We start from the raw sequence: 57,671 nt of genomic DNA, 5'->3' as shown, positions 1-57,671 counted from the left end.
GGCTAACGGAAATGCCTCTTGTGCTATCGATTGCCCCGCAGCCGGTGCGCAGTCAAGCCACCCTCACCCTTACGACAGCCACCGCCCAGCCCACGCGCGTTGACCTCTTCGACCTGCTTGGGCGTCACGTGCAACTGCTACACCACGGGCCGTTGTCGCCGTCTACCCCGCATACGATCATGCTCAATACAGCAGGACTTTCCTCTGGTCAGTATATCGTACGGGTGCAAAGCGGAAGCGACCGCCTTACCCGGCGTGTGGTGGTGCTCCGCTAACAGCCCCCCAGTACCCTCCCACAGCCTCCGAGCCTTCTTATAGAACGGGGCCCCTTACGGCGCATTCCTTATGCCGTTTGTGAACGCGTGTGCCTGCATTCGCTTGTGCACAGGCGGAATTGCTTCCGGGTCGTAGTTCGGTTCCCACACACACCAAGGGGCCTGTCCTTGCTCCCAGAGCGCCGTAAGGTGCTGGTTATCGCGTAACGTATCCATCGGATGCCAGAACCCGGTGTGTCGATAGGCTGTGAGTTCGCCATCGTGGGCCAGTTGCATAAGTGGCTCTTGCTCCCACACCGTATCATCGCCTTCGATGTAATCGAACACCTCGGGTTCTAAAACGAAGAAGCCGCCGTTTATCCAGGCGGGGCCGTCGGCTGGCTTTTCACGAAATCGGCGGATGGTGTCGCTGTCTGGCGTGAGCGTGAACGTGCCAAAACGCCCCGGCGGCTGCACCGCTGTGAGCGTAGCGCGGCGTCCCTCTGCATGGTGGTGCGCCACAACGGCACGCAGATTCACATCGCTTACGCCATCGCCATACGTGAGGCAGAACGTCTCATCGCCCACGTACTCACGTACCCGCTTGAGGCGGCCTCCGGTCATGGTGCGCAGCCCGGTATCCACCAGCGTAACTCGCCACGGCTCCACCCGATCGTTGTGGATCGTAGTGCTGCCGCTGGCAAAGTCGTAGGTCACATCGGCCTGCATTGCCTGGTACTCGGCGAAGTACCGCTTGATCACTTCGCCCTTGTATCCACAGCAGATGATAAAGTCGGTGATGCCATGGGCCGTGTACATCTTCATGATGTGCCACAGCATAGGCTGCGGCCCAACAGGCACCATGGGTTTCGGTCGGACGGCAGTCTCCTCGGCAATCCGAGTGCCAAATCCTCCGGCAAGGATAACAGCTTTCATAGGACATCAGGCTGGATGGGCAGAGCAGTATTCAGGATTATTAATTGCTGTCTAAACGATCAAGCAGGATGAAGATGGACACCACGGATGCTATGGTACCTGTCACCTGACTGATGTCACGCCACGAGAGACGGCGGCGCGTGCGCGACTCGATGACGAGCACATCGCGTTCACGTAGTTCAGGGAGCGTTACGCTGCGCGAGAACACGTCTTCGAGTCGCGCCTCAAAGGCCGGGTCGCCGCTTCGATCTCCATCACGAAACAGCCGCAGCGTATGAATCTGCCGACGTTCGGGATTCCGCTCGTCCAGGCCCACGCGGGCTGTGGCGCTTACCACTTCGAGCATTGACGCCCCTTCTTCAACGGTCCACACGCCGGTTTGGGCATTGCCCCACACGTAGATTGTGATGCGCGGCATGCCGGGCCGCCCGTAGTCCTGAATCGCAGGATTCTCACCGATATTCTGCGCCATAGATGGTGCAGGCAGGGTCAGAGCCAAGAGGCTTACGAGAAGCAATGCCAAGAAGGCGATACGACGTACTATGTGTTGTGTATACATGATGTGTTGGGAGGATTGGGGGGTGTGGCGGCACATGGGCATAGCGAATGAGCCTGCACTGTAGCACGGGCCTGCTGCGCGGTGCCGCATAAGGCACACAGCAGAGGCGTACATTGAATCGCACGCCCTCAGGTCTTTTCGAAAATTCGTTACGAGTGTAGAATGCATTATTTAGATACCTGAAGCACTGACTGCCTTCAGGCTTCGGCCGTGGGCGCGTAGGAGTATGCAGCATCGTAGCCATACCCGTAGGCATAGCTGCCCTGGCTCTGTGCAGGATCGAAGCGGTTAAAGATGACCCCGGCCAGCGGCACGTTGACCCCGGCAAACGTTTCCTTGACTGATTTCAAGGCTCGTAGGTCGGTCTTATTGGCTGATGCCACAACCAGTACCGCGTCGCAGAGCGAGCTTACCACAAGTGCATCGGTAGCGCCAAGTACCGGGGGCGTATCGATGATGACCACGTCGCAGCGCGAACGCCCAAGCGCAACCAGTTGGCGCATGCGCGAAGAGTCGAGCAACTCCGTCGGAGGCACCTTCACCGTGCCCGCAGGCACGTAGTAGAGGTTCTCGATAAACGTACGCTGCACAATTTCGCGCTGCGTACTGTCGGTCAGCATCTCGGCCAGCCCGGGCGAGCGGTCTACGCCCAGCATCTTATGCGTTGTAGGCCGCCGCAAATCGCCATCAATGAGCAACGCACTGCGTCCGCTCAGCGCAATGGTGATGGCCAAGTTAACGGCCGTGGTGCTCTTTCCATCGCCCGGTTCAGGGCTCGTAATCATAAGCACCTCGGGCATATCCTCTACGTTGGCCTGCGCAAACTGCAGGTTCGTCCGGATAAGCCGATAGTTTTCGGTAACGGGCGACCACGGGTTGAGCAGCGGCATCAATGACGTGCTTAGCTGGCGGCCTTCCACGTCAACCGACTCTTTACCATTGAACGAACTCTTAATCTCTCGCTTCATGTCAGGGATTACGCCAACCAGGCTAAATCCTTGGCTTTGAATGTCTTCGGGATCGTAGATCTGCCAGTTCATCGCCTGCCGCACGAAGGCCCCTCCGATGCCGAATGCCAACCCCAGCAGCAGCCCCAAGATGAGGTTTTGCTGGATGTTAGGACTCACCGGCAAGGCGGGAATAGATGCGCTACGAATCACCTGAACGTAGCCCAGCTCCGACTCTTCAGTCACGATGGTCCGCTGCAGCTCCATCGCAATGTCTCGATAGAACCGCTCTGCCTGATCCAAGCGCCGTGCCAGTTGCTCGCGCTCCACGGTTTGCTCAGGAATTTCCTCAATGCGGTCTTCGTACCCTCCAATGCGGTTATTCAGCCGACTGACCTGCCCTTGGAGCTGGCGCACGGTCGCCTCTTGCTCATCAATGCGAGCCCGAAGCTCCGTGAGGCGGCCCAAGGCAGCCCCTTGTCCCACCCGGACTTCCGGATCGGCGGCCAACTCAACCATTTCAGCTGTTAGCCGCTCTTTGCGATCTTCGAGGCCCTCGATTTGCCTTTTGATCTGGCTCAGCTCACGCACCTGATCCTCGTTGCCACGCAAATCCGGGTTGTTGATGTAGTAGGGTTCGGCCTGTGCCTCCAGATCTGCGATCTGCTGATCAAGCGCAGCAATCCGGTTCTGCATCGACTGGACCGACTGCTCGCCTTCCACATCGCTTCGGAAGCTCGACTCCGCCTCGTTCAACTGGTTGACCAACATGTCGAGGGTACGTTGCTCTTCTTGCAACTGGAACTCCAGTTGATCGCGCTGCCCCATCATCTCCACATAGTCTGTTGCCACGCGGTTTCCGTCTTGCCCATCAATGGCAACGTCATGGCGGCGCGCAAACTGCTGCCACTCGTTCTCGACCTCTTCGATGTCTTCCTCGCGCCGGTCCAGTTGCGTTTCGAGGAACTCACGCGCAGCGGCTACGCCCGCCCGTGCCGACTCGCGGCTGTATGCGCGATAGGCGTCCGCATAGGTGTTCGCGACAGCAGCCGCTTCTTCGGGATACTGGCTGCGCGCCACAATACGGATGAGCCCCTGATCCGCCTCAGCTGCAAAATCGACCATATCGAAGAGGCGTATCATCGCCTCGCTGTCGGTGGGCTGCTCATCATCTACAGCTGCAAAGAGCTGGAACGGCGTATCAGTCGTGTCGGCAGCGGTGCGCAGTTCGGTGATAACACGCATCGCCAGCGACCCTGAGTTCGTCAGAATGCCGATTTCGCTGCTAAGCTCAGGCTGGATGTCGAAGCGGACCGTCTGAGCCTGATTGGGCTTTTCAACCTGGACCGTAGCGGCGGCTTCATATTCAGGAGCCACCATGAAAGTGTAGCCGGCAAAGGCCGCAATCATGGCCAGGCAGGTGCCTAAAATAATCCATTTGCCTCGCTTGATGGTGTGCCAGATTGTGTTTAAATCGACTGCGTTGGATTCGGTATCGCTATTATCAGACCGCGAGAGTCCAATCTGCTCTACCTTTTTCCGCCGAATGTCGAGGGCGTTTTGGTCGTTTGTATTCATAACTGGGGGTCAAAGCGTAGTGTACGACGTAGTGTGCAAGACGTACAGAGGGGTGAAAGCTAATGCGCCCCGCGTCCGGTACAGACAACCGGGAGCGTGCGCGCCAGAAGATAGAGATCGAGCCACGGCGACCAGTTGTGCACGTAATGCACGTCCAGATCGACGCGACTGCTAAAGCTTACGGCGTTGCGTCCGGAGACTTGCCAGAGTCCGGTGATGCCGGGTGGGGTTTGGAGTACAACACGGCTCAACCCACGCATCTGAAAGAGTTCTTTGGGCATATAGGCACGGGGGCCTACCAGGCTCATGTCCCCGCGCAGTACGTTTAGGAGCTGCGGGAGCTCGTCAAGACTGTAGCGACGGAGCCATTGCCCCACGCTGGTAACACGCGGATCGTTGTGCAGCTTGTGGTACTGCTCGTACTCGGCTCGGCAGCGCGGATTGCGTGCCAAGAGATCATCTAAACGAGTGTCGGCATCGGTATACATGGTGCGAAACTTGAACACGGTAAAGGTACGCCCCTGGTAGCCCATGCGCGTCTGTCGGTAGAAGACGGGGCCCGGCGAAGCATACCGGATGGCCAGCGCAATGGCGGCAAACACCGGGAGCAGCATAATTAGCAGGCTGGCCGCTCCTACCACATCGAGTGCACGCTTCATAAAGCGAGCCGCGGTCTGATGCTGCAGGTGGCGCACCCCAAATCCGTAGAGCCCGTCGCAGGTGGCGGTGGTCGTCCACGTTGCTACCATGCCGTCTGTGGCAGGCACACAGAACACATGCTCAAAAAACTGGCTGTAGTGGGCCAGCGTGTGGGCGCGCTGGTCAGCAGGCACGGCCTCTTCAGCAAGAATGGCATACGGCACCTGGTGCTGACGGGCCCAGTGCAGGGCTTCGGGCGAGGACCCCGTGCGTGTTCCATGTTGGCCTGTACCCGCTTCACAGACTGCCACTGGACGCAGCCCAATTTCGGGCCACCGTTTCATCGTATCCACAATGCGCGCGGTCGCAGACGTCGATCCAACAACCACTGCCGGAACGCCCCACCAGGGCAAGTGCGCCCCCATAATACGGGTCGTGATGCGCGCCAGAGGCACAACAACTACTGCCAGCGCACCAGTAGCAGCCACGAGCCCCACAGCCACCGGACTTCCTGCCATCATGTAGGTAAAGCCCGGTGCAATTAGGGCGAGCCCCGTTACCGGCACTGCTATCGACCGCAACTCCTCAACGGGATGCATCACGCGAGTTCGATAGAGCCCCATGCCCACATACAGCGAAAGGACACTTCCAACAGCGATCGGGGCTGCAGACATAACCATTGGTGCAAACGCCGGAGCAACCCACAGGCTGGCAATGTGGAGCACATATAGGAGCACGCCCAGCGCCAGCGTGTCGCCTGCCATGAGCAGGGCTGTCATGCGCCATGGTCGCGCCGCTTCATGCCGGGTGGCCGCAGCAACCTCTGTTTGCGCAGATGGGCGCAACAGTACGTCGCTGGCAACAGACGGCGCAACAAATGAAGGGGTAGGCATGGGTTTCGTATCTACAGACGCCATAATCAGAGGGGCTTACAACGAGGAAGCAAGAGCGTCAGACACGTCCCACGGCGCTTTCGTCTGGAACGCGTCGTAGGCGGTGTCAATGAGAGTGGAAAACGTGCTTCGGAAGCGGTCGGGCCCAAACTGTTCAGCATGTGCCCGAATCTGCGCGGGTTCGAAGCGTGCTTCGTCGGATTCAAAGCAGGACACCGCGTCGGCAATGTGGGCCGCAGTTTGCTGAGCGTACAGCAGTCCGGTTTGGCCCGGTACCACCGTTTCGAGCACGCCGCCCCGTCCGTACGCAATGACCGGCGTGCCGCACGCCTGTGCCTCTACCGGCGCAATACCAAAGTCTTCTTCTGCCGCGTATACAAATGCCCGTGCATGCTGCATGTAGTACTGCACAGCCTCGTCGGGCTGGTAGCCCAGCAGCGTTACGTTAGGGCCGGCTTGCTCTTTGAGGCTATCAAGCTCGGGTCCGCTCCCAATGACGATGAGCTCTTTGTCGGGCATTGCCGCAAAGGCCTCTACAATCAGGTCAACGCGCTTATACGGCACAAGGCGCGCCATTGTAAGGTAGTAATCCTCCTTATCCGTCTGCAGCGCAAATGCATCTACATCTACCGGTGGGTACACAACATGCGCCCGGCGCCGGTAGGTCTTCCAGATACGACGAGCCACATACTGCGAGTTGGCCACGTACACGTCCACCCGAGATGCACTTGTGCTGTCGTAGAGGCGCATGTAATGCATAAGCGCACGTGCCATAAATCCGCGTACGCCACGCGTTAGATTTGACTGCTCAAGGTAGTCATGGTAGAGATCCCAGGCGTAGCGCATGGGGCTGTGCACGTAGCTTACATGGAGCTGGTCGGAGCGCGTAAGCAGTCCTTTTGCTACTGCGTAGCTTGACGACACCACCACATCGTGCTCGCGGAGATCAAACTGCTCGATCGCAAACGGCGCAAACGGCAGATAGTAGCGGTACAGCTGCTTTGAAAAGGGCATCGACTGGATGAACGAGGTGTGCACGGGCTTTCCTTGAAGAAAGCCGCGCTGCTCTTCAGGGATATAGTCGATTAGGCTGTAGATGGACGCATCAGGAAGCGCATGAATCATCTGCTCCAACACGCGCTCGGCCCCGGCATATACCGGAAGCCAGTCGTGCACCAGCGCAGGAGCTGTGTATCCCCCCAAAGCCGAAGACGCGTCAGGCGCCTCTGCAACTTGCGGGGCCCCATCGCCCTGGTCTTCGATCTTCCGTACGGCGTCCAAAAGGTGGTGGGGCCGTGGATGCTGACGCGGGGTTGGAGTGTTATTCATGGAAACGCGGTCATGTGCGGTATAACGAGCGGAGCATGCTCTTGGATAGCGGGGCCCTTAACAATAGGGGGCCCCGAACACGCACATGCAGGATACAACAGAACTTCTCTTCGGACTATATCGGCAGAGCGCACCTACTACCGGATGTGTGGCACAGCCCGCATGCGCTTTTGGTAGTGCATTTGCTTAAATGGTGCGTCAGAGTCCCATTAGACATCGGTATAAAGTTACAGCCGTATGCGCCAGATCTTGACAGTGCGATGCGTCAAGATGCTTCGCATGGCACTCGCCCCCGGCGTTCCAGAGCAACGTTTCCATACAGGCAGCCCATACGCGGGCTTTTCAGACACTGTCTAATTGGAGGTCGATGAAGAAAGTATCGAATCATCAGTGCGCCCTTTGCCCTCACGCCCGTATGTCCACTGCACAGCGTACTGCAGCAGTTCTGAGACGGTATCGAACCCCAGCTTCTCTTTGGCACGGCGCCGGTATGTCTCAATGGTCTTGCGGCTTAGTTCGAGCTTATCGGCAATGTCGCGTACAGTGTGGCCTTCCCCAAGCATCTGAAAGACGGTCATCTCACGATCGGTCAGGCGCTCGGTGGTTGATCCCACCTCGTAGTCCTGCTGTCGTATCACTTTGCCCAGAATGCGTGATGACATCCGGCGGCTCAGGTACACGTTGCCACCGTGTACGCTCTCAACCGCGTTGATCACATCGGTGGTCGGCTTGTTCTTCATGACATAGGCCGAGGCCCCCGCGCGCAAGGCACGCTCGGCATACACCGACTCGTCGTACATCGAATATACCACGATGCGGACGCTGGGGGATACATCGCGGATGTGCTCAATGAGATCAAGGCCGTGCATATCTTTCAGCGATATGTCTACAATTGCGACATCGGGCGTGCGGCGCTTTATCTGTTCAAGCGCCTGTGCGCCGGAGCGGGCTTCTCCGCTAACTCGCATATTGACGCGCTGCGATATAGCCGCACTGACGGCTTCTCGGATCGCCGGGTGGTCGTCCACAATAAACACGTTGGTACGGTCGTGGCGCGATGAGTCGGGGGACGGCATGTCGTGTTTGGCGTTCATAGAAGAGGGGGATCTCCAAAACAGACGAAAAGAGGAACATCCGCCACAGACCTTCCTGGCTCACATCTCCTGAAGCGCTTCGCACGTGCCGCTATGGGCATACTGAAGGCACTGTTGGGGTGAGAGATCGGTCGGATGCATACCGTGCATCGGTACAGTGCCAAATATAGGGGTAACATGCGAAGTAGCAGGGTTTATTGCGCGCCATCGTAGCGGTATTTCGAGCGCAGGCTACACCCTACAGATTTGCCGGTGCAGGCCGTTGCCTATGGCTTATCCTTCTGTCATCCTGGAACCTGGACCTCACTTCTTTTTCTGCCTACGAAATGATGCGTATCCTTCTTTTTTACAGGCTGTTACATTAGGCGAATATCTGGATGACATAGCAATATTGCACGGATACGTACATACGTCTACATAATACAACAGCGCCTGACAGCGGAGTCGCTGCCAGGCGCTGGATGCATCCGACCGTTCTAAGATCGGTTACAAAATAAGGGGCGTTTTGACCTACGTGCTACTCACGGGTGTTGGTACCCTGGCCGTAGGTCCACTGCACAGCGTACTGCAGCAGCTCAGATACCGTATCGAAGCCCAGCTTTTCTTTAGCGCGGCGCCGATACGTTTCGATGGTCTTACGTGTCAGGTTCAGGCGATCTTGGATCTCCTGGATGCTGTAGCCTTCGCCCAGCATCTGAAAGACGGCCATCTCGCGGTCGGTAAGTTCGTCAATGGCAAAGCTCGGAGCCGAGGAGCGCCCGGTCGCGACTTTGTTCAGGATGCGCGACGACATCCGGCGACTCAGGTACACTTCGCCATCGTGCACGCGGCGGATGGCCTTGAGCATCGTTTGTGTCGGCTCGCTCTTCATGAGGTAGCCTGATGCGCCTGCCCGAATGGCTCGCTCGGCGTACACGTTTTCATCGTACATCGAGAACACGATCATCTTTACATCCGGATACTGCGAACGCACGTTCTGAACGAGATCAAGACCGTGCGCATCATCGAGCGAAATGTCGATAATCGCAATGTCCGGCTTCTTCTTCTCGATGAGGCGAAAGGCCTCATCCGAAGAGCCGGTTTCGCCGCACATGTCCATGTCCATCGTCTGGCTAATGGTGTCGGCAACGGCCTCCCGGATAGCCGGGTGGTCATCTACTAAAAACACTTGGATGTGATCGGTACGGGTTGAAGCTTCTTTAGTCATAGTGATATAGGGGGGCTGAGCGTGTAGAGCGAAAAGGCCCACAAGTGTAGCCGATCAAGGCAATCGAGCGAACAGAGTACGGGTAGGTGAATCAGAACGTGACCCGCTCTTGGCACAGGAAACAAAACACATTTTCTTCCACCAAGCATGCGCTTTTGGATGATCGCACATGGGCTTCAGGTGTGTATATCTGGCTCCAATCTTTTTGTTGGAACACATATACGACTGTTTTTCTGCAATTGGGAGCAGTTATTGCGATTAATGAAACCGGTTACGGCACATTTTATAAAGCCCAAATATTGTAAAGGTTCTGTGACAGCTGCGTTTTTGCGCGGTACCTGTGGTTTTTCATTATCCAAACCGAGGTGCTGATGCATTCCTCGGCATAGCTGTCTCCTGATCTTTCATCCACAGCCTGTCTTCGATTAGGAACATATGTTGGTGCAACATACGCGTTTGTACACCAATTGCAGAACCGGTTCTACACATCTCCATCGGAATTGAGACGCCGCTTGTCGGGCTGCCTGGGCACATGATTGGTAACAGCTCGGCTCAGCACGCCACCGGCACAGCACGTCGGCAGCAGTCTCAGCATCACCTGGCGGCACTACGACCCCGCAGTTGTGACGCTCGATAAACGATCGCCACAGGGGGAAGTCTGAGCACAGAATGGGTAGCCCATGGTGGAGATACTCGTAAAACTTAGTTGGAATAGACTGTACGCAATTTGGATGTGGTTGCATTAAGCATAGCCCCACAGCCGCCTCCTGGTAGTATGAATTCATACGTTCGGGAGATACAAACCGGCTCCAACCAACTCGTCGTATAAAAGCGTCGAGGTTATCATCATGGATACGAGATTCGGCTCTTTGACGCTCGGCATCAATGTAGCAGACACCGACCCAATCCATTCCTGCACTCAAGGAATGATTGCGAGCTTTGCGTGCCAACTCGATCATTGTGAACAACCCACGCTTCTCTGCAATCACCCCTGTATACAACAAGCGCATATTACGAAGCCGTGCGTCTTGTGCAAAGGGTTCCCTGCATGACCCTGCGTACGGTTTGTAGTAGTTCGGCAGGTAGCTGTACGAGTCACTTGCAGAAAGTATATGTGCATAGCTTGCTTCTGCAATAAAAATATGATCAACCCACCGAAACGCCCAGCGCTCCAGCGCACGCAGCAGTCGTCCCTGCACTGGGCCGTGGCCGCGATAGTCTTCGTGCATGTCGTAGATGACGGATGCCCCGGTGGTGCGCTTCAGGACCCACGCCAGCGGTATCAGTTCGGGGTCGTGGATGTGATAGACCGCAGCGGGAATGGTGCGGGCGATGCGGTACATAGGGACTTGCAGCTTCAGGCGTCCCGCGCGCCCGCTTACTTCTGGAAGCGCATGGATACGGATGCCATCCACCGTGGCGGATGCGTTGCGCTGCGCCACCAGGTGCACGGTGTATCCGACATCGCGCAGGGTCTTGCACTGCCGGTGGAAGATGCGCGGGTCCTGCGGGTGGTGAACCGTGGTTAAGTGCGCGACGTGGGACATCGATAGGCGGGCGAAAGACGACCTTTGACGATGAGAACCGGGCGTGCAGCGCGTGCCGTTTGCCTCACAGACCAACGAGATGCTCCTGAGGTACAGGCAGGTCGCTGCATATCCCTAAAACATAATAAGACATGCCTCAAACAAAAAAAACGCGACCCGGCGTGAGAGCCAAGTCGCGCTGTTTTACCTTGTGTGAGCGGGTGAAGAGATTCGAACTCTCGACCTTCTGCATGGCAAGCAGATGCTCTAGCCACTGAGCTACACCCGCTGGCTGAGTTGCTTTGTCATAAAAGCACGCTCTCAAATACAACGAAGCCACATCAGTTCCAGTCGAATCCGATCTTTGCGGATCCTTCGTTGACATCGCCCTCCTCCTCTTCGGAGCCAGATTCGCTCTCGACGGGTGCTGTCCAGATGGTGGCCAGGGGCGCGGCGCCGTAGGTCTGCCAGAAGGCGGTGGCGGCCTCGTTCGCGGCCACGGTGGAGAGGCGCAGGCGATCGGCCTTGACCTGGGCGGCCCAATGGGCAATAGCATCAATCAGGGCCGTGGCGGCGCCCTGGCGGCGGTGCGCGTTGTCTACGAAGACCTCGTCGATGTACACTTCGGCGCAGTCGGCGTACACCGGCGGCGGACCCGTGCGGTGGGCCCGGACAAACCCGACGACCTCATCGTTGTGCTCGGCCACCCGGATCTGCACGGTGTCGTCGTTGAGCCACATGGGCAGGTCGTGCTGCCAGCGCTCGGCGGCATCGTCGGACAGCGGTAGCCGGTCGTCGTGCGCCGACTGCTCGCGCATGAATGCCTGCCAGAGTGCGGTGAGCGCCTCGCGGTCGGCTGTGGTAGCGGGACGGATGCTGAAGTCGGCGGCCATGAGCACGGAGATTTATATTTTCGGTAATCGTTAGCTGGCAAGTGATGCCTCCCACGTAGTCATCCCGGACAATCCCGACTTCTGTCGGGAGCAGATCCGGAGCCGAGCGAAGCGGCACACGAAGTAACCTACGCTTCCTCTGTCAGCACCAACCACTCCAGAATTAGCGACTACCATATTTCCAAGTCGTCGATCAATGCGCCGCCCCAGGTTTTTCAAGCGCCGACGCATCGTTATGGGAGACGCAGGAGCGTCTCTCTCGTGCCCGTCCGACGGGACCGTCGGACGCAGGGCAGGGCATTCGTGGGGATGCGAAGGCGGTGGCTACGCCACGGCGGGGGTGATGCGGCCTTCGTGCACCAGCTGCTCGGCGTTGAGGATCGCGCCTCCTGCCGCCCCCCGAATGGTGTTGTGCGAAAGCGCCACAAACTTGACGTGGTTCACGGTGCATGCCTGAATGCGTCCCACCGTGACGGTCATGCCATCGCCCGCGTAGACGTGCTTGCGAGGCTGCGGGGCATCGGGCGCGTTGTCCACAACAACGAGCCGCTCCGGGGCCGAGGGCAACGCGCTGACGTCGACGGGGCTTTCGTATGTGCGGAAGGCGTCTTCGACCGCGTCGGGCCCGATGGCGTCGCTAAACCGGACCGAGGCGCAGGCCAGGTGGCCGTTGCGTACGGGCACGCGGTTGCACTGGGCACTGACGGCAAGATCGGCCTCCTGGATCGCGCCGTCGGCATAGGTGCCCAGAATCTTGCGGGGCTCCTCGTCGAGCTTTTCTTCTTCGCCACCGATGTATGGGACGACGTTGCCCAGTGCATCTAACGAGGCCACGCCCGGATAGCCGGCCCCCGAAAGCGCCTGCAGCATCGTGACCTGCACGGCTTCGACGGTAAATGCTTCAACGAGCGGACGCAGCGCGCAGACGAGCCCGACCGTGGAGCAGTTCGGGTTCGTGACGATAAAGCCGCCGCCCGACCACGTCTGCTCATCGATGAGCGCGGCGTGCTCGGGATTGATTTCGGGGATGAGCAGCGGCACATCGGGGGCCATCCGGTAGTTTTTGGCGTTGGAGATCACCGGGAAGCCGGCCTCGGCAAAGTCGGCTTCAATCTCGCCCGCAACCGAGGAGTCGAGCCCCGAAAACACAAGATCGGCGTCAACGGCGTCGGGCGTGCAGGGCACCACCTCCATGTCGGCCACGGCCTCGGGCATCGGGCGGCTGCTGAGCCAGTTTGCGGCGTCGCGGTACGATTTGCCTGCTGAGCGCTCCGATGCAGCCAGCGCTGCAATCGAGAACCAGGGATGATTCGCCAGGCGGCGCACAAAGGTTTGTCCAACGGCGCCGGTAGCGCCTAAGATGCCAACACGGATAGCGGGCTGAGCCATAGGAATAAGGGAGGCGTTAACAGGAGTAAAACAGTGGTAGAGGGATGCGCAGATGCTACGCTATCACGCCGCAAGCGGCGGCCAGAAGGCAGACGTGCCTGCAGCATCGGGCACGATCTGCGTGCCGGGCGCGGTGGGACGGTCGATGCTGCGCACCTGCATGGGGATGGCGCGCTCGGCGAGCGGGCGCAGCGTTTTCGGATGCATGCCCAGCCGCCCCGACTCGGTCCAGGCAAATGCCTGCTCCATCGTAAGGCGATCCAGGCGCTGCGCGGCAGCATCGGTGTTGGGGTCGGCGGTGTAGATGCCGTCTACGTCGGTGAAGCGCGTGAGTGAGTCGGCGTGCAGAAACGACGCGAGGAGCGACGCAGTGTAGTCGCTGCCCTCAAACCCGAGCGTGGTGGTGGTACCATTGGCATCCGCACCCACGAATCCGGCAACGACCGGCACGGCCTCATCCGGCAGCCCGGCAAACCAGTCCGTGATGCGCGCCTTAGACGGCTCCAGATGCACATTAGCCTCGCCGTAGGTGGCGTCGGTCTCGATGAGCGCCGTGGCATCGCCCACCTGGGCGTGCAGCCCCTGGTCGCGCAGGGTAGCGACCACCATCGGCACGGACAGCTGCTCGCCGGTAGCCAGCACTGCATCGCGCAAAGCCGGCGTAAATCCGGTATCGACCACCGTGTTCAGGCGGATGCGCAGGGCTTTTAGCTGCTGTTGGAGCGTGTCGGCATAGGATGCAGACTCCGCCTCTGAAAGCACCTCGCGGGCTTGCGTCTGGTGGCGCGTCTTCAGATCCGCCAGAAACGTATCGATGGCACCGTCTGCCGCTGTATCAGAGGCCTCGCGCGCTGCCACAACCGCTTGCAATCCGCGATCGAGCCGCCGCGTCACGCCCGACAGGGCCGACACCACGAGCACGGGCCGCACCGATGCCTGTGCCTGCCGAACGACCGCGCCAATCGTGCGCATCCGCCCAACAGAACCTGTGGCCGTACCTCCAAACTTCATAACGACAACCGGGCGCGACGCGGTGCTCATAGCAGGCATAGGTTACGTAGAATAAAGACCGTAAGCTGAACCTGCCATTTTTTCGACGTGTTCCTCTGTAGATGCAACAGCGTGGTGCCCTTTGTCAATAATTCCGGTGCCCAAGCGTTGTATTGCAGACCGTATGGCTTTATACTGGAGGCACAGGTTGCTTGCAGAAGCAACACGCGTACTTGTCTCATCTATTTCTTCTGATCTCGTGGACGCTCGCCTTGATGGACGCGCGGTGGCCGAATCGGTCCGTGCAGCAACGCGCCAGGCTGTCGAATCCTTTACACAAGACGCCGACCCGCCCGCGCTGGCGGTGGTGCTGGTAGGCGACCACCCGGCGTCGGCCTCGTACGTGCGTGGCAAGAAGAAAGCGGCTGCCGAGGTCGGTATCGAATCGACCGTGCACCGGCGCGCCGACGGCATCTCGCAGCACGAGCTGCTGGAGCTGATCGGCACGCTCAACGCCGACGCCACCGTCGATGGCATCCTGGTACAGCTGCCCTTGCCCGACCACATCGACCAGCACGCCGTCATCGAGGCCATCGACCCAGCCAAAGACGTGGATGGCTTCCACCCGCAGAACCTGGGACGCCTGCTCATTGGCATGCCGCAGTTTACGCCCGCTACGCCGTCGGGCATCATGGTGCTCCTCAGGCGCGCCCTCGACGACCTTTCGGGGAAGCGCGCGGTGGTGGTGGGCCGCTCGAACATTGTAGGCAAGCCGCTGGCCGCGCTTCTCATGCAGCGCGACGCCAACGCCACCGTCACCGTGTGTCACAGCCGCACGCGCGATCTGGCTGCCCACACCCGCGCGGCCGACATCGTGGTGGCCGCAGTGGGCCAGCCGAAGCTCATCACCGCCGACATGGTACGCGAGGGCGTTACCGTGATCGACGTCGGCATCAACCGCGTCGACGACGACGCGCGCGAACGCGGCTACCGCCTCGTCGGCGATGTCGATTACGACGCCATTGCTCCTAAGGCCCACGCCATCACGCCCGTGCCCGGCGGCGTAGGGCCCATGACCATTGCCATGCTGCTGCGTAACACCTTGCAAGCTGCCCAGCAGCGGCGCGCATAGCCCTGCACGCTCCCCAAACCGCTCAAGGCCAGCGGCTGCCCCACCGTTTTGATGCTGTTTTATGGCTTTCCCCATGCAAGCCTTTCCCTCTAACGCTGTCCCCGCCGATACCACCGGAGCACTTACACCCGGCTCCCCTGCCCCCAGCGGCGACACCGAAGGACTGGACGAGTTCAACCAGACGTTTCGCGAAGCAGTACGTCTGTTCTTAGAGGGTAACTGGGAGCTAATGTCAGAGCAGCTCTGGGAAAGCGCCCTGAGCCTGTCGGCCATCCTGTTGCCCCGGCTACTGCTGGCTGGCATCGCATTTCTGATCTTCTATACGGCCTATCGGCTTGTCGACAGCGCGCTGTTTCAGATCTTAAATCGAAGCGAGCGTGTTGAGGCCGGGCTCCAAAATCTGCTACTGAAGAGCTACCGCGTGGTGGCTGTCGTGCTCATCAGCATCATCGTGCTGGGGCAGCTCGGCGTTGACGTCACCGCACTGGTGGCTGGGCTGAGCATTGCTGGTATCGCCCTTGGTTTTGCCGCGCGCGACTCACTCGAAAACTTCATCTCGGGCGTAACCATCCTGGTCGACGAGCCCTTTGTGGTGGGCGATTACATTGAAGTCGAAGACCAGTATGGACAGGTCGATGAAATCACACTGCGCTCCACGCGCATTCGCACCGTGCGCAACGAGATTATGGTGCTCCCCAACACCTTCATGATCACCAACCGCCTCATCAATCATACCAAGCGCAACACCATTCGCGTGGATGTCGACTTTGGCATTGCCTACGCCGAATACCCCCATGAGGCCCGCCAGGTGGTACTTGCGCTGTGCGAGGACGACGACCGCATCCTCAGCACGCCCAGCCCCACTGTCGTCGTCACCGAAATGGCCGCCTCCAGCGTCAACATGAAGCTGCGGTTTTATCTGCGCGACCCTTCGACCGAGGTGCCCATGCGCTGGGCCTACACCGAAAAAGTGCGCGAAGCGCTGCGCGAGGCCGACATCGAGATTCCCTTCCCGCACATGCAGCTCTTTTTGGATGAAGCCAAAGGGCTGGAGCACTCCGTCCTCTTCGACCGTCCCGATGCCCAGAGCAACAGTCCCTCGTCGTAGCCCGCTGTCTTCGGGCGGCAGAGGCGCGGACCGTCCCCAGCACGGGGATGCAGTGCGGCAGGTCGCCCTGCTCGTAAAACCTGACAGGTGTTGGAAACCTGTCAGGTCGAATGGGAATCCCCCACTCACAAGTCATCCCAGACACAGCACCACACCCACGTACAAGTCATCCCGGACAAGGCGCCCTGGGGCCACCGATCCGGGATCCATTCTTGCCTTGACAACTCCGATCCCTCCGGGATTAGCGACTATCCGGCAATATTTGCATCAAATCCGCTTTTAGTTTGTGGTGCAGACCCGTATGTTTTGTATGTCTCTATGTAAACTTCAGCAGTTTGCTCGCTCCTTCTTTACCAACGGCCTTGTACTCATGCGTTCTGTTATCACCGTGCCACGCTCTTCATGGCTGCTCGGCATCAGCGTGCTCCTTTTGTTCAGTCTTGCTGCCTGTAGCAGCAGCGAATCCACGACCTCAAACTCAGCAACCGACAGCGAGCCCGCCCCTGCTCCGATTGAGCGCCCGGCGTGGAACCAGGGCAACGACACGTACCTGATCCGACTGGCTCCCGAACGCGGGGCCACTTACACCACCGAACTAACACAGTCCACCACGAACAACATGATGGTGCAGGGCAACGCCTTCGACACCGAGCAAGAACAGACGGTCACGCAAACGCTGCATGTGGCCGACTATACCGAAGACGGCATCACCACCCTTGAAACCACCACCGATCGCATGCAGGTGGACTTCAGCGCCCCCGGAGGGCAGGGCCAATCCTACGATAGCGCCGATAGCACCGCCACCGGTCCAATCGCCTCGGCCCTCGCTCCCATGATTGACAAAACCCTTCGTCTTGAACTCAACCAGGGCGGCGCGTTTGTTGGCAATCGCGACTCGCTCACCGCACAGGTCGACTCGCTTATGGGCGAAAACGGCCCCGACAGTGACATGCTGATCGATCCGATTCTGAACCAATTCCGCTTTTATCCGAGTGAGCCGGTTGCCGTCGGCGACAGTTGGTCGAAAGAGGTTGATATGAACGTTGGCGTGCCGCTTACCGTGGACGCCACCTACACGCTCGACGACGTTACTGACGGGACGGCGACTGTTAGCGTCGCTGTTGACATCAACACCAACGGTGCCCCCTTAGAGCTCGGACAGCTGGAAGCGGAAGCCTTCCTCTCGGGAACGCAATCGGGCACGATGACCATCGATCTGGAATCGGGCCTGACGCAATCGAGCGAGATGTCGGCCTCGGTGTCCGGCTTTGCCGAGTTCACCCCACCCGGCCAAAATCAGATGCAAGAGATTGACATGGACATCAACACCTCGACCTCGTTCACGTCGACACGTGCATCGGAAGCAACGACAAACGGGGACGCTGAGTAGCTTGCCTCTCCTCTTGCTTTTTGCCACCAACCCGCTGCTTGACTGTGTCGTTTGCTCCTGAAGGCTATCTGCTTATCGGTGGGGCCGCCGCGCTGACGCTGTTTTTGGTCGTACTCGGGGCCTGGCTGGGCGGGCTCTGGCTGGTGCTGCTGGGCGGACTCGGTGTCCTTGCGCTTGGGTTTACCGTCTGGTTCTTTCGCGACCCCGAGCGCCACGCCCCTGCCGAGGCGCGTACCGGCACCGCCCTCGTGGCGCCCGCCGACGGGAAGGTGGTTGAGCTTGTCGAAGACGAGACGTCCGACTTCATTGAGGGCCCGGTACGTCGCTGTTCGATCTTTCTTTCGCCACTGAATGTGCACGTAAACCGCGTTCCTGCAACTGGCACCATTGCATGGACGCGTTACGTCCCTGGCGACTACCTGGTGGCCTGGCATCCGAAAGCCAGCGAGAAAAATGAGCGCTCCGAAGTAGGTATGCATCATACATCGGGCATACCCATTGTCTTCAAGCAGATTGCAGGCGCCGTTGCCCGTCGCATTGAGTTTACCCTGCACGACGGGCAGGCGGTGGAGGCCGGAGCACGCTACGGCATCGTCAAGTTTGGCTCGCGTATGGACGTGCTGGTACCCGCATCGGTCGAGTGGGCAGTTGACATAGGCATGCGGGTGCGGGCTGGGGAAACGATCATCGGGCATGTGCCTGCCTCCAATGCTGCGTCGGCGTCCGGTGCCGCCTCAACGCTTTCCCGCGACGACGCTGCAGCATAGCTTGCGTTCTGTTGCTTCCTCTGGTAGCTTGCCGCTTTCTCATGCGCGCTCCTGATTCTACGTTTTCGGCCCCGCCTAACGCCTCGCCCGACACTGCCTCGCGGCGCCGCGCCATTCGCCAGCGTTTTAAGGCGTACCGCGCAGAACGCCGGGCCGCCCGCAGCGAACGCCCGCCGCCCCGCGTAGCCGTACCGTCGTTCTTCACCCTCATGAACCTGTTCTGCGGCTTTCTGGCACTTACGCAGGTGTGGGAGGGCAGCTTTACGATGGCCTGCTGGCTGATTGTCTTAGCAGGCTTCTTTGATCTGTTGGATGGCATGATGGCGCGCCTCACCAACGCCGTAAGCCCCTTTGGCGTAGAGCTTGACTCGCTAAGCGATGTGGTGTCGTTCGGCATCGCACCGGCGTTTTTGGTATACGTGTACAGCCTCAGCGATCTTGGGCCACTGGGGCTGATTGTGGCCGCCTTACCGGCGCTATGCGGCGCAGTGCGGCTGGCGCGATACAACATGAGCTTCGATGGCGAAAAGAAGGACCACTTTGAAGGGCTCCCTATTCCGGTGCAGGCCGTTACGGTGATCGCCCTGATCCTGACCGCCGAAACCGCCTCCTGGGGACCGGCCCTGGCCGAGGTGCGCATACTGATTCCAACCGTCATTGTGCTTTCTGCCCTCATGGTGTCGAGCATCAACTTCGACGCTATTCCACGCCCCACGGTCGCCTATATCCGGGCACGCCCGCAAAAGGTACTGGCATATGTGCTGGCCGGTGTGCTTATTGTAGGACTGCAGGCCGTCGGACTTCTTGCTGTGCTCTCGCTGTACGTGCTCCATGGCATGGGCCATGCTGCCTATCGCCTGGGCAAAGCACTGACTACCCCGATTTCATAGCTGTGCGCCTGCACACAGACCACCAGGGTCTGTGTTCGTTTGTTTTGGTTTTTGCTTTCTACTTATGCCCACTTACCACGCCACCATTTCGGTTACGCTCCGGCCTTCGATCCTCGACCCAGAGGGCAAGGCCGTGCACCAAGCGCTGCAGAACCTGGGCCACACCATGGTAGAAGACGTGCGTGTTGGGAAACGCATTGAGCTCACTATTGATGCCGAAGACGAAGATGCAGCCTACGAGGTGGCCGAAACGTCGTGCCAAAAGGTGCTGGCGAATCCCGTTACGGAAAACTATGCGATCGATATCACCGCTGCATCACCGTCGGCTGCATAACCCTCCCATGCCGTTGGCCCCGCCGAAATGCTTACACATAGCTTACGGTCATATGGCTCCTTTTACGCTGTCGCCTGACGTTCTATCGCATGAATATAGATTGGTGCTACACCGGGAAGCGGGGCGTCCTGCCGCTACCGCTTATCCGACTGCGCTCCCCGAAACCGCCTCGCCCGATGTAGAGGTGCTTGAAAAGGAAGACGATGGCACCGACACAGACGACCCCTGGTCGGTCGTTCTCTTTAACGACGAGGTCCACACCTTTCAGGAGGTGATTACCCAACTGGTGAAGGCCACTGGGTGCACGCCTGCAAAAGCCGAAAAGCTGGCCTGGACCGTGCACACGAAAGGAAAAGCCACGGTGTACGAAGGATCGTTTCAGGAGTGCTTCGACGTACAGGCCGTTCTCAATGAGATCAACCTGGTTACCGAAATCCAAGGATAGGCGCGCAGGATTTCTTTTTTTGGTAGCGGTTCAATGGTTAGTGACTGACATGTGAGCTACATCATCGTAGTTACTTCGACCTCCTCTGTCTACCGAGCTTCGCCGAAGGCGTGATCCTCTGGACATTTCTCTCCTGGAAAAGGGGAAAACCACCCGAGTCCGCAGGACGACGGATGGAGCGAAGCGGAATAAAGGGAGAGGGAGTTCGAACAAAACGAAGGTACGAGGTCTCTTAGTTTTAGCACGTAGCGTCTATCCACTACCCTTTTGTGATTTCGTGAAGCAAAAACAGGCTTCCCCCTACTTACACTGCTGCCTCACACGGCTGCCTTACACGGCCCTGCACCGCGTTGTCTTCCCACCTTCAGCACGTGCTTGTACCCGGGCACAGTCTGTATCCAAACTGTGATCGCCGGATCGTGACCTGTGGCCGGACGCAGTTGTTTGCTCTTTCACTGCTACTTTCCGCCTTAGCTCTTTTATACCAACTATGGATTTAGCCCCACTCACCGTGCTGAACGGTATGTACACCGTCCGGCGTACGTTAGAAGACTCCAGTCCGTTCGACTTCAAATACTTGGGCGAGCGCTCCGACGATGGCCAGGAGGTCATCATCCGCGAGTTTTTTCCGTCGCCTCTCATCCGACGCAAATCTGGGAAAACGTCGGTTAGCGCAAAGGGAACGAACCAGCAGGCCGCCTTCGACGACGGACTCGACTACTTCGCCAAAGAGTCGCGCGCCCTGCGTCAGCTCTCGCACCAGGCTCTGCCGCAGGACTACGATGTGTTTGAGGCCAACGGTACCATGTATCGCGTGCGCAACCAGCACCCGAGCATGTCGCTTGCCGAAGGCTTGCGCAGTAAGGGCACCTTGCCCGAAAAAGCGGCACTTACCATTATGATGCCGGTGCTCGAAGCACTGCATGAGGCCCACGAGGCCGGGCTCTATCACGGCGGCATTTCGCCCGACACCATCCGCCTGCTCCCCGATGGCAATGTCCTCGTTACCGGTTTCCGCGGGGCCTACTTGCAACTGGCACGTGACCTTGACGTGCTTGATGACTTCATCCATCCCAGCACGAGCGCCATTGAGCAGTACACGCCGCGCGCCGAGCAGGGCCCTGCTACCGATGTCTACGCTGCTGCTGCAACCATCTGTATGATGGTGACGGGAACGGAGCTTCCCACAGCGAAAGACCGGCTTTCTGACGACCAGGCCGACCCAATGGAGCTGCTCGTTCAGGATGCCGACGCCTTTACCTCGCCCGAGGTCCGCGACGTACTTTTGGATGCACTGCGGGTCGATCCCTCGAAGCGGCTGCAATCCGCTCACGACCTGCACACCACGCTGGAGCAAGCCTCGGAGCGCTACGACAGTGAAGACGATGCCTACGTTGTCGTCCCCGTTGAGGACGACCAGGGCCCTGCAGAGGCCAACGTCATCAGCGAAGGCCCATCCGATGACCAGGGTACCAACCCGCTACTCATTGCGATACCAGTCCTGCTTCTGATAGGCGGCGTCGTGTGGTTCATGATGAGTGGAAGCAGCGGTGGACCCTGTGAGGGGTTTGCCACCACGTCCATCAATCAGGCCCGCACCTGCTATACAGATGCCGAAAACGATGGCCCCGTTGAGGTTACACTCAGCGGCACCGTTACACGAGCTTATAGCGACTATGTGCGCCTGCAGGACGAAAGCGGCGACATCGGGGCCAGCGGTCTTGTGGTCCGGCGCACCACCGGCCCGTTTCATGATGCCATTGGAGCCGGCGATATCACGCCCGGCACACAGCTTCAAGTTGCAGGCACGCTAAGCGACTTCAACGGCCTCATCCAGATTAATGAGCAAGACCTGGACAGCTACGAGATTACCGGAGAGACGGACGTCCCTGAGCCGCTCTCTATTGACCTGCCAACGGTAGCCAGCGAGGGGCTCGCCTACGAAAGCGTACTCATCCGCGTCGACAGCCTGCAGATTCAGGGCGATGCCACCACCTTTGAGGAGCAATCCGACTATGTTGTGGAGCGCGATGGGCGTACTGCCGCTTTCCGTGTGCAGCGTCCTTCGGAGACCGAGCTGCCCGGCACAGCAGTTCCCCAGGCGCCCTTCACCTATGAAGGCGTGGTCGGCCAGTTCAGCGGCGAGCCGCAGCTGATCCCCATCCGCACCAGCGACTTACAGGTGCAAGAGTAAGCGGTACATAGCTTTGCCGCAAGAGGTGCCCTGATCTGCTGTTGTCTGTAATGCATCGCAAAGCGCCCCGCGCTCTGAGTGTGGGGCGCTTCTGCATGTTAACAGAGCGTGTTGGGACGCTATGCGGCTTCGGCCGTAGCAGGTGCCCACATCTCGTTCTCGTCTTTCGAGGCATCCATGTTCACCGGCACGGGGTAGTTGCCTGTAAAGCACGCCGCACAGTACCCCTGCGTGTTGTTCGAGTTGGCACCATATACCGCCCGCTTCATACCCTCTGCCGAAAGATAGGCCAGAGAATCCACCCCGAGCCACTCGCCAATTTCTTCGACGCTGTCGAACTGATTCGCCAGGAGCTCCTCCTTGTTGGGGAAGTCCATACCGTAGAAGCATGGATGCGTAACCGGTGGACATGACACCCGAAAGTGCACCGACGAGGCCCCCGAATCCCGCAGCATTTTGATGAGATGTCGGGCTGTAGTGCCGCGCACAATGGAGTCATCAAGAACAATGACCGTACGGTCTTGCAACAGCCCCTCGACCGTGTTGAACTTACAGCGTACCTTCATTTCGCGGCGGTCTTGGCCGGGCGCAATGAACGTCCGCCCCACGTAGTGATTGCGGATCAGCCCCAGCTCAAACCGGCAGCGGTAGCCTTGCTCTGCGCATTCGTTGGCATAGCCAAGGGTAGCGGTATTGGCCGAGTCGGGCACTGGAATCACAATCGGCGTTTTGGCGTCGTCGTCGACTTCCGGCACGGGCGCCTCGCGGGCCAGTTCTACGCCCAAACGGCGGCGCACCTTGTCCACCATCTCGCCAAAGATCTTAGAGTCGGGCCGCGAGAAGTAGACGTACTCAAAGATGCACTGGCTCACGCCAAAGTTCGTAGGAATCTCGTAGCTCTGAAAGTCCCCCCCATTGGCGCAGCCCTCGCGGTCGATGACCAGGATCTCGCCGGGGCGGATGTCCCGCACGAACTCAGCACCGATCATGTCGAAGGCGCACGTTTCGCTGGCCACGCAGTACGCAGCCCCACCCGCCTGATCGGGATCGCCCAGCCGTCCCAGCGCGAGCGGACGAAAGCCGTTCGGGTCGCGCACGGCGATCAGGTGCTCATCGGTCAGGAGCACAAGCGAGAACGCCCCCTCTACCTGCATCAGCGCGTCAATGACCTGGTTCAGGTGCTTCTGGCGGCGGCTCTGGGCCGTGAGGTGCAAGATGAGCTCGCTATCGCTGGTTGTCTGAAAGAGCGTGCCGCGCTCGCTGAAGCTCTTGCGCAGCTCGCGTGCGTTCGACAGGTTGCCGTTGTGCGCCAGCGCCAGGTTGCCTTTACGGTGGTGTACCACCAGCGGCTGGATATTGGCGCGGTTCTGCGACGAGCCTGTGGTCGAGTAGCGGTTGTGACCAATGCCCGCATCACCAATGAGGTGATCATCGAAAAGCTTCGGATCGTCGAACACGTCAAGCACAAGCCCGAAGTCACGATGCACCGGCATAACGGGCGCTCCGGTATCGGAGTCGGTCGTTGACGTCACAATCCCGCTCGATTCCTGGCCGCGATGCTGCAAGGCATGCAGGCCATAGTAGATGTGACGGGCAGCATCGGGAGCGTTGAAGATGCCGAAGATGCCACAGTGATCTTTCACACTCATAAGTCAGGGGGAGGCTGGCGCCGACAGACATCGGCAGATGGCAGAGAAGCAACAGCGCATCTACGGTAGATGCACACGTAGTCAACCTGTGCGAGCCCGGGATTGATCCGCTGCGCCATCTGCTTCAATCGGCCTTCGTGGCAGAATCCAGAGGGAGTGGTGCACGGGTCGGGCTTACGCCTGCCCGGGATATCCGCACCCCAAGAGCACTCGGTCACTGCGTTCCCAGCGCTTCGCTCCTAATCCCGGGCTATGGGAATTCATAGCCGGGTAACCTGTGCCGACCACTGTCGGTACCGCTTGCGTCCCCGGCGACACGGAACGGGACGCGGTGTTAAGCCATCACGGGTTGAGTTGCCCGCTCCTGCTACTACAGCACAATCAGGGCGGCCGCCAGTCCGATACCGACAGCATTGGCCGTCATGTCGCGCCAGCTGAAGGCATTTTGAGGGCGACGGTGGTCGTACAGCTCTTTGGTGAGGCCAATGGTGAATCCAGAAGTAAGCGCCCACGGAATGGATTCGTTGTGCGAGAGCGCCGTTTTGTGGGCAAGCACATACTGCGAACTGAGCGTCCACAGGAAGCTATAGCTCAGGTGCAACGCCTTATCGCGGGCAAACCACGGGTCATTGCGGGGCGCCCGGTGTACTGTGCGATACGAAATGCGCGTTGCAACCGGGCGGGGCGGCACACAGGTGGAGGCTGCGTGTGGACGCCCGCTTCGGGCGAGCGCAGACGGGGTGAACTCCTCATGCATCTGAATGGAGGCCAGAGCGGCGCCGTGGGGTGGGCCGCTCCCGGAAACATGCAGGCAGGCCGAATCCGTCTGGCTCTGCGCCTGAACAGGCGGGGTCAGCAGGAGGCTGAGCATCCCCCCAACTCCAATTAGCCCGCAAAGAAGTTCCCCGATACGCTTGAAATACATGGCGTTAGAGCGTACCGGTGATGTATCCGATGATAATGACGAGCACGACAAGCGGAATGATGTAGCGGATGACGAACATCCAAACCGAGAGCACCTGGGCGCTCATGTTGCTGCCCTGCATCATCTCCTGGGCGGCTTCGTCGGCCCCCCATACCCACCCAATGAAGATGCTCAAAAAGAACGCGCCAAGGGCGAGCCCGAGGCTGCCTACGTAGTAATCCATAAAGCCCAGAAAGCCGGTTTCAGGGCCAAAGATGCCCCCTGCGCTGAGGCTGGGCACCGCGCCCTGCGAGAGGGCCGAGGGAATAGCCATCAGGAAGGTGATGCCGCCAATGATGAGCACCGACTTTTTGCGCGACCACGAGCGCTCGTCCACGAAGTAGGAGACAACGACCTCCAGTAGCGAGATGCTTGAGGTGAGCGCGGCAATGGAGAGCAGAATGAAGAACGTAACGCCGACGAGCCCGCCCAGCGGCATCTGGCTAAACACTTCGGGCAACACCACAAAGACGAGCGCTGGACCGGTGGCTGGATCGACGCCCATCGCGAAGATGGCGGGGAAGATCATAAAGCCTGCCATCAGGGCAATGACCGTGTTGAAGACCACCACGTAGATGCCCGAGGTAGCAATGTTTTCTTTCTTGGAGAGGTACGAGCCGTACGTAATCATGGCGCCCATGCCCAGGCTCAGCGTAAAAAACGCCTGTCCGAGTGCGGCGATGATGATCTCGGTGGTGAGGCCCGAGAAGTCGGGCATCAGGTAGAACGAGATGCCTTCGCCGGCGCCTTCGAGCGTGACGGAACGAAAGATAACCAGCAGGATGAGCACCAACAGTACGGGCAGCAGAATCTTAGACCACCGCTCGATGCCCTGCTCCACCCCGCCCAGAACGACCAGTAGCGTAACGCCCAGGAAGGCAGCCAACAGCGTAATCACCAGCGTGGGCGATGCCACAAAGGCTTCGAACCCCATTCCGGGCGCAATGATGTCTTTTACGGCGTAGCCCACCGCCCATCCGGCAATGACACTGTAGTAACTAAGGATGATGAACCCGGCCAGCACGCAGAAGCCGCCCACAATGAGCCAGGCCGACCGCTTGCCGACGATGGCCTCGATGGCCCCCACCGGGTTGCGCTGGCTGTTGCGCCCGAGCGAGAGTTCGGCAAACAGGTACGGCATCCCGATGCCCAAAATGCAGAACAGATAGACCAGCACAAATGCACCGCCGCCCCCTTCGCCTGCTAAGTACGGAAAGCGCCAGATATTGCCGAGTCCAATGGCAGATCCCGCAGCGGCCAATATAAAGCCGAGGCGCGAGCCCCATTGTTCGCGAGCAGGAGCGTCGAGGGGCGGTCCAGATTGCGATGCCATACAGAAAAGCCAGTTGGTGGGGAGGGAACGCCAGACGAAGGTAGCGGCGTGGCCAGAGCCACGCCCGAGCAGTAGAAGGTCCGCAGTAGGCGGATGGGATGCAGGTGCTGTCTTGTGTAGATGTGCAAGAAAGTACAAGCACATAGGGCGTTACGCAATCGTGTCAACCCGCTAAGCCGAGCCGCCTCGACGAAGAATCATTCAATTCATGATGATCCTGGAAATTGTCATGACAAATCAAGCCATAGAAACGGCTCTGGCGGACTACATCGCCTGGATGGTATTGACGATGCCCGTGCGAATCAGCGCAATTGCAATAGCGGCCAGAAAGAGCGTTGCCACCTTCGCAAACGCTCGCGCTGCGCCGTTCCCAATAAGCGCAATGAGCGCGGGTCCGAAGTAGAACACCACGTACGTGATGCTGAGGTTCGCCACCAGTGCTACAATGGTTGGTATGTATCCGACACTATTCTGCAGCACCAGAATGGCCGTGATGGCCGCTGGCCCCACAATCAGCGGCGTGCCCAGCGGCACCACCGCCAGGTCGGCCCCCGAAGCGCCATCCTCTACGCTATCGCTCTTGCCCGGCTGACGTGTCAGGTTGCTGAAGAGCAGATCGGTAATCGACAAGACGAGCAGGATGAGTCCACCGCCAATGCGCAAGTCATCCACGGTAATGCCGAGCGTCTGAAAGATGAACTGCCCCGCGAGCACAATCACAATGGCGATGCCGAATCCGGTAGCGGTGGCACGTTTCACCAGAGCGCGCCGCGTAGGCAGCGTCATGCCCTCGGTGAGTCCCATGAACAGTGGCAACACACCCAGCACGTTCATGGCTACAAAGATAGAGAGAAAGGCTTCAACGTACGGCGTGGTGTTCAGTGTGGGCAGTTCGAGCATGAAGCAACAGTGGGCCAGAGGGATGCGCAGGCATCTGCGTGTGCGAAAGCAAGGGGCAGACCCCGCATGAAAGTCAGCGTACGCCACGCCGTACCTTGTCGGATGCAGGATGTTTTGCCGATGTGCCGCCCTGCCGACGAACAGCCTGTGGATTTGTCTTTGGTGCGAAACGGTTGAACGTAAGGACACGGCGCGCTGTGTCCCTACAGGCCAGAACAACGCAGGCGCTTTCGATAGCACGGTGCCAGAACGCCCCGCACGCTGACGATCGGCCCGTTTCACCTTGCACCGCATCACACCGACACAAGCAGATCGGTCGAAGCCTGCCGGGCGGTGTCGGGAGGCGTGGCGCTGGTTGGGTCGCAGGTAAAGGTGCGCGTGGTGGCTTCGCGGCCATACACGTAGAGACGCTCGGCAAACAGGAAGCGTCCGCTACGGTGCTGCAGCATCACGGTGGAAGCACGCGTACCGTACTGCTCACCTGTAATGAACATGGGCGACACCTGGCGCTCTCTATCGAGAGGCAGCCCGGTATCCGGCAACAGCGAGTCGGGCGCAGGCTGTGTGTCGTGGAGCGCGTCGAGCAGCGCTTCGGGATGTACCCTGTCGCCTATCGCATCGATGATGCGCTGCTTGCCTCGGTTCACCTTGGGCCACGGTGTATCCAGATAGGCGTTGCTAAGGCCGTGCCATCCCGGTTCAACGGCTTCGGGGGCACGGTCGGGATGGGCCATGTAGTACGCCGTACTGCCGCGTCCGAACAGCAGGTTAAACGGGGCCCGCGGCGTGAGGGTGCGCAGTGCTGCGAGGTACTGCTCGGGAGCGGTGTCGGCGTGCAGGTAGTCGGTCACGACGGTGCCACGCGTGGGGCCGTCGGGAACGGGGCGCGTGAAGTCACGATAGTTGGTGAGCGCCGCCCAGCGTCCGTCGCAGGTGAGTCCGCACCATGTGCCACCGGCCTTCAGGTCGCGCCCGGCGCAGATGTGGGGCGCGCTGGGCCACCACTGGGCCGGACGCGTAGGCCGGGCGTAGAACTCGTCGCGGTTGCTGGCCATGATGAGTGGGTAGTCGGGGTGCACTTCGACCCCCATGATAATTAGGCACATGGAGCACAGTTCAACAGTGAACGGAAACGGTCAGAAGGGGGCTATGCTGCGGGCACTTGGATCCCCCAGAGCAGCGGGGCATCGGGGCCCGCGCTATACGTACGGCTTTGCAGGATGCGCAGCGTGTCGACACGAGCGTCGATCCAGTCATGGACGCGTTGGGCCTCTTCGGGCCCGCCATCATGGCCCCGGTAGGCGAGCACGGTGATGAGTCCGCCCTCGGTCATGAGTGCACAGGCGGCGTTGAGGGCGGCTACCGTCGTATCGGGGTGGGTAATGCGCGTGTGGTCGTGGCGCGGCAGGTAGCCCAGGTTGAACATGGCGGCATGGATGGGCGCCTCAACATGGTTGCGCATGGTTTCGTGTCCGGCGTGCACCACTGTTACGCGGTCGGATACATTGGCGCTTGCCAATCGCCGGCGGGTGGCGGCACAAGCGGGGGCTTGCACATCAAAGGCCGTAACGTGGCCCGAAGTGCCGACCTGCTGGGCTAAGAATACCGTGTCGTGCCCATTCCCTGCCGTTGCATCCACCACCTGCTGGCCCGGCGATAGGTGCGTAGCCATCCACTGATGCGCAACCGTTGTGAGCGGCGGAAATCCCATGAAGCTGAAGGCCCAGTGCAAGGAAGCAGCAAGGTGCCTGGCCGGAGCTACTCGTTGGGGTCAACCTCAACGACTTGTCCGTTCGGCAGGATGCGCTCATTCGGGCCAGGACGTACGGTAGGAAAGTCATTCAGGCGCTGGTCGGGATTACGGTCTTTGGGCACGTAGTGCACATGATCGCCATGAGGCACCTCCATGTAGGGCTGCCCCGGAAAGGGGTTGATCATTTCGTAGAGCACAAACCCGAAAAATACGGCTGCGATGCCAAGCACCACCCAGCGGCGCATTGACCACGACGTGCTGGTTTCGGAGGACTCGGAAGGGGGAGACGAAGCCGAGGTAGCCATGGGGAGAATTAACGCAAGGCACGATAGAGATAATAAATCACCAACGTATGATACCTCTGGTGGGAGGTAGCGTTTCTGTGCTAAGCCGTCAGTAGCCGTAGATGGAAAGGGCATCGCGGCGCATGTGAATGCTTACGACAATAGCCAGCAGCAGCGTGTACGAGACCAGGGCCGAGCCGCCGTATGAGAGGAACGGCAGCGGCAGTCCAATGACGGGGAGCATGCCCATCACCATGCCCAGGTTAATGATGGTGTGGATGAGATACACACCTACGGCTCCAGCAGCAACCAGGCTACCAAAGGGATGCTTGGAATCGGCTCCCAGCTTGATAAGCCGCAGCAGTAGAAAGCCCAGCACCAGCAGCACAAACCCGGCCCCCATGAGGCCAAACTCCTCAGCAATTACGCTGAACACGAAGTCGGTGGACTGCTCGGGAATGTAGGCGCCTTGCGTTTGGGTGCCCTCCATGAAGCCTTTGCCCCACAGCCCGCCCGACCCAATAGCCGCTTTCGACTGCACGAGGTGAAAGCCCACGCCCTGCCGAAATTCCTCAGCTTCAGGGTTCGTGAACGAAATGATGCGCGCCACCTGGTGCGGGCGAAGAATGTGCACCAGCGCAAACGAAGCAACGAGTCCGGCAGCCGTGCTTAGCGCGCCAGCCGCTATCGTGAGCATGCGTTGGCGCGTGCCAATCCACATGCCGAGCGTGAAGAGCACCGTGACGGCGACAGCGGCCCAGGCGCTAAGCAGCCCGGCATAGAGCGCCAGGCCGGGTACAATCATGAGCAGGATGAGCGAGATAGGAAGACCGCCCCAGAACAGCACAATTGGGATGAGCCCAACAAACACCAGCGCGGTGCCCATGTCATTTTGAAGCATTACCAGCAGCGCCGGAAGGGCTACGAGTCCGGCAGCACGCAGGGCATAGCCCATATGCTGCGCCGACACCGCCCGCCGATCCGAGAGCAGCCGCGCCACGGCAAGCACGGTGCCTACTTTCGCAAGCTCTGATGCCTGCAGGCGGATGGGCCCAAAGGCCAGCCAGTGCGCCCCGCCTCCGGCCTCGTGCCCCAGGAAGAGCGTAGCTACCAGCAAAACGAGCACGCTGCCATACAGCGGGTACGCAGCCTGCATAATCATTCGGGGGGATACCAGGAGCGTTCCTGCCAACACGCCCCCAGCAATGACCAGCCAGGTGGCCTGCCGGTAGAAGTTGTTCTGCACCGTTTCGTATAGATGCTGAGCTCCGGGCCCATGGGTGCTGCTGTAGATAGCAACCAGCCCCATGCCAATGAGCGTGAGCCAGGCAATCAGCGTAGGCCAGTCGAGGTTGCGATACCAGGCGTTCATACGATTGGGAAACGGAGGAAGAACGAGTCGAGGACCAGCGATTCGAGGACCAGCCTATGGAGTTGTAACCGGTACCGCTGGTGTGCCTTCCGGCTGCATCTGGTCGGGGTCGAGTTCGTCGGGAGTAGGGGTCGAGGTGGTGTCGATCGGTTCGCTACGCTCTTCGTTGAGCAGACGATCCATCCAGTAGCGGCGCTCCCAGGTGTCAGCAATCGTGCCCGTAAGGTACTTTTCGGCCATAAAGCTGGCGATGGGCCCGGCAACCGAGCCGCCGTATCCTGCATTCTCCACCGCTACGGCAATCGCAATTTCGGGATCGTCGAACGGCGCAAACATGATGAAGAGCGAGTGGTTCTCGCCGTGTGGATTTTCGGCAGTGCCTGTTTTGCCTGCGCTCTCAATTCCGGGGATGCTCACCCACTGCCCGGTGCCGCTTTCCATAACGCGGCGCATGCCCTCACGCACACGGTCGAGGTAGGCCGGCGATACACCCGTTGGCTCGGCAGGAGGTGAGTTGGCCATCTGGCGGTCGCCCGTAGCTGGATGCTCGGCGTAGCGCACAAAATGCGGGGCGGGTAGATCGCCCCCGTTGGCGAGCGCGGCCGTGTAACGCGCCATCTGAAGCGGAGTGACGCTCATGTCACCCTGCCCAATGCCCAGGTTCACCGTGTACCCGGCAGTCCATCGTCCATACGTCCGGTTGAAGTACGACGAGTCGGGGATAAGCCCTGGAAGCTGGTTGTTTACATCGAACGGCACCTCCTGTCCAAACCCGAAGCGGCGCGCCCAATCGGCCCAGGTGTTCACGTCCAGGTTCATCATCACATGGTAGTAGAGCGTGTTGCACGACACCTCCAGGGCCTCTTCGAGCGAGATGCGGCCATGTTCTTTGCTCTGATGATTCCGAAAGACACGGTTGCCCACGCGGTACCCTGCGGGACAGTCGACGAGCTGGTTTTCATTGGGTGGAATGATGCCCTCCTCCAGCCCTACAAGCGACATGAACGGCTTCCACGTCGATCCCGGTGGAAAACCGCTCATGGTAGCGCGGTTGTACAGCGGCTTGTCGACATCGGCCTGTAGGCTGTCCCATGCCGCTCGCGAAACCGCATCTGTGAATATCGCGGGGTCGTAATCAGGGTGGCTCACGAACGAAATGATTTCCCCCGAGTCAGGGTCAAGGGCGACCGCTGCGCCGCGCTTGTTCACGAACAGCGACTCGGCCAGCGCCTGCACCTGGTGGTCGAGCGTCAGGTGCAGGTCGTATCCACTTCGTGGCGGACGGTCTTCGGCACCGTCGCGGTATGATTGCACTTCCATGCCGCGCACATCAACAACGACAAACTCGCTGCCGTAGGTGCCGCGCAGCTCCGGCTCAAACGCGGCCTCGATGCCCGTTACGCCCACCCGATCGCCGGGGCGATAGCCGTCGTCGCGCAGCTCAGTCAGGCGCGCGCCATCAATTTCGCGCACGTAGCCCAGCGCATGGGCTGCATTCATGTCGGTATGGTAGCGCCGCTGTGCATCCACCTTAAACGACACGCCGGGCAACCGGTAGAGCTGCTCTTGGATGCGGCTGTAGGTGTCGAAGCTGAGGTTAGCGAAAGCACGGCTCGGGCGCACCACCGACCACTCGCGCGCCTCACGAAGCCGGGCTGTTACCACCGAGTCGGGGACACCAAGCAGCCCCGCCAGGTCGGGCAGCGTCTGCTCGTCCACGTAGCGCGGCGTAAGCATAAGCGTATAGCTGGGAGCGTTGTCTACAAGCAGCGTGCCATCGCGATCATAGAGCGCGCCACGCGCAGGCATCACCGCGTGTTCGCGCACGGCATTGCTCTGCGAAGCGCCCCAGTACGCTTCGTTATCGAACACTTGCAGGTATACCAACCGTCCGCCCAGCACCATAAACACCATAACAATAGCTGCCGCAAACAGGCGGATGCGAAGGCGATATGATTCCATGTGGATGTGCAGCCTGGATAACATATTTGCTGTAAGGAACCTAAGCATTCCATTCAACGAAGGCCGTGTATACAGTTCCACTGTCAGCGCCAACAGAGTACTACGGCAGCACATGCACCGAAAGCACACTTCCCTCCTCACCGAGTCAATGCCTGTATTGAACTGCGTCCGTCATTTCTCTTCATGCAGCTTCACTTTCAGCTCCAGACCGCGGACCACCATCACCCCGCATCGGGGCACTACCGGTCGCAGAAGGCATGTAACCATGTAACACAGACGCTTGTGATGCAACAGGGGGAGAGCAGGGCGTAATACATAAGATAATTACGCCTCACAAGCCGTGAAGGAAGAATCAAGTCAGCCTACGCGCCGTTGGAACTTATCCACTATTTCGCCCTCGCAACCTGACCCTCCCTATGTTGCGTTCCCTCCGAACCGTTGGCATCTTTGCGCTCCTGGTGCTCTTCATAGGTATCGAGCCTGTGGCTGCGCAGTACTTTGGCCGAAACAAGGTGCAGTACGACAACTTCGATTTTCGGCAGTTCAGCACCGATAACTTCGACATCTATTTCTATCCAGAGGAGCGCGATGCGGTAACCGATGCTTCCCGCATGGCCGAACGGTGGTACCGACGCCATTCGCGTAGCTTCCTCCGCGAGTTTGACGACCGCAAGCCGCTCATCTTCTATGCCAACAGCACCGATTTTCAACAGACAAACGTCATTCAGGGCAACATTGGGCAGGGCACCGGCGGCGTTACCGAGTCGCTAAAAGAGCGCGTGGTCATGCCACTAACCGGCTCCTACCGCGAAACCGACCATGTGCTGGGGCACGAGCTTGTGCACTCCTTCCAGTACGACATTGCCCTTCGGGGGGATACGCAGAACTTCTCCCTGCGCCGCCTGCCGCTCTGGCTGGTTGAGGGCATGGCTGAGTATCTGTCGGTGGGGCGCGAGGATCCGCACACTGCTATGTGGCTACGCGACGCGGCGCTGCGCGACGACCTGCCCACGGTGTCGCAGATGACCTCTGACATGTTCTCATACTTCCCGTACCGCTTTGGGCAAGCGTACATGGCCTATATCGGCGGAAAGTACGGGGATTCAGCCGTCACCAATCTGTACAAGCTGAGCGGACGCGTAGGGGTCGACTCGTCGTTCGTCTACGCGCTGGGCACCACGACAGACTCGCTCTCGTCGGAGTGGCAGCAGGCCGTGCGCGATGCCTACCTGCCGCTCATGGAAGGCCGCACCAACCCCGACGAGGTCGGCGAACCGCTTCTGGGCACGCCCGGCGAGGAGAACCAGTTCAATATCTCACCCGCCATTAGCCCCGACGGACGCTATGTCGCTTACATATCGCGGCGGAATCTCTTTACCACGAACCTGTTTGTAGCGGATGCGCAGACCGGCGAGATTGTGCAGGAGCTGCGCAGCACACGCTCGAACCCGCACTTTGACGCGCTCCGCTTTATCGATGCAGCCGGTGCATGGTCGCCCGACGGGCGCCGGTTTGCCTTTGTCACCTTTACGCAAGGCCGCAACGAGATCAACATTTTGGATGTGGAGTCGGGCCGCATCCAGCGCCGCTTTGCAGTGGGCGATGTGGGCGCCATCCAAACCCTGGCGTGGTCGCCGCAGGGCAATACCATTGCCTTTACTGGGCTTGACGGCGGCCTCAGCGACCTGTATCTGATCGACCTCAATACCGACGAGGCCCGCCAGCTCACGAACGACCGGTTTGCGTATCTGCAACCGACCTGGTCGCCCGATGGCGAAACTCTTGCCTTCACGACTGACCGTGGCGCCGACGGTACCAACTTTGAAACGCTGCAGTACGGCGACTATCGCATCGGTTTCATTGATATTGACTCGCGCGAGATTCGGACCTTGCGTCCCTTCGAACGCGGTATGCACCATAACCCGCAGTACGCTCCCGACGGGCGCAGCCTCTACTTCGTCTCCGACCAAGACGGCTTCAAAGATGTGTATCGCTATGCCTTTGACGAGGAGGCCGTGTACCGGCTCACGAACCTCAAGACCGGGGTGAGCGGCATCACTGCCCTCTCGCCTGCCATGTCGGTCGCCCAGCAGAGCGGGCGGATGGTCTTCTCTCTCTTCTCAAATAGTGGGTACTCCATTGTTGCGCTTGACGATGAGGCGCTGACAGGAGCAGAGATGGGATTCACAACAATAACCGATGCGGCCTCCGAGTCATCTTCGTCAGCAATGCCTACCCCAGCTCCAGACACGACCGCTGCCGATGCGTCTGACGCAGGGTTCGCTGCTCTGGTTGACCCGTTGGCCTCACCCTCAACATCAGCCGACACTACCGAATCCGACATCCCCCAAACTGATACGGCAGCCGATACCACCGAAGCTGACACCACCGCTCCTGCCGACACGACACAGCTTCCCGATGCGGTGCGCGACCCCACCGTGGTCGCCACAACGCTACCTTCGTCCTCGTCCGTTCCTGCACCGGGGCGTATTCTGCCTCCGTCATCAGCCCTCAGTGACGGACTGGTGGCGTCATACCTTGAGGATCCGCTCACCGGGCTTCCCAGTTCGGGTCCCATTGATGAGGAAAATTATAGCAGCAAGCTACAGCTCGACCGCATCGCCCCGCCGCAGGTGGGTGCCCAGGTGGGCGGACGCTTTGGCTCCCAGTTTGTGGGCGGCGTAGGTTTCTTCTTCAGCGATATGCTGGGCGACCGTAGCCTGAGCACGTTTGTACAGGCAAACGGCACATTCAAGGATATTGGAGGGGGCGTGTTTTACCAGGACCGCGGACAGCGCCTGAACTACGGCGGCGGTGTGGCCCACATTCCATCGGTATTTGGAAACGTGCTCTTTGACCAAGAAAACCAGGAAATCGTCCAGCTTATTCAGCGCCGCTTTCAGACACAGGCATTCGGGCAAGCCACCTATCCCCTCTCGCAGACGCGCCGCTTTGAACTGACTGCTGGTGGCACGCGCTACGGATTTGACACCGAAGCCATTGCAATTGATCAGTTCGGGCGTGTACGCGAGCGCGACTTCAGCGAGTTCAGCCCCGATACCATCTACCTGGGCCAACTGGGCCTGGCCTACGTGGGCGACTTCTCGAACTTCGGTTTCACCTCGCCGCTCGACGGCGGACGCTACCGCTTCGAGGTCACTCCGCAGGTTGGGTCTCGCAACTTCGTATCCCTCCTGGCCGACTACCGGCGCTACTTCTTCATCGAGCCGGTTACAATGGCGATGCGTGTGCTCCACCAGGGCAACTACGGGGCCGAATCGCAGAATGTCTTGAGCGGACAGGTCGATTCGGATTTCATTCGCGAGACGCTGGGAGATCCGTACCAGCTGGGATTTGTGCGCGGCTATGCCTTTAGCTCCATCTTCGACGAACCGAACTGCCGCGCCGGCCTGCGTCCGGGCAGTTGCGATGTGCTGGGCCAGCTCTTGGGTACGCGTATGGGTATAGCCAGCGCCGAGGTGCGCCTGCCTTTCTTAGGCACCGACCAGCTTGGGCTGTTCAACTTCCCGTATCTGCCAACCGAACTCGTAGCCTTTGGCGACGCGGGTGTGGCCTGGACAAGCGAAGACCTAAGCAACTTTACATTCAAGAACGCAAGCATTCCGTCCAGCGGAGTTGGCGGAGTCAGCGCGGCCCGACCGGTGTTCAGCGCGGGCGTCTCAGCACGCGTTAACTTGCTGGGCGCATTGGTCTTCGAAATGTTCTACGCACGCACATTCCAACGCGCTAAAGACTGGGACTTTGGCGTGCTTCTGCGTCCGGGCTGGTAGCATTCGGAGGCGCCTGCCACGTGCCCTGCACCATGGTACAACACGCCCCAAACAGGTGCACGCGGGCCTCCGAAGACGCAGGTGGCTCAGGCAGGTGGATGCGCACGGTTCCGCCTCGGCTTGAGGCCTGGTAGCCCGTGAGATCCGAACGGCCCAGCCGGTCGCGCCAGTACGGCCCAAGCGCACAGTGGGCTGACCCCGTTACAGGGTCTTCGGGCACACCCACCTGAGGCGCAAAGAACCGTGACACGAAATCGTGATCGGACTCCGACGGACTTTCAGCGGTGAGGATGACACCACGAGTATCAAACTGGGATAGCGCGTCCATATCGGGGGCGGCGGCCTCCACATCCTGAGGAGTAGGCACATGCAACAGCCAGTCGCGGGCCGAACGCCCACTCCACACCGGTACGGGAATGGTGCACGCGTCTATCAAACCTGCAGGGGGATCGGCTGGGCTCGGTGCATCTGCGGGGAAGTCGAGCCGGATACCCGCATCGGTGTATTGCGCTGTGAGCAGGCCGCTTGCCGTCTCGAAAATGACTGATACGCGTTCAGGAGCATTTGTGTCGGCCTCGTGCATCCGCAGCGCGTGCGCCGCTGCCAGCGTGGCATGCCCGCACAGGTCGACCTCATCGGTGGGCGTAAACCAGCGCAGCCGTGCTTGCTTGCCTTGTGGAGCAACGACAAATGCAGTTTCGGAAGCTCCCACTTCGCGCGCCACGGACTGCATCCAACGGGCGGGCGCGGCCTCGGGCAGGATGCACACGCCTGCTGGGTTGCCCTCAAAAGGGCGATTCGTAAACGCATCTACCAGGAAAAAAGAAATCGTCATATTCTACATTGGGAACCGAGAAGAACATGTATTAGGTTGCATACGGCCTGTTCTACTCAGTTGTCCCGACTGCCATGTATCGCCGCTTCCTTCGCCCGCTGCTCTTTCGGTTTGATGCCGAGCGTGCCCACACCTGGAGCCTACGCGCGGCGCGCCTGCTACAGTATACAGACAGTTCGGTGCTCAACAGGCTGTACGGCTATCACAACGCGCGCCTGGAGCAGACCCTCTGGGGGCACACGTGGCCCAATCCGCTGGGGCTGGCCGCCGGGGCCGACAAGAACGGCGTGGCGCTGCGCTACTGGCATGGCATTGGGCTTGGCCATGTGGAGGTGGGCTCGGTAAGCGCACAGCCCTGCAGCGGAAATGAACGTCCGCGCGCATTTCGTCTGCCCGACGACGAGGCACTTATCAACCGGATGGGGCTGAACAACGAAGGCGCCAAAGTCGTGGCACAGCGGCTCCGCAAGTATGCGGGCGACACGTACGAAGGCGACTCAGGCACGCCGCCGCGCCCCGTGGGGGTGAACCTGGCCAAGACGCACGACCCGTCGATTATGGGGGCTGAGGGGCGTGCCGATTTCTGCGCAAGCTTTCGTGAGTTAGCCCCTCACGCTACATACGTTGCCCTGAACGTGTCGTGTCCAAACACCCGGTCGGGCAAAACCTTCGAATCCCCTGAGACGCTCGACGCATTGCTCACCGACATTTTTGCGCTGCGGCGCGAGATGGCGCTCGATGTGCCCATCCTGGTGAAACTGAGTCCCATTTTAACAGAGCGCGTTATTTTTGACTCTGCGCTGGAGGCCCGCATTGAGGTCGCCGAGTCGCATGGCGTACACGGGTATATCGCAGCAAACACAGCTCCCGATCGGCACGGGCTAACGACCGATACGAGTCGGTTGCAAGCCATCGGGCGGGGCGGCCTAAGCGGTCCGCCCCTGCATGCACGCAGCATCCGGCTCATCCGCTACCTGCACCGGGCTACCGAGGGCCAGGTGCCTATTATTGGCGTAGGCGGCGTCGATTCTGCAGAAACCGCCTTCGCCAAGATCCAGGCCGGAGCCTCGCTCGTGCAGCTTTACACGGCGCTTGTGTACCACGGCCCAGGGCTTATCAAATCGATTAAGCAGGGCCTGGTAGGCCTGCTGGATACGCATGGGTTCGATACCATTCAGGAAGCCGTAGGCACCGATCCGGTGCTGGAACGCTTCGTCTTATAGCCGCCCAGCCCCCACGCTACGAAACAGTGCCACCCGGCGTAAAGTTGAGGGAAACCGCTGTTTTGCCACGCCGTTTCGCGGTGTGCCTACCTCAATAGACCACACGCAGCGTCGTGACCCTCTGTACGCTCGGACGTGCAGGATCGCGTTTTATTCCTCACACACCCGTCGTATGTCTGCGCAGGTTGACTTCTCTACCATTCCCGAACTGTTCACCCGGCTCGTTAACCGGTATCGTGGCACCGACCGCACCGTGTTGCGCCACAAGCCCAACGACACGTGGCTCGACATTTCGTGGGAGGACCTGGAGATGCGCGTACATGCCCTGGCAGGGTTTCTGCACAAGCAGGGCGTGCGCCCCGGCGACCGCGTGGCCATTCTGTCCGAGAACCGCCCCGAGTGGGCCATCACCGACCTGGCCACCCAGATCTTAGGCGCGGTGAACGTCTCCATCTACAACACCCTGCCCGAGTCCAAAGTCGGCTACATTCTGCGGGATTCAGGGGCGAAGTGGGTCGTAGCGTCCGTTCCGGTGCAGCGCAAGAAGGTAGAGGCTGTGACCGATGCGTGCCCCGACCTTGAGGGCATCCTGGTGATGAGCGAACTGCCTGCCGATCCGCCTGAAGGCATGGTGCAGTGGAACGATGCTACAGATCAGGGCGCAACCTACTGGCAGCAACATGCTGATGCGTTACGCACGCTGGGCACCAACGTATCCCCCAGCGACACCAGCGCACTGATCTACACCAGCGGCACCACCGGCGACCCGAAGGGTGTAGTGCTGAGCCATGACAACTTCTGCGCCAATGTCAAAGATGCGCTGCAGCACATTCCTTTTTACGAAACAGACCACCACCTGTCGTTTCTCCCGCTCTGCCATGCGTTTGAGCGCACCGCAGGCTACATTGCGGTGATGGCGGCAGGGGCAACCATTAGCTATGCGGAAAGCATCGAAGCGCTTACACAAAATCTGCTGGAGGTGCAGCCGACGGTCCTTATTTCGGTGCCGCGCGTCTTTGAAAAGGTGTACAGCCGCGTCCGTGAAAAGGCAGAAGACGGCTCGGCCATTCAGCAGCGCGTGTTTGACTGGGCCGTACGCACGGGGCAGCGCTATGCCGAGGCCGAGCAGAACGGAGGCGCGGGGCTGCTTTTGCAGGCCCAGCAGAAGCTGGCCCATAAGCTGGTCTTTTCGGCGCTGCACGAGAAGATGGGCGGCAACCTGCGCTTTGCCGTGTCGGGTGGGGCCGCACTCCCGAAGGAGATTGGTACGTTCTTTCAGGCGGCAGGCATTGTAATTGTTGAGGGCTATGGCCTCACCGAAACCGCCCCCGTCATTTCTGCCAATCCGCTGGAGGCTCCGCCCTATGGCACAGTCGGCCATCTGCTACGCAGCGTGACCGTAGCCATCAAAGACTTGCAAACCGACGAGCCGATCGGCACGCTACGCGGCACCGACTACCCCTCGGCGCTTACCACCGACGAGGGAGAGATCGTGGTGAAAGGGCCTAACGTAATGCAGCGCTACTGGCAACGCCCTGAAGAGACGCGCGGCGCGTTCGATGCGGACGGCTGGTACCACACCGGCGATGTGGGCCGCTTTGTGGATGGCTACCTGCAAGTGACTGATCGCATTAAGCACATGATTGTGTCGCAGGGTGGCAAGAACATCTATCCGGGTCCGATCGAGGAGCACTTTAAGACGCAGGCTCCCTTCGATCAGATGGTGGTGCTGGGCGACGACCGTCCGTTTCTTACGGCGCTCATTGTACCCGACTTCGAGGCAGTGCGCATGCATGGGCGCGACATAGACGAGCGCGACCATCCGGGCGATAACGAGGCGCTCATTGAGGAGCGCTGGGTCGATCGGCTCTTTAGCAAGTCGATCAACGCGTACAACCGGCAGGCGTCGGCCTACGAGAAAATCCGGGCGTTTCAGCTTGTGGCCGAGCCCTTCACCGTTGAGAATGGGATGCTTACTCCCACGCTTAAGACGAAACGTCGCATCATCGAATCGACCTATGCCGATGAGATCGAAACGATGTACGAGCGCTTTACCAAACGAGGATGAGGCGAGCCTGCTGCCAGCGATGAACCTGCGTATCCGTCCAAACCCGAAAACTGTACGATCCGGAGCATGTGGATTCGTATTGAACTCTGTGGGCTCTCCACATTTTGAGGACGGCGGTGCGGATCCTTCGTGCGCGGCGTTCAGTATAGCGTCTTGTAACATATCGGGGCGTGGCGCAGCCAGGTAGCGCGCTTCGTTCGGGACGAAGAGGTCCCCGGTTCAAATCCGGGCGCCCCGACACACATGTCCAGCTTGCCCGACCCATTTGATGGGTCGGGTTTTTTGTTGGATACGTAAGTTCATCTCTACACTGCGGCTGATACCAGCCCAGAACGCCCGAGCGTATACGCTCATAGCCCTCTTTCCTCAATTCGTGCGTGTCAGGCGCACCGGTCTGTCTCCATAAACGCATAGAGGCTGGCAACCCGTTTGCGCATATTGTTGGTGCGCGACCTGTGCTTATGCACTTCGTGTATGTAACTTCAGTGCTTGCAACTCCTTGGTTTTTTCTGTTGCCCTTCGGGAGTTTGTGGAGCCTTGCATGCAGTACCTATTGGCTGCGTCCCCCTCGCGCCCTTCTGCTCCTTATCATGCTACCGCGCAACTACCATGTCTTCTACAGCACCAGCATCTGTTGACACGAACACTGCCGCTTTTTGGGATACGGTTTTTTCGAAGGGTCAGTCGTGCCCGTACACCCGCGTTGCAATGCCGGACCCCGACGATGCAAAGCTACAGCGCGCCCACGAACATTTCGGCAACCTGGCGGGGAAAACCGTACTGGATATTGGGTGCGGAAGCGGCGCTACCTCGCTCTTTTTCGCTCAGCATGGCGCCCAGGTAATTAGCATCGACATCAGTGCGGTAGCCATTGACAACCTGAAGCAGTATTGCGATCGGCACAGCATCTCAAACATCACCCCGATTCAGATGCCTGCTCAAGACATTCGCGAGGTTGGCCCGGTCGACTTCGTGTTTGGCGCTATGATTCTGCATCACATTGAGCCGTTTGAGGAATTCGCTGCAACGCTCCGCCAGACGCTCGTGCCCAGAGGCAAAGCGTTTTTCTGGGAGAACAACGCCAGCAGCTCATTTATGATGTGGTGCCGCAAGCACCTAACCGGACGGTTCGGCATCCCCAAACACGGCGATGCCAAGGAGCACCCGCTTACGCCGCGCGAAGTCCGCGCGCTGGATGCCCACCTTGACGTGGAGGTTGAGTACCCCGAGCTTCTCTACTTTCGAATGTGCTCGACGTACTTTCTGAGGGGACGTTTTGAGGCTCCGTTTAAGGCACTCGACGACTTCTTTTATCGATACGCGGGATTTCGCAAACGCAGCTATCGGCAGTACCTGCTGTGCACGCGCTAACGCGAACGTGCATCTACGCGGTCGTAGGTCACGAAGTCGAACGCGTCGTGCTCTTCGCGCTGGGTTTCGACGAACGTGTCGCCGATCAGGTGCTCATACGATGGAAAGAACGTGTCGCCCTCGTAGTGGCCGTTCACTTCGGTGAGCTCCAACCGGTCGGCCCGCGGGAGGAACTGCTCATAGATCTGCTGTCCGCCCCCCACGTAGAGCGTGGCGTCGCTGGGTACAGCATCAAGCGCTTCAGGAATCGAGGCGTACGTCTCCACGCCGGGGTAGTCGTACGTGCGCGTTGTCGTCAGAATAAGCTGTCGGCGGTCGGGCAGTGGGCTGCCGAACGTGTTCGTAATGGATTCGAAGGTGCGTCGTCCCATCAGCAATGGGTGGCCGGTGGTGAGGCGTTTGAAGCGCTTCAGGTCGTCGGGCAGATGCCAGGGCATGTCGCCCTCGGCTCCGATAACGCGGTTCTCTTTAGCGACGGCAGCAATAAGGATAATCGTCACGAGTCAACATAAGTCGGTGAGCACAGGCAGCGTGGGTGCGTCGTACGTAACGCGCAGCGCCCTCGCTCCGTGAAGAACGAGGGCGCAAGACCTATGCGTGCTACATGTGTGCAAGGTGCGGCGGCTTACCGCACAACAGCCACACGGCGCGTTTTCTGCATGGTAGCGCCTTCAATGCGCACGAAGTACGTGCCGCTGGAGAGAGTGCTGGTGTCGAGCGATACAGTGTGCACCTGGTCGGGCGTGGGCGTGCCGTCGTAGAGCGTCTCGACGCGCTGCCCGAGCACGTTGTAGACCGACACCGTCACCGGCTCGGCCTCTTGCACGGCAAACTGGATGGTGCCCGCGCCGCGCATGGGGTTCGGCGTCGTTTCAAGCATCGCCAGCTGGCTCAACGCCACTTCGATCGTCTGCGCTTCGGTGAGCGTCGACGTGCCGTCGAAGTCGGTCTGCTTCAGGCGGAAGCGGTGCGTGCCGGGAGCCAGATCGTCCACGCGGAACGTGTACTGCTGCGGCGTATCGGTGGTGCCGTAGCCTTCCACAAAGCCGTGCGCTTCAAAATCGCCTTCGGGGGCGGCGTGCTGCACCTCAAATCCGGCGTTGTTGGTCTCCGAAAGCGTTTCCCACTGGAGCTGGGCCGTGGTGCCATCGAGCGCAGCTGTGAACGAGGCGAGTTCGACGGGGAGGGGATCGGGTGTCGTGTGCTGATCTCCTGTGATTCCCGTAAAGTCGGGATTGTCTCCCAGATTGGTCCCCGACTGGCCTGAAATCTCAGGCAAGGTATTGGCCGAGATGAAGGAATCAGCTCCGTACATAGCCAGGAACTGAAACTCATCGCCTGGACTCGCTCCAATGGCACTCAGCGGAATAGAAAGCTCCCATCCCTCAACGCCGGTATGACTACTCAAGTCGCCCGTATCGTTGTAAGCGAGTGTTGTGCCGTCATACGTTCCGCCGTCAACCGAAACCGTGGTCCCGTCATTGGGAAGCGTGCCCAAAAATGTGTCCTCTGCGTCTCCACTCTCCCATGCTACGTAATCAACGATGCTCACAAAGGCATCATCGTTAGGATCATTGTTAACACCTGATTGAAGCCGAAGCCCATAGTCCGTCTCAAAGTCATTGGTGGGTTGGAATGAAGCAAAGGGTGAGAGCCCATCATTGCCACTGGGCAACTGTGTGCCGGAAGCTACTCCGCTCTGACTATCTACATCAATAAATAGATAGAATTCGTTACCATTACTCTCCGCTTCCCCGAGAACAAAGACGTACAGATTATCTCCGTCTCGTTCGGCCCATAGCTCCAGTATGCCATGATCACCAAACCCGGTATCGCTCTGGGTCCACTCGGCCAGTTGTTGATAGTTGCTGGTGTTGATGGTCCCATCAATCGTAGGCTGCCCATGCACCATGTACGGTACAGCCGCACATAGCAAGAATGCGAAAAAGACAGCCTGAATACGTCTCATGTGCTTCATAACACTGATGTTATTGATTTAAAGAATGCGGTTACTTTTTATGTAAGCGCTTACATTCGTACGCTACAAAATGTTAGTGATAAATGCAAGAAGCATGAATTGACGTGAAGAGGGATCTGCGAATCAGTTGACTTCGCGTGCGCCATTGCGTTGTTTGCATCACCTCGCTTCTACTCATGATCGCCACTGTGCGCTATGTACCTTTGCCTGTTCGAATCTTCCGACGCTGCCCATCTGGCTCCACTTACTGATCTACGCGGGGTAGCTGAGGTGCGCAGTGCACGATACACGCTGGGCGAAGCGCTGTCGGTGGCGTTTGCGCACGACGCGCTGGTGCTGCACACACGTGATGCTGTGGCTCCGGTAGTGGCTGAGCGCCATCCGCAGGCTACGGTCAATGCCTTACCGCGTGATGCCGGGGTGCTGTTCGTCTCGGCCCACGCCCTGCCGCATCCGTCGTGGGTCAGCGAGGTGGCGGGCGCGGTCGGCGATGCAAAAGCACGCACCTTCACCGATGGCGATGCCCTGATTGCAGCGTGGTGCCCCGATCCTGCAGCGCTGCCTGCAGATCTGCTGACGTCTGACGCCCTGCCCGTAGCGCCGTTCGGCGACGCTCCTACCACCGATCTGGGTACGGTGCCACGCATCACCCGGCTGTGGCACCTCATGGATCATCTGCACGATGCGCTTGCGCGGCAACTGCCCGAGGCATCACCGAAGGATACAGGCTCTGTGAATCCGTCGGCTATCATACAGGGGGCGGAGCGTGTGCACGTTGCGCCGCGTGCCGAGGTGCGCGCTGGGGCGATCCTCAACGCTGAAGACGGTCCGATTTATGTGGATGCGGAGGCGACAATCTACGAACAGGCGGTGGTGCGCGGACCGGTGTACATCGGGCCGAAGAGCCAGGTCAAGACGGCGGCGAACATTGCCACATCGGCCTTTGGCACCTACAGCAAGGTGGGCGGCGAGGTGCACGATTGCATCATCCAGAGCTACTCGAACAAGGGTCACATGGGGTTTCTGGGCCACAGTATTCTGGGGCAGTGGTGCAATCTGGGAGCCGACACGAACACGTCGAATCTCAAAAACAATTACGGTACGGTATCGCTACGCGACCCGGTCGAGGAGGCGTTTGTGGATACAGAGCGCCAGTTCATGGGCCTGGTGATGGGCGACCATTCGAAGTGCGGCATCAACACGATGTTTAACACGGGCACGGTGGTCGGCACGAGTTGCAACGTATACGGAGGCGGCTTTCCCCCGCGCTGGCTGCCTGCCTTTTCGTGGGGCAGCCCTGAGCAGGGATTCACCGACTATCGGCTCGACAAAGCGCTGGAGGTGGCCGAGCGCGTGATGGCGCGACGCAACCAGCCCCTCACCGATGGCCAGCGGGCCCTACTTACACACCGGTTTCAGGCGACGGCGTCGCAGCGCGCGGCGATGCATCCAGATGGATGACATCGACATTGGTGGCCTTGCCGTCAGTTACGGTGAGGCGCAGGCACGTCTTCTTCTGGTGAAACCCTTGTCGTCCCGCCGCCCCCGGATTCACAAACAGCATGTTGTCCAACTCCGCTACGCGCTCGATGCGCAGAATGTGGCTGTGTCCACAGATGAACACGTCGGGGGGATCCGCAGCCAGGCGCTCGCCCATGTTGGCCTGCCAGCGTCCGGGGCGCCCGGCAATGTGCTCCACCCACACCGACAGCCCGCCAAATGAGAAGCGCTCCTGTTCAGGCAGACGGCGGCGCGTGTCGGCATCGTCAATGTTGCCGTAGACGGCATGCACGGGTGCTACGGCTTCCAGTCCGTCAAGAATGGCCAGATCGCCGACATCGCCTGCATGCACAATGGCATCAACGCCGTCAAGCACGTCAACCAGGTCGGGGTGGAAGTAGCCATGCGTATCCGCTAAAATACCAAGTTGCATATACGGTGAGGTGCGTTGCGTGGATAATGGTGCGTATGCATGGCAATAGGGACGACCCGTACAGCGGCAGAGCCGTCCCTATTGCATGGGGATGTGGTGTGTGCGTTCGCGCTTACAGTTCTACCGTTTCATCGAAGTCGACCACGAGGGGCTCAAAGCCTGCGTTGTCGGCGGCCTCTTCGAAGTCATCCAGGTCCACCTCAATAAATGGGAAGGTGTCGTAGTGCAGCGGCACGATGGTGTCGGCATCAACCATGGTGGCGGTGTGGATGGTGCCGGGAATGCCCATCGTTACCACGTCGCCAATAGGTGCGAGCAGCACGTCGATGTCGTAGTTCTCGCCGATCCACTCCATCTCCATGAAGGGCGCGGTATCGCCGGTGTAGTAGACGGTGAGGTCGCCAAAGTCGAGCACAAATCCGATGGGCACGCCGCCGTAGCTGCCGTCGGGGAAGGAGGCGGTGTGGCGTGCATGCACGGCTTCAATGTGCCCCCACGGCATGTCGAGCGAGCCGCCTTCGTTAAGCGGATGCACAGTTTCGTGCCCAAACTCCTCTTGTACGTGCGTAATGACCTCGAACGTGCCGATGACGAGCGGATCGCCCTGCTGTGTGAGCGCCTCCGTGTCCAGAAAGTGATCGGCATGCGGATGCGACACAAAGATCACGTCCGGGTCAAGGTCGGAAGGCCCGGTTTTGGTGTGCGGATTGTTGCCTGCCAGAAACGGATCGAAGAGCAACGTGTGGGTGTCCGTCTCCAGCTGAAAGGTGGCGTGCCCAAAATAGGTAAGATCCATAACACGGTCGGCCTTGGTAAAAGGAAGAATGCATCGGTGCAACGGCACAACGAGGGAATGCGGTTCGACCGTACCGGCTCTTATTATGCCACAATAATGTAACGGGCAGGGGATGAAGATGTGCTGTGGTGATTGCGCAACAGGTCCGCTGGGGGCATTTCGGATGCGGCATCATGCGTCTTCCCTGTCGCTTGGTGCGGACGAACTCGACCTGCATAGCCTACTTTACCTCGCGGTACGCCCGGATCCAGTCAACTTCGAGCCGAAACGGGCCATCCTGCCCATCTATGATGTACACCCCAATCGACGTCACGGCCGAGCGGTCAAGTGGGTCAACCCGTACAGGCTCGCCGTGTGCGCTCGTCTCCAGCGAATCGAATGGAACGCGGACTGTTGCCCATGAGCCGCTCGTCGGAACCGGCCCGCGTCGGTTCACCTCACGCCCCCGGCTCCGGGTTCCGTCGTCGACATCGAGCTCAAACGTGCGCCCCCCACCGCGAACACGGAGTTCGATTCCGTCATAGTCCGAAAGGTCTACCTCTCGTTCCGCACGGACCGACGAGAACCCGCCGCCTTCGGTGACCACCTCTCCGGTAAACACGAGCGTGCCTCCGTCAACTTCGACGACGCCTTGTGAGCGCCCGCCCATCACGCCGTCGTTCTCAACACTCCACGCAGCGGCATTTACATGCTCAAAGTTAAATAGCATCATGGGTTTAGATGAAAATGCGAGAGTGTCAGAATCATTCGTTTCTGAGAGAGGACGTACCGAAACGGCAGTCACTTCGGCACCTATTGCATTGTTGGGGACCGGGGCATTGTTGATATGCACAGCAAGAATGAGGACCGAAGCGGCGATGACGACAATGAGAAGCCGAGACATAGATTGATGACGGTAAGCAGAGCAGCAGCGAGAAGATCACATGATCGCTAACTACGCGTTGTTGAAAATGATGCGCAGATGCAGTTTCTTGGAGCACCCGCTCGTCTTCAACAAACCCACCAGGCTGTCATGCAACGATATCACTTTTGGAGCGCGCTACTTATGCTGTGTGTGCTGAGCAGTATTCCCCATGCTACGGCCCAATCTGCCAATGACACCACGCGCTGGACGCCCGATCTCAGCATGCAGTACCATGCGATAGCGGGCGCTGCGATGGCACCAGATGGACAGCTTGTGGCATACGTTGTGCGCGAGCCGCTCATGGAGGGCGAGCAATCCGAGTACCAAAGCCAGATTTACCTGGCCTCAGCAGATGGCGCAATGAACGTGCAGTACACGCGCGGCGAGCACTCCAGCTACAGCCCGGCTTTTTCGCCAGAGGGCCAGCACCTCGCGTTCATTACCACGCGCTCGGGTGCCCCCCAGGTGTGGGCAATGCGTGTACAGGGTGGCGAAGCGTACCAGGTGACGGATGCCGAAACGGGCGTGGGTCGCTTCCAGTGGGCCCCCGACGGCTCCAAGATCGCTTACACAATGACCGACCCGAAGTCCGACGAGGAAAAGCAGCGCGAAAAGGAGCGGCGCGATGTGCAGGTTGTCGATGAAGAGCACCTGTACAGCCACCTCTATACGACCGACGTGGCCGAGGCCAGCGACTCAACGCGCCAGGTCCAGCGCCTCACGGGCGGAGATTTCCACATCCGCAGCTTTGACTGGTCGCCCGACGGGAGCACGCTCGTCTTTGACCACCAGCCCACCCCGAACATCAACAGCGGCTTCACACAGGCCGACATCTCTACCGTGCCTGCCGACAGTGGGGCTGTGACAGCGCTCGTGGAGCAGCCGGGCGTAGACAGCGATCCGCACTTTTCGCCCGATGGCAGCCAGATTGCGTTCACCGGGCAAGGCGGCCAGGCTGAGCCCGTGGGCCTGAACGATGTCTACGTGATCGCAGCCTCGGGTGGCACGCCGCAGAAGCTGGCCGAAACCCCCAATCGCAGCAGCAGCCTGCACGGGTGGAGGGCAAATGACACTGTGCTCATCAGCGAGCCGGTGCGCACCTCCAGTCACCTCTTTGCTGTGCCCACAAGCGGCGCATCGCCCCGCCAACTTACTGAGGGCGACGGCCTCCACGGCACCATTGCGCTCAACGCCGATGCAAGCCAGATGGCCTACACCTACGAAAACACCGACACCCCCGAGAACCTGTACGTTACCGGCCTCGACGCCTACGAGCGCAACCAGCTCACAACCCTGCACGAAGACGTGCCCATGCCGCCGATGGGCCGCACAGAGGTCCTTACCTGGACTGCACCAGATGGCACAGAGGTGGAAGGACTCATTACGTATCCAGTTGGATACGAGGACGACACGCGCGTGCCGCTCATCCTTAGCGTTCACGGCGGACCGGCGGGCGTCTACAACCGCTCCTTTACGGGTGGGCCCAGCATCTACATGACGCAGGTTTTTGCCCAGGAGGGATACGCCGTGCTGCGCCCCAATCCGCGCGGAAGCACCGGCTACGGGAAGGAGTTCCGCTACGCCAATGTCGAGGACTGGGGCAATGGCGACTACGAGGATCTGATGGCAGGCGTGGATCTGATGGTTGAGCGCGACGTGGCCCACCCGGATAGTCTCGCGCTCATGGGCTGGAGCTACGGCGGCTATATGACCTCCTACGCTGTCACCAAAACGGATCGCTTCAAGGCCGCCAGCATGGGGGCGGGACTGCCCAACCTCATCAGCATGGTCGGCACAACGGATATCCCCGATTACCTCGTGGGCCACATGGGCGGGGAGTTCTGGGATAACTTCGAGACGTACGAGCGGCACTCGGCTATCTACCGCATCGACAATGTGACTACGCCCACCCAGGTGCTCCACGGCGCGGAAGACGACCGCGTACCTCCGAGCCAGGGCCGGGAGTTCTACCGTGCCCTGAAACGTCTGGACGTGCCTACCGAGATGGTTCTCTACCCGCGTACACCACACGGTCCCCGCGAGCCCAAACTGCTCATGGACGTGACGCCGCGCATCCTGGATTGGTTCGATACGCATCTTGGCCGAGCAGCCGGCAGTGAGTAGTGCATGTCGCCCACAAAAGACGCCTATAGACCAGATTGACACACAGAGCAAAGGGTCTGACCTCAGTACATGACAAAACCCAAACAGGCTCTGAGGTGCTATCCTGTACCTATCCGTGCCCGGGTTTACTCCAAAAGTAGGTCGTCAGGGTGTATCCCCATGCGTCCTTTGCTCTTAACTTGTGGGGGCTACCATGCCTCATCGCTACGTATCTACGCTCGTTCTCTACGCAGCGGGTGACCGTTGTTCGGTAGCAGTTGCAGCCAATCTCTCGACTTCGAGAAGCATGTCCTGCAGGAACGTGCCGGTAGCTGAAGTCTGGAAGTGCCCAAAGGCACGGATGAACTTGTCTCAAACGCCTTCAGGGCCATTCACCCCGTTGGAAAAAGCCATCATCTACAAACAAAAAAGCCCCGCCCTTGCGGACGAGGCTATCCTTTCCGGATTGGATTGCCGGGAGGTCGATCTCCTTTGAGGCCGACTACTTCAGGTCGAACCGGTCGAGGTTCATGACCTTGGTCCACGCGCTGATGAAGTCGTGAACGAGCTGTTCTTCGCCGTCGTCCGCTCCGTAAACCTGCGCAAGGGTGCGGAGACGGGCGTTAGACCCAAGAACCAGGTCAACGCGAGTTGCAGTCCACTGCACATCTCCAGTGTCGCGGTCCTGGATCTCGAAGCGCTCCTTTGCCTCCGAAACCGGCTCCCACGTATAGTCCATCGAGAGTAGGTTGACGAAGTAGTCGTTGGTAAGCACTTCCGGGCGATCGGTGAAAACACCGTCGCCATTGGCCTGCTCGTGGACAGCGCCCAGCGCGCGCATCCCCCCAACGAGCACAGTCATTTCGGGAGCCGTCAGGTCCAGTAGATCAGCCTTGTCGACCAAAAACTGCTCCGGTGTCCAGTCCTGCCCCGGATCCTCAGCGATGTAGTTGCGAAAGCCGTCGGCCTTCGGTTCGAGGTATTCAAACGCCTCCACATCGGTTTGCTCTTGTGTGGCGTCGGTGCGTCCGGGTTCGAACGGCACATCGACATCATACCCTGCATCTGCGGCGGCCTTTTCGATCGCCGCGCATCCTCCCAGCACAATGAGGTCGGCCAGCGAAACCTGCATGCCATTGGTCTGCGAGGCATTGAAGTTCTGCTGGATGCCTTCCAACGTTTGCAGCGCGCGCGACAGTTCGTACGGCTCGTTGGCTTCCCACGTCCGATGCGGCTTCAGGCGGATGCGAGCTCCATTCGCCCCCCCGCGCTTATCGCTGTCGCGGTATGTTGAGGCCGAGGCCCAAGCGGTCTTAACGAGACGGGAGACCGACAGGTCGGTGGCAAGGATCGCGTCTTTGAGCTCGGCGATCTCTTCGTCTCCGATAAGCTCATGGTCAGCACTGGGCACAGGATCCTGCCAGATCAGATCTTCCTCGGGCACTTCTGGACCCAGGTAGCGCTCCTTCGGCCCCATGTCTCGGTGAAGCAGCTTGAACCAGGCGCGCGCAAACGCATCCTGAAAGTAACTCGGGTCGTCTCGGAAGCGCTCGATGATTGCTCGATAGCTGGGATCCCGCTTCAGGGCCACATCTGTCGTGAGCATCATCGGGTCTACCTTCTTTGAGGCATCGTGCGCATCAGGCACGGTTCCCTTTAGCTCATCGCTTTTCGGGCGCCACTGCCACGCTCCCCCGGGGCCTTTGTGCGGCTCCCATTCGTAGGCGAGCAGGCTGTCGAGGTAGCCAGTGTCCCACTGCGTGGGCGCTTCGGTCCACGGCCCTTCGATGCCACTCGTGATTGTATCGGCTCCCTTCCCGGAACCGTACGTGTTGCTCCAGCCAAGCCCCTGTTGCTCAATGGGAGCCGCCTCCGGTTCGGGGCCGAGGTGTTCATCGGTGTCGGCGCCATGGACTTTCCCAAAGGTGTGGCCTCCAGCAATGAGCGCAGCGGTTTCGACATCGTTCATGGCCATCCGTCCAAAAGACTGGCGGATGCGCTGGGCCGACCACTCCGGGTCTGGGGTATTCTCAGGCCCCTCGGGATTGACGTAGATGAGCCCCATCACGGTAGCGCCCAGTGGATTTTCGAGCTCGTCGTCGGCGTCGAAGCGATCCCAGGACTCCATTTCTTTTTCAGGACCCCAGTAGACGGAATCGTCGGGGTGAAAGTCGTCTTCCCGGCCTCCGCCAAACCCAAAGGTCGTAAAGCCCATCGATTCGAGGGCCACGTTGCCAGCGAGGACCAGCAGGTCGGCCCACGAAATCTTCCGACCGTACTTCTGCTTCACAGGCCACAGGAGCCGCCGGGCCTTGTCGAGGTTTGCGTTGTCGGGCCAGCTGTTAAGAGGGGCTTGAAGCTGCTGCCCGCCCGACGAGCCGCCGCGCCCGTCGGTGGTGCGGTACGTTCCGGCTGCGTGCCACGCCATCCGGATGAAGAGCGGGCCGTAATTGCCGTAATCAGCAGGCCACCAGTCCTTCGAGGTGGTCATCACCTCTTTGATGTCCGCTTTCAGCGCGTCGTAGTCAAGCTGCTGAAACGCCTCAGCATAATCAAACGACTCATTCCAGGGACTAAGGTCGCGGGCGTTCTGATCGAGGATTTCGATGTTGAGGCTGCTGGGCCACCACTGGCGATGCGCCGTGAAGGTGCTGGCTCGCTCGTTCTTATCTCGCTGATGGGCCTCCGCCCCATTGTGCGAACCGTTATGCATCACGGGACATCCGTTGGATTCGCCCGTGTTCTCGGTTGAATGGTCTTCTGACATGTATTGAAAGTAGGGCTTTGCTGAAAAGAATAACGTCCATTCACAAACGTAGATGTCGGCGCTTGATTATTCAAATTAATCTTTCCTATATTTGAAATAGTCTGTAGCTATTAGAGAGTGCCTGCTATGACCTTCACACAATTGACGTACCTCGTTGCCTTAGACGAACACCGGCATTTTAGCCAGGCTGCAGAGGCGTGCCACGTGTCGCAGCCCACGCTAAGTGTCCAGCTTCGTAAGTTGGAGGACGAACTCGGCGTTGCACTCCTTGACCGGAGTCATCAGCCGATCGTGCCCACGGGGGCCGGGGAGCGGCTTATTGCGCAGGCGCGCACGGTGCTGGCCGAGCGAGACCGCCTTCAGGCGCTTGCGGAAGAGGTGCAAGAGCGTGTTACGGGTACGCTCCGGCTTGGCCTGCTGCCAACCCTGTCGCCGTACCTGATTCCCCTTATCCTGCCAGCACTCGAAACGGCCTATCCCGATATGACGCTCGTTCTACGCGAGTGGCCCACCGCCGAGGTGCTCGACGCTCTTCAGCGAGACATCCTTGACGTTGGACTCATTGCTACAGATGAGGCTGGTTCGGACTTCCATGTCGAGCCGCTCTTCACCGAGCCGTTTGTGGGCTACGTCGCCCCCGACCACCGGCTCACAGATTGTAGTCCGCTGGACGTATCGGCGCTCTCTCTCGACGACCTCTGGCTCCTCAGCGAGGGTCACTGCTTCCGCGATCAGGTGCTCCAGATCTGTAGCCGCCACCCTAAGGACACTTCCTCGCACGCACGTCTCAAAAGCGGATCGTTAGAAACCCTCGTGCGCCTCGTCCAACGCAGCGGCGGCATGACCCTCCTTCCTGCGCTCGCTACCTGCCACATGAGCGAGCACGAACAGAGTACCTATGTGCGTCAGTTTGCGTCTCCCCCGCCGTCGCGCACCATCCGTCTCGTCACGCGACGACGCCACAAGGAGCGTCTCCTCCACGCGCTTAAGGACACCGTGCGAGCGATCCTGTCAGACGTCTGCGGCGATATTCTCCCATGCGGCTGATTCTGCTTTGCTGACGATCACTCCACGACCAGCCTTCCTGTCGCTGTGCGTCCACGCGTCTCGGGCCGGTACATCAGTTCGGCCTCCACGGCGGGATGCACAAACGTGCCGCTCGTGGTGGCGCGTGCCACGTACCGATAGGTGTGCGTGCCCCGGCGTAGGTAGTCGGCAAAGAGCAAGACCCGCGTATCCTGCTGCTCGGTGTGGTTAAACGAGCCCCACCAGCGATCCTGCCCCGTGTCGGCATCGCGGAGCAGCCCCGTATCGGTCGTTTCAAACGCGCTGTTAAGCGTTTCCAATCCAGCAGGCAGCGGGTCGTCGACCACCACGTAGTTGCGATCGGTGGGACTGTTTAGGCGGAGCGTGACGCGCACGAGGCTGCCTTCTGCGATCTGGCGCGTGCCGTCGGCGTTAGGGTCGAGCGTGCGTGCGACTTCGCCATCTGTATCCAGCAGTTCGAGGGTGCGCTCTACGCGTAGCCCTTGCTCGCGGGCCTCCACCGGAGCGGTGGTCGCCGTCTCCAGGCGCGCGGTGTAGTAGAGGCGTCCGGGGCCGTCGTCTTTCTGGATGCGCAGCGGCGTCTCGCCGTCGGGCAGATCGGATTCGGGTACTGTGGTGCGCTGCGTGTCGAGCGTGCGGGTGCGGAAGGCCGCTGCCAGAATCTCGCGTCCGGCCAGCTCCACTGTCGCCGCAAAGTCGGGCGTCTCCGCTTCGTAGGCCTCAACGTAGCGATCGAAGGCTTCGACCACAGCGGCGTTGTCCTGGGTAGAGGTCCAGTGCCCCTGCGTGCGCTCGTCGACCAGGTACTGCACCATGCGCTGCGCCAGCGGCTGAAAGTCGCTCGATGCGTCGTGCGTCAGCAGAGCTGAGAGGCCAAACGCGGTGGCGCGGGCATCGCTCGCAAAGATCCAGCCGAAGCGGTTGTCGTCGGGCGCCGCAAGATAGGCCTGCGTCGATTCGACGCGGATCTGTGCGCGCAGCCGGTCGGCAATGGCATCGCGGCGGGATGCGAGAGCGGCGCTGTCGGTGGTGTGCAGGGCACGCAGCAGGTAGCTGAGTCCGTCGGGCGAGGCGGGCGGATTGTCGGCGAGCACCGAGAGCTCCGACGTGACCACGCGTCCGTGCCGGGCCAGCGCGTAGAGCATCAGCGCGCGGGTGTCGGCCCAGACGGCGCTGCTGTAATAGTCGGGACGATCGCTCGGGTTGCGTACCCATTCTTCGAGCGCGTCGAGGGCGTTTTCGGTGAGGGGCTGCGGCACATCGACGCCTGCTTCCTTGGCCTCGGCCAGCGCCAGCGCCACGTATCCAGTAAGATACGGCTGCGCGGTCGAACTACCGGGCCACATCGCAAAGCCGTCGCCGGTCCAGAAGCGGCTCAGTTCATCGCGCCACTCGGCAATAGCTGCATCGCGATTGTCGAACGGCAGCGCTAAGCCAAACGCATCCACCAGACCGGGTGCTAACAGGAGCGGGCGGATGCGCGAGGTCTGCTGCTCGATGCATCCGTACGGATACGTGAACAGGTGCTCCAGCGCGCCGTCGAGTCCGGTGAGCGCGGTGGAGGCCAGCCGCACGTCAAGCTGTCCGGTGCCGGATACGCGGTCGGGCCGCGGACGCAGCGTTTCGGTGGCGGTGCTCTCGGTCGAGGCGAAGGTGGCCTGCACGTCGGTGGTGGTGCTGCGGGTTATGGGCAGGGGGATGCGCAGGGCATCGGTTTCGCCGTTCATCTGGGCGCGGAAGGCCACGCGGGCGGTGTCGGCGGCAGGGGCTTCGGCGCGGAACGTAACCGCTTCGGTGGCACCGGGTGCCAAGGTCACGGTTTGTGTGGTGGATTCGGGGAGCGTGAGGCTGTCGGCGTCGATCTGCACCTCGGCGGTGCCTTCGGTATCGGTGCGGTTCGTGAGGAGCACGCGCGCCTCAAAGGTGTCGCCCTCGTGGATGAAGCGCGGCAGCCCCGACTGCAGCACCAGCGGCTTGGTGACGGTGATGTCGGTCTGCCCGTTGCCAAACTGATGCGTGGGCGTGTGCGCGGTGGCCATCAGGCGCATGGTGGTGAGCTGCTCGGGCAACTCAAACGAGAGCTGAGCGCGGCCCTGCGCGTCGGTTTGTACGGCGGGATCCCAGTGCGCGAGCGGGGTGAAGTCCGTGCGAACGGATTCCTCGCCGCCGCCTCCGCCCAATCCCTGCGCCTTAGACGTAACCACGTCGCCCGTGCGTTGCTTCACGATCGCGGAGCGCGTCTCGGTAGTGGTGACGCTGAGGGGACGCGTGCCGTAGAATGTGTTGAATGGGTCGGGGAGCGCATAGCCGATGAGGTTGAGCACACCGGCATCCGCCGCGCTGAACGTAATCTCGCCCGGCACGCCCTGTCCGGTGTCGTCGCGAAGCTGCATATCCACCGTAACGGTTTCGCCGGGGCGGTAGGTGTCGGTGTTGGGTTCGATGTCTACGGAGATGCGACGTTCGCTCGCATCTACCGGAAGCTCGACGTATCCCACCCGAAACGCAGGTGCGCCTGGATCGGCGGTGGCCTGCGGTGGCGCGGTGCGCTCGTTGAGCAAGATGACGCTCGCGTACACGTTGGGCAGGTAGTCGTCTTCGATGTCGATCTCGATCTGCGGGGCGCTGCCCGTGAGCGTTTCCACGCGGCTATGCAGAATGCCGTCACGCTCGATAGTGATAAGCGCGGTGGCTTCCTCAAAAGGTGAGGGCACCATGATGCGTGCGGTTTCGCCGGGCGCGTAGGTATCCTGATCGGTGACAAGCTCGACCTGATCGTCGTCCTCGCGCTGCCAGGCCACGTAGCCCGATCCGCTGGCGTAGACGGTGGCCTCGGTCTTCAGGGCGTTGCCGCGGATGTCGGTGGCGGTGGCGCGCACTTCGTAGAGCCCGCCCTGGGGGATGGTGAAAGCGGCGCGCTGGGCGGTATCGGACTGCGAGGTGAGGGTGGTATCGGCCACGGGCACTTCGGTCTCTTCGCTACGCCAGGTCATGCGTCCGTCGGAGCCGACCTCGCGCACGCTGTTCCACTCTTTGCGCACCAGCTCCACGGTAACCTCGTGGTCGCCCTCGGGTCGCCCATTCGGGTCGACGGTGATGAGATCGACGGTAAGCTCGTCAGTCTCGCTCATGTCGAGATACGAGGTGGAGGGCTTCATCCCGATGTAGAACTGCCCCGGATGCACCATCGTGGTGGTGCGCCCAGCAATCTCTTGCTGCGAGGCGTCGGTGACGCGCCCCGTCCACGTGAGGCGCATAGGATGCCCGTCGGCGTTGCCTGCGGTCGGCACGCGTACCGAGACATCGCTGTCGGCGCTGAGCGTGGTGTCTTGCTCCAGCAGCGTGCTGTACTCGTATCCGCTCATGGGACCGAACTGGTAGTCGTCGTATCCGGGCGGCTGGTGGCGCGTGCTGCTCTGGCGCACGCGGAGAAAGGCGGATGCGCCAGGCAGTCCGGCCCCGAAGAGGTAACGTGCCGAGAGCGTGCCCTCAAAGAAATCGCCTGCTACGTACGCATCGGCGGCACTGCTGGCCTCGACGGTGAACGCGGCCTGGCGGAACGACTCGATCTGAAACGTGCCGCTGGCGATGCCTTCGCGGTCCCAGCGGCGCTCGGCCGTAAGCGTGGTGTCGTCGACCAGGCCCACCTGCACGTCGTAGTCGCCCTGGGCGGCGCCACGCGGGGCGCGCCACGTGGTGTCGAAGCTGCCCAGGTCGGAGGCGGTGAGCTGTTCATCGAGCACCACCTCGTCGCGCGGATCGTGCACGACCATTCGCAGCGAATCGGTGATGGGCTGCCAGTCGCGGTCGGTGCGGCTGCGCAGGATGCCTTTGATGTGCACCGTATCGCCCGCTTTGTAGAGTCCGCGGTCGGTGAAGATGGTGCCGGTGCGCGTAACCGGCTCGGGCCGCCAGCTGCTCTGAATCCCAAACCGATACGCCCGAATCCCGCTGCCATACTCGCTGCTGGTGAAGGCGAGGTCGCCCTCGTGCTCCACAATCGCAAACAGATCGGGTACGCCGTCGCCTGGATCGTCGAGCAGCTCGGTCCAGCCAGGAAAGTCGGCGCGTCCGTCGGCGCCGGTGGTGCCGGTCCACAGCACGCGGTTGTCGCGACTCCGGATTTCGACTGCGGCATCTGCAA

At 60.1% G+C, this 57,671-nt stretch carries 44 protein-coding genes and 2 tRNA genes (2 of these 46 only partly in view); 17 read left to right on the top strand and 29 right to left on the bottom strand.

The annotated features are described in order from the left end of the window. Positions 1-275, top strand: the final stretch of a protein-coding gene (locus CRI93_RS00475) for a T9SS type A sorting domain-containing protein (RefSeq protein WP_176521583.1). It extends 790 nt beyond the left edge of the window; the window shows 275 of its 1,065 coding nt (coding positions 791-1,065); its start codon lies off the left edge, out of view; it ends in the stop codon at positions 273-275. 54 nt (positions 276-329) lie between these two features. Here CRI93_RS00475 and rfbF read toward each other — a convergent pair whose 3' ends face one another. From rfbF to CRI93_RS00415, 12 genes are all read right to left on the bottom strand, one after another. Beyond that, positions 330-1,190: a glucose-1-phosphate cytidylyltransferase gene (gene rfbF, locus CRI93_RS00470; protein ID WP_098060637.1), complete on the bottom strand. Its 861-nt coding sequence runs from the start codon at positions 1,188-1,190 to the stop codon at positions 330-332. Positions 1,191-1,230: 40 nt separating this feature from the next. After that, positions 1,231-1,662 (bottom strand): hypothetical protein, encoded by a 432-nt coding sequence (locus CRI93_RS00465; protein ID WP_098060636.1) that lies wholly within the window; start codon positions 1,660-1,662, stop codon positions 1,231-1,233. Positions 1,663-1,946: 284 nt separating this feature from the next. Further along, positions 1,947-4,274: a polysaccharide biosynthesis tyrosine autokinase gene (locus CRI93_RS00460; RefSeq protein WP_098060635.1), complete on the bottom strand. Its 2,328-nt coding sequence runs from the start codon at positions 4,272-4,274 to the stop codon at positions 1,947-1,949. Between the two features lie 59 nt (positions 4,275-4,333). Beyond that, the gene (gene wbaP, locus CRI93_RS00455) at positions 4,334-5,806 is read right to left on the bottom strand and encodes an undecaprenyl-phosphate galactose phosphotransferase WbaP (protein WP_176521582.1); all 1,473 of its coding nucleotides are present in this window, start codon (positions 5,804-5,806) and stop codon (positions 4,334-4,336) included. Positions 5,807-5,842: 36 nt separating this feature from the next. After that, positions 5,843-7,087: a glycosyltransferase family 4 protein gene (locus CRI93_RS00450; protein ID WP_245850230.1), complete on the bottom strand. Its 1,245-nt coding sequence runs from the start codon at positions 7,085-7,087 to the stop codon at positions 5,843-5,845. Between the two features lie 401 nt (positions 7,088-7,488). Further along, the gene (locus CRI93_RS00445; protein WP_245850228.1) at positions 7,489-8,229 is read right to left on the bottom strand and encodes a response regulator transcription factor; all 741 of its coding nucleotides are present in this window, start codon (positions 8,227-8,229) and stop codon (positions 7,489-7,491) included. A gap of 517 nt (positions 8,230-8,746) precedes the next feature. Then, a complete protein-coding gene (locus tag CRI93_RS00440; RefSeq protein WP_098060632.1) occupies positions 8,747-9,436 on the bottom strand; it encodes a response regulator transcription factor in 690 nt (229 codons plus the stop codon). A 425-nt stretch (positions 9,437-9,861) separates the two neighbouring features. Beyond that, on the bottom strand, positions 9,862-10,983 hold the full coding sequence (locus CRI93_RS15650) for a glycosyltransferase (RefSeq protein WP_098060631.1): 1,122 nt from the start codon (positions 10,981-10,983) through the stop codon (positions 9,862-9,864). Positions 10,984-11,178: 195 nt separating this feature from the next. Then, positions 11,179-11,251 (bottom strand) — tRNA-Gly (locus CRI93_RS00430). Positions 11,252-11,303: 52 nt separating this feature from the next. Then, a complete protein-coding gene (locus CRI93_RS00425) occupies positions 11,304-11,855 on the bottom strand; it encodes a GNAT family N-acetyltransferase (protein WP_098060630.1) in 552 nt (183 codons plus the stop codon). 324 nt (positions 11,856-12,179) lie between these two features. After that, complete coding sequence (gene asd, locus CRI93_RS00420) at positions 12,180-13,244, bottom strand: aspartate-semialdehyde dehydrogenase (protein ID WP_098060629.1); 1,065 nt, start codon at positions 13,242-13,244, stop codon at positions 12,180-12,182. Positions 13,245-13,307: 63 nt separating this feature from the next. Next, positions 13,308-14,285: an amino acid kinase family protein gene (locus CRI93_RS00415; protein ID WP_098060628.1), complete on the bottom strand. Its 978-nt coding sequence runs from the start codon at positions 14,283-14,285 to the stop codon at positions 13,308-13,310. A 208-nt stretch (positions 14,286-14,493) separates the two neighbouring features. Here CRI93_RS00415 and folD point away from each other — a divergent pair, with 208 nt between their 5' ends. The 8 genes from folD to CRI93_RS00375 all read left to right on the top strand — a co-directional run bounded on the left by folD (position 14,494) and on the right by CRI93_RS00375 (position 22,494). Then, positions 14,494-15,366: a bifunctional methylenetetrahydrofolate dehydrogenase/methenyltetrahydrofolate cyclohydrolase FolD gene (gene folD / locus CRI93_RS00410; RefSeq protein WP_245850224.1), complete on the top strand. Its 873-nt coding sequence runs from the start codon at positions 14,494-14,496 to the stop codon at positions 15,364-15,366. 73 nt (positions 15,367-15,439) lie between these two features. After that, positions 15,440-16,474, top strand: a complete 1,035-nt coding sequence (locus CRI93_RS00405) for a mechanosensitive ion channel family protein (RefSeq protein ID WP_098061036.1) — start codon at positions 15,440-15,442, stop codon at positions 16,472-16,474. 370 nt (positions 16,475-16,844) lie between these two features. Beyond that, positions 16,845-17,864, top strand: a complete 1,020-nt coding sequence (locus tag CRI93_RS00400) for a DUF6263 family protein (RefSeq protein ID WP_141491491.1) — start codon at positions 16,845-16,847, stop codon at positions 17,862-17,864. 44 nt (positions 17,865-17,908) lie between these two features. Next, positions 17,909-18,631: a phosphatidylserine decarboxylase gene (locus tag CRI93_RS00395; protein ID WP_098060625.1), complete on the top strand. Its 723-nt coding sequence runs from the start codon at positions 17,909-17,911 to the stop codon at positions 18,629-18,631. Positions 18,632-18,672: 41 nt separating this feature from the next. Further along, a complete protein-coding gene (gene pssA / locus CRI93_RS00390) occupies positions 18,673-19,521 on the top strand; it encodes a CDP-diacylglycerol--serine O-phosphatidyltransferase (protein ID WP_098060624.1) in 849 nt (282 codons plus the stop codon). A gap of 64 nt (positions 19,522-19,585) precedes the next feature. Continuing rightward, entirely contained in the window at positions 19,586-19,855 is a 270-nt protein-coding gene (purS, locus tag CRI93_RS00385; protein ID WP_098060623.1) for a phosphoribosylformylglycinamidine synthase subunit PurS, read from the top strand. A 52-nt stretch (positions 19,856-19,907) separates the two neighbouring features. Beyond that, a complete protein-coding gene (locus CRI93_RS00380; protein ID WP_098060622.1) occupies positions 19,908-20,300 on the top strand; it encodes an ATP-dependent Clp protease adaptor ClpS in 393 nt (130 codons plus the stop codon). Positions 20,301-20,790: 490 nt separating this feature from the next. After that, positions 20,791-22,494, top strand: a complete 1,704-nt coding sequence (locus CRI93_RS00375; protein ID WP_098060621.1) for a serine/threonine protein kinase — start codon at positions 20,791-20,793, stop codon at positions 22,492-22,494. A 119-nt stretch (positions 22,495-22,613) separates the two neighbouring features. On the opposite strand, the gene purF is transcribed toward CRI93_RS00375, so the two are convergent. The 9 genes from purF to mrdA form a co-directional block, all read right to left on the bottom strand. Further along, a complete protein-coding gene (gene purF / locus CRI93_RS00370; protein ID WP_098060620.1) occupies positions 22,614-24,143 on the bottom strand; it encodes an amidophosphoribosyltransferase in 1,530 nt (509 codons plus the stop codon). A 370-nt stretch (positions 24,144-24,513) separates the two neighbouring features. Continuing rightward, positions 24,514-25,014 (bottom strand): YfiM family lipoprotein, encoded by a 501-nt coding sequence (locus CRI93_RS00365; RefSeq protein ID WP_141491490.1) that lies wholly within the window; start codon positions 25,012-25,014, stop codon positions 24,514-24,516. 58 nt (positions 25,015-25,072) lie between these two features. After that, positions 25,073-26,440, bottom strand: a complete 1,368-nt coding sequence (locus tag CRI93_RS00360) for a sodium-dependent transporter (protein WP_098060618.1) — start codon at positions 26,438-26,440, stop codon at positions 25,073-25,075. Positions 26,441-26,704: 264 nt separating this feature from the next. Continuing rightward, on the bottom strand, positions 26,705-27,340 hold the full coding sequence (locus CRI93_RS00355) for a MarC family protein (RefSeq protein WP_098060617.1): 636 nt from the start codon (positions 27,338-27,340) through the stop codon (positions 26,705-26,707). 293 nt (positions 27,341-27,633) lie between these two features. Continuing rightward, complete coding sequence (locus CRI93_RS00350; protein ID WP_098060616.1) at positions 27,634-28,446, bottom strand: NRDE family protein; 813 nt, start codon at positions 28,444-28,446, stop codon at positions 27,634-27,636. 41 nt (positions 28,447-28,487) lie between these two features. Continuing rightward, positions 28,488-29,051 carry a tRNA 5-(aminomethyl)-2-thiouridylate-methyltransferase MnmM gene (gene mnmM / locus CRI93_RS00345; RefSeq protein WP_098060615.1) on the bottom strand — a complete coding sequence of 188 codons (564 nt, stop codon included), beginning with the start codon at positions 29,049-29,051 and terminating at the stop codon, positions 28,488-28,490. Between the two features lie 47 nt (positions 29,052-29,098). Beyond that, positions 29,099-29,398, bottom strand: coding sequence for a hypothetical protein (locus CRI93_RS00340; RefSeq protein ID WP_098060614.1), 300 nt, complete (start codon positions 29,396-29,398; stop codon positions 29,099-29,101). A gap of 88 nt (positions 29,399-29,486) precedes the next feature. Continuing rightward, positions 29,487-30,749 carry a rod shape-determining protein RodA gene (gene rodA / locus CRI93_RS00335; RefSeq protein ID WP_098060613.1) on the bottom strand — a complete coding sequence of 421 codons (1,263 nt, stop codon included), beginning with the start codon at positions 30,747-30,749 and terminating at the stop codon, positions 29,487-29,489. A 54-nt stretch (positions 30,750-30,803) separates the two neighbouring features. Further along, positions 30,804-32,711: a penicillin-binding protein 2 gene (gene mrdA / locus CRI93_RS00330; RefSeq protein WP_098060612.1), complete on the bottom strand. Its 1,908-nt coding sequence runs from the start codon at positions 32,709-32,711 to the stop codon at positions 30,804-30,806. Positions 32,712-33,127: 416 nt separating this feature from the next. Between mrdA and CRI93_RS15470 the strand changes: the two genes are divergently transcribed. Then, positions 33,128-36,502, top strand: a complete 3,375-nt coding sequence (locus CRI93_RS15470; protein WP_245850222.1) for a basic secretory protein-like protein — start codon at positions 33,128-33,130, stop codon at positions 36,500-36,502. Here the strand turns inward: CRI93_RS15470 and CRI93_RS00320 are convergent. Next, positions 36,459-37,337: a PhzF family phenazine biosynthesis protein gene (locus tag CRI93_RS00320; protein WP_098060611.1), complete on the bottom strand. Its 879-nt coding sequence runs from the start codon at positions 37,335-37,337 to the stop codon at positions 36,459-36,461. The genes CRI93_RS15470 and CRI93_RS00320 overlap by 44 nt on opposite strands. 74 nt (positions 37,338-37,411) lie before the next feature. Here CRI93_RS00320 and CRI93_RS00315 point away from each other — a divergent pair, with 74 nt between their 5' ends. From CRI93_RS00315 to CRI93_RS00300, 4 genes are all read left to right on the top strand, one after another. Further along, entirely contained in the window at positions 37,412-38,560 is a 1,149-nt protein-coding gene (locus CRI93_RS00315) for a quinone-dependent dihydroorotate dehydrogenase (protein WP_098060610.1), read from the top strand. Between the two features lie 172 nt (positions 38,561-38,732). Continuing rightward, positions 38,733-40,628, top strand: coding sequence for an AMP-dependent synthetase/ligase (locus CRI93_RS00310; protein WP_098060609.1), 1,896 nt, complete (start codon positions 38,733-38,735; stop codon positions 40,626-40,628). A gap of 164 nt (positions 40,629-40,792) precedes the next feature. Next, positions 40,793-40,866 (top strand) — tRNA-Pro (locus CRI93_RS00305). A 470-nt stretch (positions 40,867-41,336) separates the two neighbouring features. After that, entirely contained in the window at positions 41,337-41,999 is a 663-nt protein-coding gene (locus CRI93_RS00300) for a class I SAM-dependent methyltransferase (RefSeq protein ID WP_176521581.1), read from the top strand. Here CRI93_RS00300 and CRI93_RS00295 read toward each other — a convergent pair. Together CRI93_RS00295 and CRI93_RS00290 are read right to left on the bottom strand one after the other, a co-directional pair. Continuing rightward, the gene (locus tag CRI93_RS00295) at positions 41,996-42,499 is read right to left on the bottom strand and encodes a dihydrofolate reductase (protein ID WP_098060607.1); all 504 of its coding nucleotides are present in this window, start codon (positions 42,497-42,499) and stop codon (positions 41,996-41,998) included. The genes CRI93_RS00300 and CRI93_RS00295 overlap by 4 nt on opposite strands. A gap of 125 nt (positions 42,500-42,624) precedes the next feature. Next, positions 42,625-43,968, bottom strand: a complete 1,344-nt coding sequence (locus CRI93_RS00290) for a T9SS type A sorting domain-containing protein (protein WP_176521580.1) — start codon at positions 43,966-43,968, stop codon at positions 42,625-42,627. Between the two features lie 204 nt (positions 43,969-44,172). Between CRI93_RS00290 and CRI93_RS00285 the strand changes: the two genes are divergently transcribed. After that, positions 44,173-45,438 carry a putative sugar nucleotidyl transferase gene (locus CRI93_RS00285; RefSeq protein WP_098060605.1) on the top strand — a complete coding sequence of 422 codons (1,266 nt, stop codon included), beginning with the start codon at positions 44,173-44,175 and terminating at the stop codon, positions 45,436-45,438. On the opposite strand, the gene CRI93_RS00280 is transcribed toward CRI93_RS00285, so the two are convergent. The 3 genes from CRI93_RS00280 to CRI93_RS00270 all read right to left on the bottom strand — a co-directional run bounded on the left by CRI93_RS00280 (position 45,380) and on the right by CRI93_RS00270 (position 47,418). Further along, positions 45,380-45,910, bottom strand: coding sequence for a metallophosphoesterase family protein (locus CRI93_RS00280; RefSeq protein ID WP_098060604.1), 531 nt, complete (start codon positions 45,908-45,910; stop codon positions 45,380-45,382). The two genes, CRI93_RS00285 and CRI93_RS00280, sit on opposite strands and share 59 nt — an antisense overlap. 112 nt (positions 45,911-46,022) lie before the next feature. Then, on the bottom strand, positions 46,023-46,706 hold the full coding sequence (locus CRI93_RS00275; RefSeq protein ID WP_098060603.1) for a metal-dependent hydrolase: 684 nt from the start codon (positions 46,704-46,706) through the stop codon (positions 46,023-46,025). Between the two features lie 220 nt (positions 46,707-46,926). After that, positions 46,927-47,418: a CIA30 family protein gene (locus CRI93_RS00270; protein WP_245850220.1), complete on the bottom strand. Its 492-nt coding sequence runs from the start codon at positions 47,416-47,418 to the stop codon at positions 46,927-46,929. A 300-nt stretch (positions 47,419-47,718) separates the two neighbouring features. Between CRI93_RS00270 and CRI93_RS00265 the strand changes: the two genes are divergently transcribed. Continuing rightward, positions 47,719-49,734 (top strand): S9 family peptidase, encoded by a 2,016-nt coding sequence (locus tag CRI93_RS00265; RefSeq protein ID WP_176521579.1) that lies wholly within the window; start codon positions 47,719-47,721, stop codon positions 49,732-49,734. A 481-nt stretch (positions 49,735-50,215) separates the two neighbouring features. On the opposite strand, the gene katG is transcribed toward CRI93_RS00265, so the two are convergent. Then, positions 50,216-52,426: a catalase/peroxidase HPI gene (gene katG, locus CRI93_RS00260; RefSeq protein WP_098061035.1), complete on the bottom strand. Its 2,211-nt coding sequence runs from the start codon at positions 52,424-52,426 to the stop codon at positions 50,216-50,218. A 180-nt stretch (positions 52,427-52,606) separates the two neighbouring features. On the opposite strand from katG, the gene CRI93_RS00255 reads away from it, so the two are divergent. Further along, positions 52,607-53,527 (top strand): LysR substrate-binding domain-containing protein, encoded by a 921-nt coding sequence (locus CRI93_RS00255; RefSeq protein ID WP_098060600.1) that lies wholly within the window; start codon positions 52,607-52,609, stop codon positions 53,525-53,527. Between the two features lie 17 nt (positions 53,528-53,544). On the opposite strand, the gene CRI93_RS00250 is transcribed toward CRI93_RS00255, so the two are convergent. Beyond that, positions 53,545-57,671, bottom strand: partial view of an Ig-like domain-containing alpha-2-macroglobulin family protein gene (locus CRI93_RS00250; protein WP_176521577.1) — the 3' portion only. The gene runs 1,513 nt beyond the window's last position; 4,127 of the gene's 5,640 nt are visible here — the last part of the coding sequence; the start codon falls outside the window, past its right edge; it ends in the stop codon at positions 53,545-53,547.

Origin of the sequence: Longimonas halophila, from assembly GCF_002554705.1 — a bacterium.
GTDB lineage: Bacteria > Bacteroidota > Rhodothermia > Rhodothermales > Salinibacteraceae > Longimonas > Longimonas halophila.
This window is presented reverse-complemented; position numbering and strand designations above follow the sequence as displayed.

Bases quoted from the DNA above. Each gene is read 5' to 3' on its own strand.
- asd (WP_098060629.1), bottom strand. From the start codon at position 13,244: ATGGCTCAGCCCGCTATCCGTGTTGGCATCTTAGGCGCTACCGGCGCC.
- CRI93_RS00415 (WP_098060628.1), bottom strand. From the start codon at position 14,285: ATGAGCACCGCGTCGCGCCCGGTTGTCGTTATGAAGTTTGGAGGTACG.
- CRI93_RS00270 (WP_245850220.1), bottom strand. From the start codon at position 47,418: ATGATGCTATTTAACTTTGAGCATGTAAATGCCGCTGCGTGGAGTGTT.
- CRI93_RS00425 (WP_098060630.1), bottom strand. From the start codon at position 11,855: ATGGCCGCCGACTTCAGCATCCGTCCCGCTACCACAGCCGACCGCGAG.
- CRI93_RS00315 (WP_098060610.1), top strand. From the start codon at position 37,412: ATGTATCGCCGCTTCCTTCGCCCGCTGCTCTTTCGGTTTGATGCCGAG.
- CRI93_RS15650 (WP_098060631.1), bottom strand. From the start codon at position 10,983: ATGTCCCACGTCGCGCACTTAACCACGGTTCACCACCCGCAGGACCCG.
- CRI93_RS00280 (WP_098060604.1), bottom strand. From the start codon at position 45,910: ATGCAACTTGGTATTTTAGCGGATACGCATGGCTACTTCCACCCCGAC.
- CRI93_RS00365 (WP_141491490.1), bottom strand. From the start codon at position 25,014: ATGCTCAGCCTCCTGCTGACCCCGCCTGTTCAGGCGCAGAGCCAGACG.
- CRI93_RS00360 (WP_098060618.1), bottom strand. From the start codon at position 26,440: ATGGCATCGCAATCTGGACCGCCCCTCGACGCTCCTGCTCGCGAACAA.
- CRI93_RS00460 (WP_098060635.1), bottom strand. From the start codon at position 4,274: ATGAATACAAACGACCAAAACGCCCTCGACATTCGGCGGAAAAAGGTA.
- CRI93_RS00275 (WP_098060603.1), bottom strand. From the start codon at position 46,706: ATGGATCTTACCTATTTTGGGCACGCCACCTTTCAGCTGGAGACGGAC.
- wbaP (WP_176521582.1), bottom strand. From the start codon at position 5,806: ATGCCTACCCCTTCATTTGTTGCGCCGTCTGTTGCCAGCGACGTACTG.
- CRI93_RS00465 (WP_098060636.1), bottom strand. From the start codon at position 1,662: ATGGCGCAGAATATCGGTGAGAATCCTGCGATTCAGGACTACGGGCGG.
- CRI93_RS00375 (WP_098060621.1), top strand. From the start codon at position 20,791: ATGGATTTAGCCCCACTCACCGTGCTGAACGGTATGTACACCGTCCGG.
- CRI93_RS00445 (WP_245850228.1), bottom strand. From the start codon at position 8,229: ATGAACGCCAAACACGACATGCCGTCCCCCGACTCATCGCGCCACGAC.
- purS (WP_098060623.1), top strand. From the start codon at position 19,586: ATGCCCACTTACCACGCCACCATTTCGGTTACGCTCCGGCCTTCGATC.
- CRI93_RS00440 (WP_098060632.1), bottom strand. From the start codon at position 9,436: ATGACTAAAGAAGCTTCAACCCGTACCGATCACATCCAAGTGTTTTTA.
- mrdA (WP_098060612.1), bottom strand. From the start codon at position 32,711: ATGGAATCATATCGCCTTCGCATCCGCCTGTTTGCGGCAGCTATTGTT.
- CRI93_RS00405 (WP_098061036.1), top strand. From the start codon at position 15,440: ATGCAAGCCTTTCCCTCTAACGCTGTCCCCGCCGATACCACCGGAGCA.
- CRI93_RS00265 (WP_176521579.1), top strand. From the start codon at position 47,719: ATGCAACGATATCACTTTTGGAGCGCGCTACTTATGCTGTGTGTGCTG.
- katG (WP_098061035.1), bottom strand. From the start codon at position 52,426: ATGCATAACGGTTCGCACAATGGGGCGGAGGCCCATCAGCGAGATAAG.
- CRI93_RS00380 (WP_098060622.1), top strand. From the start codon at position 19,908: ATGGCTCCTTTTACGCTGTCGCCTGACGTTCTATCGCATGAATATAGA.
- CRI93_RS00350 (WP_098060616.1), bottom strand. From the start codon at position 28,446: ATGTGCCTAATTATCATGGGGGTCGAAGTGCACCCCGACTACCCACTC.
- CRI93_RS00400 (WP_141491491.1), top strand. From the start codon at position 16,845: ATGCGTTCTGTTATCACCGTGCCACGCTCTTCATGGCTGCTCGGCATC.
- rfbF (WP_098060637.1), bottom strand. From the start codon at position 1,190: ATGAAAGCTGTTATCCTTGCCGGAGGATTTGGCACTCGGATTGCCGAG.
- purF (WP_098060620.1), bottom strand. From the start codon at position 24,143: ATGAGTGTGAAAGATCACTGTGGCATCTTCGGCATCTTCAACGCTCCC.
- rodA (WP_098060613.1), bottom strand. From the start codon at position 30,749: ATGAACGCCTGGTATCGCAACCTCGACTGGCCTACGCTGATTGCCTGG.
- CRI93_RS00285 (WP_098060605.1), top strand. From the start codon at position 44,173: ATGTACCTTTGCCTGTTCGAATCTTCCGACGCTGCCCATCTGGCTCCA.
- CRI93_RS00320 (WP_098060611.1), bottom strand. From the start codon at position 37,337: ATGACGATTTCTTTTTTCCTGGTAGATGCGTTTACGAATCGCCCTTTT.
- CRI93_RS00300 (WP_176521581.1), top strand. From the start codon at position 41,337: ATGCCGGACCCCGACGATGCAAAGCTACAGCGCGCCCACGAACATTTC.
- CRI93_RS00290 (WP_176521580.1), bottom strand. From the start codon at position 43,968: ATGAGACGTATTCAGGCTGTCTTTTTCGCATTCTTGCTATGTGCGGCT.
- CRI93_RS00310 (WP_098060609.1), top strand. From the start codon at position 38,733: ATGTCTGCGCAGGTTGACTTCTCTACCATTCCCGAACTGTTCACCCGG.
- CRI93_RS00255 (WP_098060600.1), top strand. From the start codon at position 52,607: ATGACCTTCACACAATTGACGTACCTCGTTGCCTTAGACGAACACCGG.
- CRI93_RS00340 (WP_098060614.1), bottom strand. From the start codon at position 29,398: ATGGCTACCTCGGCTTCGTCTCCCCCTTCCGAGTCCTCCGAAACCAGC.
- mnmM (WP_098060615.1), bottom strand. From the start codon at position 29,051: ATGGGATTTCCGCCGCTCACAACGGTTGCGCATCAGTGGATGGCTACG.
- pssA (WP_098060624.1), top strand. From the start codon at position 18,673: ATGCGCGCTCCTGATTCTACGTTTTCGGCCCCGCCTAACGCCTCGCCC.
- CRI93_RS00355 (WP_098060617.1), bottom strand. From the start codon at position 27,340: ATGCTCGAACTGCCCACACTGAACACCACGCCGTACGTTGAAGCCTTT.
- CRI93_RS15470 (WP_245850222.1), top strand. From the start codon at position 33,128: ATGTTGCGTTCCCTCCGAACCGTTGGCATCTTTGCGCTCCTGGTGCTC.